General features: G+C 67.4%; 53 protein-coding genes and 1 pseudogene (1 of these 54 running past the window's edge). 19 read left to right on the top strand and 35 right to left on the bottom strand.

What is annotated here, in order from left to right:
* Positions 1-54 precede the first annotated feature (54 nt).
* From OM960_RS14140 to OM960_RS14105, 8 genes are all read left to right on the top strand, one after another.
* The gene (locus OM960_RS14140) at positions 55-720 is read left to right on the top strand and encodes a YiaD family glycine zipper/OmpA-like lipoprotein (RefSeq protein WP_263337503.1); all 666 of its coding nucleotides are present in this window, start codon (positions 55-57) and stop codon (positions 718-720) included.
* 218 nt (positions 721-938) lie between these two features.
* Positions 939-1,856 carry a manganese-dependent inorganic pyrophosphatase gene (locus OM960_RS14135; RefSeq protein ID WP_411709807.1) on the top strand — a complete coding sequence of 306 codons (918 nt, stop codon included), beginning with the start codon at positions 939-941 and terminating at the stop codon, positions 1,854-1,856.
* A gap of 92 nt (positions 1,857-1,948) precedes the next feature.
* A complete protein-coding gene (locus tag OM960_RS14130; RefSeq protein WP_264772403.1) occupies positions 1,949-2,830 on the top strand; it encodes a TIGR01459 family HAD-type hydrolase in 882 nt (293 codons plus the stop codon).
* Between the two features lie 129 nt (positions 2,831-2,959).
* Positions 2,960-3,403 carry a MaoC family dehydratase gene (locus OM960_RS14125; protein WP_263337717.1) on the top strand — a complete coding sequence of 148 codons (444 nt, stop codon included), beginning with the start codon at positions 2,960-2,962 and terminating at the stop codon, positions 3,401-3,403.
* Between the two features lie 31 nt (positions 3,404-3,434).
* Positions 3,435-4,361, top strand: coding sequence for a bifunctional riboflavin kinase/FAD synthetase (locus OM960_RS14120; RefSeq protein WP_264772402.1), 927 nt, complete (start codon positions 3,435-3,437; stop codon positions 4,359-4,361).
* Between the two features lie 63 nt (positions 4,362-4,424).
* Positions 4,425-5,009 carry a GNAT family N-acetyltransferase gene (locus OM960_RS14115; RefSeq protein ID WP_264772401.1) on the top strand — a complete coding sequence of 195 codons (585 nt, stop codon included), beginning with the start codon at positions 4,425-4,427 and terminating at the stop codon, positions 5,007-5,009.
* A 41-nt stretch (positions 5,010-5,050) separates the two neighbouring features.
* Positions 5,051-5,515, top strand: coding sequence for a YcgN family cysteine cluster protein (locus tag OM960_RS14110; protein WP_264772400.1), 465 nt, complete (start codon positions 5,051-5,053; stop codon positions 5,513-5,515).
* Positions 5,515-6,573 (top strand): threonine aldolase family protein, encoded by a 1,059-nt coding sequence (locus tag OM960_RS14105; protein WP_264772399.1) that lies wholly within the window; start codon positions 5,515-5,517, stop codon positions 6,571-6,573. Before OM960_RS14110 ends, OM960_RS14105 begins: the two co-directional genes overlap by 1 nt.
* Here the strand turns inward: OM960_RS14105 and OM960_RS14100 are convergent.
* Positions 6,554-7,354 carry an alpha/beta fold hydrolase gene (locus OM960_RS14100; protein WP_263337517.1) on the bottom strand — a complete coding sequence of 267 codons (801 nt, stop codon included), beginning with the start codon at positions 7,352-7,354 and terminating at the stop codon, positions 6,554-6,556. The two genes, OM960_RS14105 and OM960_RS14100, sit on opposite strands and share 20 nt — an antisense overlap.
* Positions 7,354-7,965, bottom strand: a complete 612-nt coding sequence (locus tag OM960_RS14095) for a 2-hydroxychromene-2-carboxylate isomerase (protein ID WP_263337520.1) — start codon at positions 7,963-7,965, stop codon at positions 7,354-7,356. Before OM960_RS14095 ends, OM960_RS14100 begins: the two co-directional genes overlap by 1 nt.
* 109 nt (positions 7,966-8,074) lie before the next feature.
* On the opposite strand from OM960_RS14095, the gene OM960_RS14090 reads away from it, so the two are divergent.
* Positions 8,075-9,094: a ribose-phosphate pyrophosphokinase gene (locus OM960_RS14090; RefSeq protein ID WP_290428665.1), complete on the top strand. Its 1,020-nt coding sequence runs from the start codon at positions 8,075-8,077 to the stop codon at positions 9,092-9,094.
* Positions 9,095-9,137: 43 nt separating this feature from the next.
* Here the strand turns inward: OM960_RS14090 and OM960_RS14085 are convergent, their stop codons facing one another.
* The 7 genes from OM960_RS14085 to OM960_RS14055 form a co-directional block, all read right to left on the bottom strand.
* Positions 9,138-9,488 carry an H-type lectin domain-containing protein gene (locus OM960_RS14085; RefSeq protein ID WP_263337526.1) on the bottom strand — a complete coding sequence of 117 codons (351 nt, stop codon included), beginning with the start codon at positions 9,486-9,488 and terminating at the stop codon, positions 9,138-9,140.
* Between the two features lie 178 nt (positions 9,489-9,666).
* Entirely contained in the window at positions 9,667-10,065 is a 399-nt protein-coding gene (locus OM960_RS14080; protein WP_263337527.1) for a F0F1 ATP synthase subunit epsilon, read from the bottom strand.
* Positions 10,066-10,074: 9 nt separating this feature from the next.
* On the bottom strand, positions 10,075-11,517 hold the full coding sequence (gene atpD, locus OM960_RS14075; protein WP_263337530.1) for a F0F1 ATP synthase subunit beta: 1,443 nt from the start codon (positions 11,515-11,517) through the stop codon (positions 10,075-10,077).
* Between the two features lie 18 nt (positions 11,518-11,535).
* A complete protein-coding gene (locus OM960_RS14070) occupies positions 11,536-12,411 on the bottom strand; it encodes a F0F1 ATP synthase subunit gamma (protein WP_263337533.1) in 876 nt (291 codons plus the stop codon).
* 20 nt (positions 12,412-12,431) lie between these two features.
* A complete protein-coding gene (atpA, locus tag OM960_RS14065; protein WP_263337536.1) occupies positions 12,432-13,970 on the bottom strand; it encodes a F0F1 ATP synthase subunit alpha in 1,539 nt (512 codons plus the stop codon).
* Complete coding sequence (locus OM960_RS14060) at positions 13,970-14,530, bottom strand: F0F1 ATP synthase subunit delta (RefSeq protein WP_263337538.1); 561 nt, start codon at positions 14,528-14,530, stop codon at positions 13,970-13,972. The genes atpA and OM960_RS14060 overlap by 1 nt, the downstream gene beginning before the upstream one ends.
* 286 nt (positions 14,531-14,816) lie before the next feature.
* Entirely contained in the window at positions 14,817-15,563 is a 747-nt protein-coding gene (locus OM960_RS14055; RefSeq protein ID WP_263337720.1) for a class I SAM-dependent methyltransferase, read from the bottom strand.
* 62 nt (positions 15,564-15,625) lie between these two features.
* On the opposite strand from OM960_RS14055, the gene gloB reads away from it, so the two are divergent.
* The gene (gene gloB / locus OM960_RS14050) at positions 15,626-16,393 is read left to right on the top strand and encodes a hydroxyacylglutathione hydrolase (RefSeq protein WP_264772398.1); all 768 of its coding nucleotides are present in this window, start codon (positions 15,626-15,628) and stop codon (positions 16,391-16,393) included.
* A 204-nt stretch (positions 16,394-16,597) separates the two neighbouring features.
* Positions 16,598-18,919: an ATP-dependent Clp protease ATP-binding subunit ClpA gene (gene clpA / locus OM960_RS14045; protein ID WP_264772397.1), complete on the top strand. Its 2,322-nt coding sequence runs from the start codon at positions 16,598-16,600 to the stop codon at positions 18,917-18,919.
* Positions 18,920-19,101: 182 nt separating this feature from the next.
* On the opposite strand, the gene OM960_RS14040 is transcribed toward clpA, so the two are convergent.
* From OM960_RS14040 to OM960_RS14025, 4 genes are read right to left on the bottom strand one after another with little or no spacing between them, the layout of a single operon-like run.
* On the bottom strand, positions 19,102-20,091 hold the full coding sequence (locus OM960_RS14040; protein ID WP_264772396.1) for an MBL fold metallo-hydrolase: 990 nt from the start codon (positions 20,089-20,091) through the stop codon (positions 19,102-19,104).
* Positions 20,092-20,126: 35 nt separating this feature from the next.
* Complete coding sequence (locus OM960_RS14035) at positions 20,127-21,794, bottom strand: peptidoglycan -binding protein (RefSeq protein ID WP_264772395.1); 1,668 nt, start codon at positions 21,792-21,794, stop codon at positions 20,127-20,129.
* A gap of 3 nt (positions 21,795-21,797) precedes the next feature.
* Entirely contained in the window at positions 21,798-22,994 is a 1,197-nt protein-coding gene (locus OM960_RS14030) for a biopolymer transporter ExbB (protein ID WP_263337552.1), read from the bottom strand.
* 57 nt (positions 22,995-23,051) lie between these two features.
* On the bottom strand, positions 23,052-23,606 hold the full coding sequence (locus OM960_RS14025) for a gamma-glutamylcyclotransferase (RefSeq protein WP_263337553.1): 555 nt from the start codon (positions 23,604-23,606) through the stop codon (positions 23,052-23,054).
* 69 nt (positions 23,607-23,675) lie between these two features.
* On the opposite strand from OM960_RS14025, the gene OM960_RS14020 reads away from it, so the two are divergent.
* Positions 23,676-24,659 carry a DUF2125 domain-containing protein gene (locus OM960_RS14020; RefSeq protein ID WP_263337555.1) on the top strand — a complete coding sequence of 328 codons (984 nt, stop codon included), beginning with the start codon at positions 23,676-23,678 and terminating at the stop codon, positions 24,657-24,659.
* A gap of 1 nt (position 24,660) precedes the next feature.
* Here OM960_RS14020 and OM960_RS14015 read toward each other — a convergent pair whose 3' ends face one another.
* The 6 genes from OM960_RS14015 to OM960_RS13990 all read right to left on the bottom strand — a co-directional run bounded on the left by OM960_RS14015 (position 24,661) and on the right by OM960_RS13990 (position 30,762).
* Complete coding sequence (locus tag OM960_RS14015) at positions 24,661-25,458, bottom strand: extensin-like domain-containing protein (RefSeq protein ID WP_263337557.1); 798 nt, start codon at positions 25,456-25,458, stop codon at positions 24,661-24,663.
* On the bottom strand, positions 25,455-26,378 hold the full coding sequence (locus tag OM960_RS14010) for a prephenate/arogenate dehydrogenase family protein (protein WP_264772394.1): 924 nt from the start codon (positions 26,376-26,378) through the stop codon (positions 25,455-25,457). Before OM960_RS14010 ends, OM960_RS14015 begins: the two co-directional genes overlap by 4 nt.
* Positions 26,375-27,460: a histidinol-phosphate transaminase gene (hisC, locus tag OM960_RS14005; RefSeq protein ID WP_263337562.1), complete on the bottom strand. Its 1,086-nt coding sequence runs from the start codon at positions 27,458-27,460 to the stop codon at positions 26,375-26,377. The genes OM960_RS14010 and hisC overlap by 4 nt, the downstream gene beginning before the upstream one ends.
* 87 nt (positions 27,461-27,547) lie before the next feature.
* Entirely contained in the window at positions 27,548-28,705 is a 1,158-nt protein-coding gene (locus OM960_RS14000) for a ZIP family metal transporter (protein WP_263337563.1), read from the bottom strand.
* Position 28,706: 1 nt separating this feature from the next.
* Entirely contained in the window at positions 28,707-29,744 is a 1,038-nt protein-coding gene (locus OM960_RS13995) for a multicopper oxidase domain-containing protein (protein ID WP_263337566.1), read from the bottom strand.
* Positions 29,745-29,856: 112 nt separating this feature from the next.
* On the bottom strand, positions 29,857-30,762 hold the full coding sequence (locus OM960_RS13990; protein WP_264772393.1) for a LysR family transcriptional regulator: 906 nt from the start codon (positions 30,760-30,762) through the stop codon (positions 29,857-29,859).
* Between the two features lie 89 nt (positions 30,763-30,851).
* On the opposite strand from OM960_RS13990, the gene OM960_RS13985 reads away from it, so the two are divergent.
* Positions 30,852-31,145, top strand: coding sequence for a DUF1330 domain-containing protein (locus OM960_RS13985; protein ID WP_264772392.1), 294 nt, complete (start codon positions 30,852-30,854; stop codon positions 31,143-31,145).
* Between the two features lie 157 nt (positions 31,146-31,302).
* Here OM960_RS13985 and OM960_RS13980 read toward each other — a convergent pair whose 3' ends face one another.
* The 4 genes from OM960_RS13980 to OM960_RS13965 all read right to left on the bottom strand — a co-directional run bounded on the left by OM960_RS13980 (position 31,303) and on the right by OM960_RS13965 (position 35,278).
* Entirely contained in the window at positions 31,303-32,706 is a 1,404-nt protein-coding gene (locus tag OM960_RS13980; protein WP_264772391.1) for an amidohydrolase, read from the bottom strand.
* A 227-nt stretch (positions 32,707-32,933) separates the two neighbouring features.
* Positions 32,934-33,554 carry a 30S ribosomal protein S4 gene (rpsD, locus tag OM960_RS13975; protein WP_263337575.1) on the bottom strand — a complete coding sequence of 207 codons (621 nt, stop codon included), beginning with the start codon at positions 33,552-33,554 and terminating at the stop codon, positions 32,934-32,936.
* A gap of 186 nt (positions 33,555-33,740) precedes the next feature.
* Positions 33,741-34,625 carry a cation diffusion facilitator family transporter gene (locus OM960_RS13970; protein WP_264772390.1) on the bottom strand — a complete coding sequence of 295 codons (885 nt, stop codon included), beginning with the start codon at positions 34,623-34,625 and terminating at the stop codon, positions 33,741-33,743.
* A 125-nt stretch (positions 34,626-34,750) separates the two neighbouring features.
* Entirely contained in the window at positions 34,751-35,278 is a 528-nt protein-coding gene (locus tag OM960_RS13965) for an SH3 domain-containing protein (protein ID WP_264772389.1), read from the bottom strand.
* Positions 35,279-35,394: 116 nt separating this feature from the next.
* On the opposite strand from OM960_RS13965, the gene OM960_RS13960 reads away from it, so the two are divergent.
* On the top strand, positions 35,395-36,381 hold the full coding sequence (locus OM960_RS13960) for a 2-hydroxyacid dehydrogenase (protein WP_264772388.1): 987 nt from the start codon (positions 35,395-35,397) through the stop codon (positions 36,379-36,381).
* A 418-nt stretch (positions 36,382-36,799) separates the two neighbouring features.
* On the opposite strand, the gene OM960_RS13955 is transcribed toward OM960_RS13960, so the two are convergent.
* Positions 36,800-37,774, bottom strand: coding sequence for a quinone oxidoreductase family protein (locus tag OM960_RS13955; protein WP_263337585.1), 975 nt, complete (start codon positions 37,772-37,774; stop codon positions 36,800-36,802).
* 210 nt (positions 37,775-37,984) lie between these two features.
* Between OM960_RS13955 and OM960_RS13950 the strand changes: the two genes are divergently transcribed.
* Positions 37,985-40,483 (top strand): GcvT family protein, encoded by a 2,499-nt coding sequence (locus OM960_RS13950; protein ID WP_264772387.1) that lies wholly within the window; start codon positions 37,985-37,987, stop codon positions 40,481-40,483.
* A gap of 79 nt (positions 40,484-40,562) precedes the next feature.
* Here OM960_RS13950 and OM960_RS13945 read toward each other — a convergent pair whose 3' ends face one another.
* From OM960_RS13945 to coaBC, 7 genes are all read right to left on the bottom strand, one after another.
* On the bottom strand, positions 40,563-40,907 hold the full coding sequence (locus OM960_RS13945; protein WP_263337589.1) for a carboxymuconolactone decarboxylase family protein: 345 nt from the start codon (positions 40,905-40,907) through the stop codon (positions 40,563-40,565).
* A gap of 98 nt (positions 40,908-41,005) precedes the next feature.
* On the bottom strand, positions 41,006-41,779 hold the full coding sequence (locus OM960_RS13940) for a glycoside hydrolase family 25 protein (protein WP_263337591.1): 774 nt from the start codon (positions 41,777-41,779) through the stop codon (positions 41,006-41,008).
* Between the two features lie 43 nt (positions 41,780-41,822).
* On the bottom strand, positions 41,823-42,902 hold the full coding sequence (locus tag OM960_RS13935; protein ID WP_263337593.1) for an NAD(P)/FAD-dependent oxidoreductase: 1,080 nt from the start codon (positions 42,900-42,902) through the stop codon (positions 41,823-41,825).
* Between the two features lie 10 nt (positions 42,903-42,912).
* Complete coding sequence (locus tag OM960_RS13930) at positions 42,913-44,955, bottom strand: M3 family metallopeptidase (protein ID WP_264772386.1); 2,043 nt, start codon at positions 44,953-44,955, stop codon at positions 42,913-42,915.
* A gap of 131 nt (positions 44,956-45,086) precedes the next feature.
* A complete protein-coding gene (locus tag OM960_RS13925; RefSeq protein ID WP_264772385.1) occupies positions 45,087-46,112 on the bottom strand; it encodes a HesA/MoeB/ThiF family protein in 1,026 nt (341 codons plus the stop codon).
* Positions 46,109-46,576 (bottom strand): dUTP diphosphatase, encoded by a 468-nt coding sequence (gene dut / locus OM960_RS13920; RefSeq protein ID WP_264772384.1) that lies wholly within the window; start codon positions 46,574-46,576, stop codon positions 46,109-46,111. Before dut ends, OM960_RS13925 begins: the two co-directional genes overlap by 4 nt.
* Before the next feature lie 49 nt (positions 46,577-46,625).
* The gene (gene coaBC / locus OM960_RS13915; RefSeq protein WP_264772383.1) at positions 46,626-47,831 is read right to left on the bottom strand and encodes a bifunctional phosphopantothenoylcysteine decarboxylase/phosphopantothenate--cysteine ligase CoaBC; all 1,206 of its coding nucleotides are present in this window, start codon (positions 47,829-47,831) and stop codon (positions 46,626-46,628) included.
* Positions 47,832-47,986: 155 nt separating this feature from the next.
* Between coaBC and OM960_RS13910 the strand changes: the two genes are divergently transcribed.
* Together OM960_RS13910 and OM960_RS13905 are read left to right on the top strand one after the other, a co-directional pair.
* Positions 47,987-48,856: a glutathione S-transferase gene (locus OM960_RS13910; protein WP_264772382.1), complete on the top strand. Its 870-nt coding sequence runs from the start codon at positions 47,987-47,989 to the stop codon at positions 48,854-48,856.
* Between the two features lie 53 nt (positions 48,857-48,909).
* Positions 48,910-50,424 (top strand): YifB family Mg chelatase-like AAA ATPase, encoded by a 1,515-nt coding sequence (locus tag OM960_RS13905; RefSeq protein WP_264772381.1) that lies wholly within the window; start codon positions 48,910-48,912, stop codon positions 50,422-50,424.
* Here the strand turns inward: OM960_RS13905 and OM960_RS13900 are convergent.
* The 4 genes and pseudogenes from OM960_RS13900 to rsmI all read right to left on the bottom strand — a co-directional run bounded on the left by OM960_RS13900 (position 50,390) and on the right by rsmI (position 53,559).
* Positions 50,390-51,267, bottom strand: a pseudogene (locus OM960_RS13900) (alpha/beta hydrolase). The gene OM960_RS13905 and the pseudogene OM960_RS13900 overlap by 35 nt on opposite strands.
* A 62-nt stretch (positions 51,268-51,329) precedes the next feature.
* Positions 51,330-52,277 (bottom strand): glutathione synthase, encoded by a 948-nt coding sequence (gene gshB, locus OM960_RS13895; RefSeq protein WP_264772380.1) that lies wholly within the window; start codon positions 52,275-52,277, stop codon positions 51,330-51,332.
* 71 nt (positions 52,278-52,348) lie between these two features.
* Positions 52,349-52,702, bottom strand: coding sequence for a YraN family protein (locus OM960_RS13890; protein ID WP_264772425.1), 354 nt, complete (start codon positions 52,700-52,702; stop codon positions 52,349-52,351).
* The gene (rsmI, locus tag OM960_RS13885; RefSeq protein ID WP_264772379.1) at positions 52,699-53,559 is read right to left on the bottom strand and encodes a 16S rRNA (cytidine(1402)-2'-O)-methyltransferase; all 861 of its coding nucleotides are present in this window, start codon (positions 53,557-53,559) and stop codon (positions 52,699-52,701) included. The genes OM960_RS13890 and rsmI overlap by 4 nt, the downstream gene beginning before the upstream one ends.
* Positions 53,560-53,653: 94 nt before the next feature.
* Between rsmI and OM960_RS13880 the strand changes: the two genes are divergently transcribed.
* Together OM960_RS13880 and OM960_RS13875 are read left to right on the top strand one after the other, a co-directional pair.
* Positions 53,654-54,826, top strand: a complete 1,173-nt coding sequence (locus OM960_RS13880) for a penicillin-binding protein activator (protein ID WP_263337619.1) — start codon at positions 53,654-53,656, stop codon at positions 54,824-54,826.
* On the top strand, positions 54,786-56,601 hold the 5' portion of the coding sequence (locus tag OM960_RS13875; protein WP_290428663.1) for a [protein-PII] uridylyltransferase. It continues 998 nt past the right edge of the window; only the first 1,816 of its 2,814 coding nucleotides appear in the window; its start codon is at positions 54,786-54,788; the stop codon falls past the right edge of the window. Before OM960_RS13880 ends, OM960_RS13875 begins: the two co-directional genes overlap by 41 nt.

Below are 56,601 nucleotides of genomic sequence, written 5' to 3'. Positions count from 1 at the left end.
ACAGTCGCTAATCTCACACTTAACGCACAACGAACACCAAGCGGAGCAGCTTTCATGCGTTTCACCACCCTCCTGACCGGCGGCACCGCCGCGGCGATCCTGCTGGCGGCCTGCACGCCGGTCGACCAGTACAATCCGAACGACCCGAACCAGCGGACCCGCCAGGGTGCGCTCACCGGGGCGGGCGTCGGCGCGCTCGCCGGTGCGCTGACGGGGGAAGGCGGCATCGACAAACGCGACCGGGCGATCGTCGGCGCGGTGGCCGGCGGCCTGATCGGCGGCATGGTCGGCAGCAACCTCGACCAGCAGGCGGCCGAACTCGACCGCGCCATCGTCAACGACCGCGTGCGCGTCATCAACGAGGGCAACCAGCTCCGCGTCATCATGCCGGAAGGCATCCTCTTCGCCGTCGACAGCGCCTCGGTCAATCCCGGCATCATCGGCGACCTCTATGCGGTGGCCGACAACCTCAACCGCCATCCCGACAGCCGCGTCGAGGTCATCGGCCACACCGACAACACCGGCGCCGCGGCCTACAACTTCGACCTCTCGCAGCGCCGCGCCAGCGCGGTGGGCGCGATCATCCGCGACGGCGGCGTCGCCCCCGGCCGCATCGCCGCCTTCGGCCAGGGCGAGAACCAGCCCGTCGCCTCGAACCTGACGCCCGAGGGCCGCGCCCAGAACCGCCGGGTCGAGATCCTGATCATCCCGACCCGCTGACACAGCGCGGATCCGGGAACCCGACGCCGATGGCGGCGAAGCGCCCGGACGAAGAACTGGAACGGCCCTCGCCGCGCGCGCCGCGACGGGGGCCGTCCGCCTTGGGCTCCGGCACTTGCGCGGGGCACTCACCGAATGCCCCTCACCGATGGGTGACAAGCCCGATCGCAGCGCCTATAAGGCCGGCGATTTCCAATTCTCCCTGATGGATGACAGACATGATCAAGGTTTTCGGCCACAAGTCCCCCGACACCGACTCCACCGGCTCGCCCATCATCTGGGCCTGGTACCTCTCGGATGTGAAGGGCACCCCCGCGACGCCCGTCCTCCTTGGCGAGCCGAACACCGAAGCCGCCTTCGTCCTGAAGCGCTGGGACCTGCCGAAGCCCGAGATCATCGCCGACGTGGCGGCCGGCGAAACCTGCGTCGTCGTAGACACCAACAACCCGGCGGAGCTTCCCGCCTCGATCAACGAGGCGAACGTGGTCCAGATCATCGACCACCACCTCCTCGCCGGCGGGCTGAAGACCAAGGGGCCGATCGACATCACCATCCGCCCGCTCGCCTGCACCGCGACCATCATGCACGACCTGATGGGCGATGACGCGGCGAAGATGCCCGAGAGCATCAAATGCGCGATGCTCTCCTGCATCCTCTCCGATACGCTGGAGTTCCGCTCGCCGACCACGACCGCGCATGACCGCGCCGTGGCCGAGAAGCTGGCCACCGAGCTTGGCATCTCGATCCCCGACTACGCAGCCGAGCTCTTCGCCGCGAAATCCGACGTCTCGGCCTTCTCGGACGCGGAACTGCTGCGCATGGATTCCAAGGAATACAACGTCGCCGGCAAGGAGCTGCGCGTCTCGGTGCTGGAGACGACCGCGCCGAAGGTGGTGCTCGACCGCAAGGACAGCCTGATGGCCTCGATGATCGATGTCGCGAAAGAGGACGGCGCCGACCAGGTCCTGCTCTTCGTCGTCGACATCCTCAAGGAAGAGGCGACGCTTCTCGTGCCGAACGACCTCGTGAAGCAGTTCGCCGAGGCGAGCTTCGGCGCGAAGGTGACGGGCGACACCGTGGTCCTGCCCGGCATCATGAGCCGCAAGAAGCAGATCATCCCGGCGCTGAAACTCTGAGCCGCCGAAAACGTTGCATGAGGGCGCCTTCGGGCGCCCTTACCTTTTTCCGGCCCGGCCTGTAACAAGGGCCGCAACACGAGGAGGCGCCCATGACCCGGATCATTCAATCGCTGTCGGAGGTTGCGGCCGGCTACGACGCGCTCTTCTGCGATCTCTGGGGCTGCGTCCATGACGGGCTGCGCCCCTTCCCCGCCGCCGTGGCCGCCCTTCAGGCCTACCGGGCCAGTGGCGGCAAGGTCGTTCTCGTCACCAACTCGCCCCGCCCGCGCGCCGGCGTCGCAACGCAGCTCGACCAGATCGGCGTGCCGCGCGACGCCTGGGACACGATCGCGACCTCGGGCGACAGCGCGCGGGCGGCGATGTTTCAGGGCGCGGTCGGCCACAAGGTCCACTTCATCGGCAACCCGGAGACCGACATGGGTTTTTTCGAGCCGCTGAAGATCCTCGACAACCCCGCCAGGATCGAGATCGTGCCGCTCGCCGAGGCCGAGGGCGTCGTCTGCACCGGCCCCGCCGATCCCAAGGCCGATCCGGCGGTTAACCGGCCCGACTTCCTCCATGCCAAGGCGAAGGGGCTGAAACTCCTCTGCGCCAATCCCGACATCGTCGTTGACCGCGGCGAGACGCGGGAATGGTGCGCCGGCGCGCTTGCGCGCCTCTACACCGAAATGGGCGGCGAGAGCCTCTATTTCGGCAAGCCGCACCCGCCGATCTACGACCTCGCCCGGCGGCGGCTGACGGCGCTCAACGGCGCCGCCATCGGCGACGCCCGCATCCTCGCCGTGGGTGACGGGATCGGCACCGACATTCAGGGGGGCATGGGCGAGGGCATCGACACGCTCTTCATCACCGGCGGGCTCGAGGCGACCCGTTTCGGCGCGGATGTCGAGGCCCCCGAACCGGCCAAGCTGACCGCGTGGCTCGACGAGATGCAGATGGCGCCAACCTTCGCCATCGGGCGTCTGCGATAGATTATTGCCAGACGGCAACATTCTTTCGATCCAGACACCACTTCGGCAAAATAATTACTTACCCAGATTGCGCGGAGGCCCGCACTCATCTATGCTGCACTGCAACATGGATGTTTGGGATTCGTGATGATGCTCGACAATCAGCCGCGCGGGACGATCTGCATCGAGGACCTGGAGATCGGGATGACCCGGTATCTCCAGAAGGAGATCACGGACCGCGACATCGAGATGTTCGCCGAGGTCTCGACCGACCGCAACCCGGTCCATCTCGACGAGGATTACGCCCGCGAGACGATCTTCGAGGGGCGCATCGCCCACGGCATGCTGACCGCGGGCCTGATCTCGGCGGTGATCGGCGAGCAGCTGCCGGGCCACGGCACGGTCTATCTTGGCCAGACGCTGAAGTTCATGGCGCCGGTTCGCCCCGGTGACGTGGTCTATGCCGAGGTCAAGGTCACCGCGATCGACCACGCCAAGCGCCGCGTCACTCTTGAAACCCATTGCGCGGTGGGCGATACGGTCGTCCTGAAGGGCGAGGCGCTGGTTCTGGCGCCGAGCCGCAAGTTCGACTGATCCGGCGGGCGCTCCCGCCACACGGGGGCCGATGCGCACGCATTTCCATTGGACGGAACTGGCGGAGGCCGACCGGGACGCCTCGGTCGCGATGGGCAACTTCGACGGCGTCCATCTCGGCCACCAGGCGGTGATCGACCAGGCGCGCCGCGCCGATGCGCCGCTTGGCATCGTCACCTTCGAACCCCATCCCCGCCAGTTCTTCGCCCCCAAGGCCCCCGCCTTCCGCCTGATGAACGCCGAGGCGCGGACCCACCGGCTGGAAAAGCTCGGCGTCGAACAGCTTTACGAACTCCCCTTCAACGCGGATCTCGCCGGGATGGAGGCGGAAGACTTCGTGGCCGAGGTGCTGGTCCGGGGGCTCGGCGTCGCCCATGTCACGGTCGGCGCGGATTTCTGCTTCGGCAAGGGCCGCAAGGGCAATGTCGACACCTTGCGTGACTGCGCCCGCCGCCACGGCTTCGGCGTGACCATTGCCGAACTCGTCGAGATGGGCGGCGAGGAGATCTCCTCGACCGCGATCCGCACGGCGCTCGCCGAGGGGCGTCCGCGCGACGCCGCGCAGATGCTCGGCCACTGGCACCGGATCGAGGGCGAGGTTCTGCACGGCGACAAGCGCGGCCGCGATCTCGGCTTTCCGACCGCCAACATGGGCGTCGGCGGTCTGCACCTGCCGAAGCTTGGCGTCTATGCGGTGAAGATCGACGTCCTGACCGGGCCGCATCAGGGCAGCTACAACGGCGCCGCGAGCCTCGGCGTGCGGCCGATGTTCGGCGAGAACAAGCCCAACCTCGAAAGCTTCCTCTTCGACTTCAAGGGCAACCTTTACGGCGAGCATCTCTCGGTGGCACTCATCGACTATCTGCGCCCCGAGATGAAATTCGACGGCCTGCCCGCGCTCGTCGCGCAGATGGAGGCGGATTGCGTCCGTGCGCGGGACATCCTCGCTGACCTCTGAAGACCGGTTGACAGGTGGCGCGGCGGCCAGAACAATGCAGGAACATCTCCTGCGGAGACTGCCATGCCCTCCGATCCCGTCCGCTTCGCGCCGCTCACCCCCGACCGCCTCGACGATTTCGTCACGCTCTTCGGTCCGCAGGGCGCCTGTTATGGTTGCTGGTGCACCTATTTCCGGCTGAGTCCCAAGGACCGCGACGCCTTTGGCAAGGACGAGAAACGCGCCCATATGGAGGCGCGCATCCGGCGTGGCCCGCCGCCGGGCTTGCTGGCCTATCTGGATAACGAACCGGTTGGCTGGATGCAGATCGGTCCGCGCGCCGATGTGCCGGGATGGAACAACCCGCGCCGCGCGACCTCGCCCCTGCCCGATGCTCCGGCGGACGACCCGGCGGTCTGGGCAATCTCCTGCTTTTTCTTTGCGCGGGGCGTGCGCGGGCGCGGCCTGTCGCGCGACTTCGTCGCCGAGGGCATCCGCTACGCCCGCGACAGGGGCGCCCGGCTTCTGGAGGCGAGCCCCATCGACGAGGCCAAGCACTCGAAATCGGTCGGTCTCTTCGTCGGGTCCACTTCCACCTTCCGCCGGGCCGGCTTTCGCGAGGTCGCCCGCGCCAAGCCGGGCCGTCCCCTCATGCGACTGGTACTCTGACCTCTTTCCTTTTGCCCTCCCTTCAGCCAATGTCGCGCGCCATGAAAAGCTCGAACGCTCGTGTGGCCCTCCGGCCCGGATTCTGGAACCGCCCCCTCGACACGCTGACTGCGTCCGAATGGGAGGCGCTCTGCGACGGCTGCGGCAAGTGCTGCCTCAACAAGCTCGAGGATGTCGATACGGGCGAGATCTACTTCACCCGCATCTCCTGCCGCCTTCTCGACGACCACAGCTGCCGCTGCACGCAGTACGAGAACCGCAAGACCTTCGTCCCCGAATGCGTCGTCCTGACCCCGAAGACGATCGACAAGGTCGCCTACTGGCTGCCCTCGACCTGTGCCTACAAGCTCCTGCACGAGGGCAAGCCGCTCTTCGACTGGCATCCGCTGATCTCCGGCGACCCGGAAAGCGTACACCGCGCCGACGAGTCGGTGCGCGGCTGGACCCTGCCGGAATTCGAGGTCGCGGAAGAGGACTGGGAAGACCACATCATCGAGGACCTGTAATGGAATTCGCCTCCGACAACGCCTCCGGCGCCGCGCCGGAGATCCTCGCCGCCGTCACCGCGGTCAACGCGGGCGCGGCGCCCTCCTACGGCGCGGACGCGTCGATGGCGCGGGTGCGGGCGCTCATCCGCGAGACCTTCGAGGCGCCGGAGGCCGAGGTCTATCTCGTCGCCACCGGAACCGCGGCGAACTCCCTGGCGCTCGCCTGCCACTGCCCGCCCTGGGGTGCCATCTATGCCCATGCCTCGGCGCATGTCGACACCGACGAATGCGGCGCGCCGGAGTTCTACATCGGCGGCGGCAAGATCGTGCGCATCGCCGCGCCCGACGGAAAGCTGACGCCTGGCATACTGAAAGCCGCCATCGAGGCGACGCCGCAGGGCTTCGTCCATTCCCACCAGCGCGGCATGGTCACGATCACCAACACCACCGAGGCCGGCACCGTCTACAGCCCCGCCGAGGTCGCCGCCCTGACCGCCATCGCCCGCGACCATGCGCTGCCCGTCCACATGGACGGCGCGCGTTTTGCCAATGCCGTCGTCGCGGCGGATTGCAGCCCGGCAGAGATGACCTGGAAGGCCGGGATCGACGTCCTGTCCTTCGGCGGCACCAAGAACGGCTGCATGGGCGTCGAGGCGGTGGTGCTCTTCGATCCCGCGAAAGCCTGGGAGTTCGAGCTCCGCCGCAAGCGCGGCGGGCATCTTTTTTCCAAGCACCGGTTCCTCTCCGCCCAGATGGAGGCCTATCTGACGGGCGACCTTTGGCGCCGCCTCGCGGCCCGCGCCAATACGCTGGCGGAGCGCCTGGCCGCCGGAATCGCCGCGATACCCGAAGCCTCGCTCCTCCATCCCCGCGAGGCGAACATGGTCTTCGCCTACCTGCCGCGCCGCCTGCACCGCCGGCTCATGGAGCGCGGGGCGCACTACTACTTCTGGCCCGTCGACCCGCCGTCCGAGGGTCCGGACGACGAACCTCTCGCGGCGCGGTTCGTCTGCTCCTGGGCGACACAAGAGACGGAAATCGACGCCTTTCTCTCGGTCATCCGCGGTCGAGATTGACCCCGGTCAGCCCGGCGGTCTCGTCGGGATGGGTGATCGGCACCATGTGCCCCGCACCCGGCACGGTGGCGACGCCGACATCGGGCAGCCGCGCCGCGATGTTTTCCGCGATCCGCTCGATGACCGGCGGCGACTGCTCGCCCCGGATCAGCAAGACCGGCATATCGAGGCGCTCGAGCGCGTCTGGCTTCAGAAAACCGGCGCTGTCCGAGAGCGTCGCGGGATCGCCCGCGCAGATCAGGCGGATCCTCTCCACGATCCGCGCCCGGGCGCGGGGCTCCATCCGATCCCAGTCCTCGCCGGCGCCCCAGACCTGCATGAAGGCGCGTGCCGCCCCGGTGTCGTCGCCCGCCGCGAGAGCCGCGCGGAACGGCCCCTCGGCGGCGAGATGCTCCTCCCATTCGGGGGACCCCTTGGCGGCGGCGAAGAGAACCGGCTCGATCAGCGTCAGCGTACGGATCGCCTCCGGCGCCGCGCGCGCGAGCCGCATCGCGACCAGCGCACCGTAGGAATGGCCGATGAGGTCCACCGGCTCCTCGACGAAACTCGCGGCAATCCGCGTGGCCAGCGTCAGGAAATCGCCCTCGCCCGACCAGTCCGCCGATTTGCCGTGGCCGGGCAGGTCGAAGGCCGTGAGCGTGACCCGATCGGTAAGCCGCGACGCGACACCCGCCCAGGCCGAGGAGGCGGCGAGCGAGCAGTGGATCGCCAGCGCCGGCCGCGCACCCTTGCCGAAACTCTGCCAGAAGGTCGGATGGCCTGCCCGCTCGTCGAGCGGCATCAGAGCTTGCCGGACAGGTGCAGGTCGAGGTCGTCGAGCCGGTCCTGCCCCCAGAACCGCTGGCCGCTGTCGACGAGGTAGAAGGGCGAGCCGAACACGCCGCGGCTCACCGCCTCTTCGAGGTTGTTGGCATAGGTCTCGGCCCCGAGAAGCATTCCCTTGTCGGCGAGATCGGGCTCGAACCCGGCCATGGTCAGGAGATCGCGGATCACCTCGTCGGCGGAAATATCGCGCTCCTCGGCCCAGCAGGCGCGGAGGATGGATTGGACGAAGCCACCGAGATCGCCCTCGGCGCCTTTTGCCTTTGCCGCCTGCGCCGCGATGATCGCGTAGGACGAGGGCGCGGCATTCGCCGGCCAGAACATCGGCTGGAGGTTGATCTTCATCCCCGTCTTCGCCGCCTGCCGGGCGATCTCCTGCAGCCGGTATTCCTTGCGGCTGTCGTGCCGGTCCTTGAGTGCCGTCCCGCCGGTCCTCGCAAAGACCGCGCCGATGTCGACCGGCTTGTAGGTCACCGTCGCACCGTGCTTCGTCGCGATCGCCTCGAGCCGGGTGCCCGCCAGATAGGTGAAGGGCGAGATCGTGGACAGGAAGTAGTCGATCTGTGGCATATCCGGCACTCCTTCGGGTTTGCCGGGAAGCTAGCCCGGTGGTAAGCGGGGTGCAACGTCACGAATCCGTCATCCGGCCCGGTTTTGCGGCCAACGACAAGGACCCGCCATGCCCTCCATGACCGAACCGAAGCTGATCGCCGGCAATTCGAACCGCACGCTCTCCAACGCCATCGCCCGGCGGATGTCGATGCACCGGGGCATGAGCGTCGGGCTCGTCGATGCCCGGGTCGAGCGCTTCAACGACCAGGAAATCTTCGTCGAGGTCTTCGAGAACGTCCGCGGCGAGGACATGTACATCATCCAGTCGACGTCGAACCCGGCGAACGACAACCTGATGGAACTCCTGATCATGGCCGACGCGCTGCGCCGCTCCTCGGCCGACCGGATCACCGCCGTGATCCCCTATTTCGGCTATGCCCGCCAGGACCGCCGCGCCAAGGCGCGGACGCCGATTTCAGCGAAGCTCGTCGCCAACCTCCTGACCGAGGCCGGAGTCGACCGGGTGCTGACGATGGATCTCCATGCCGCACAGATCCAGGGCTTCTTCGACATTCCGGTGGACAACCTCTATGCCGCGCCGATCTTCGCGCTCGACATCGAGCATCACTTCAAGGGCAAGCTCGACCAGATCACCGTGGTCTCGCCGGACGTTGGCGGCGTGGCGCGCGCCCGCGAACTCGCCCAGCGGATCGGCTGCGGGCTGGCCATCGTCGACAAGCGGCGCGTGAAGGCGGGCGAAGTCGCCGAGATGACCGTGATCGGCGATGTCGCGGGCCAGACCTGCATCATCGTCGACGATATCTGCGACACCGCCGGCACGCTCTGCAAGGCCGCCGAAGTGCTCATCCAGGGCGGCGCGAGCGAGGTCCATTCCTACATCACCCATGGCGTGCTGTCCGGACCGGCGGTCGAGCGGGTTGCCAATTCCGTGATGAAGAGTCTTGTCATCACCGATTCCATCGAGCCGACCGAACCGGTCCGCAAGGCCAAGAACATCCGCATCGTTCCGACCGCGCCGCTCTTTGCTCAGGCGATCATGAACATCTGGTCGGGAACCTCGGTTTCCTCGCTCTTCGACGCGGAGACGCTGGGGCCGATCTACGAGGGCATGTATTCGCGCGGCTGACCGGAAGCCGCTCGAAGACCGCGCGAAGTCGCGCCTCAGCGCGTCAGGTCACGTCCCACGCGTCAGGATCGGGAAGCTCGCCGATCGCGAGCCAGTCGGCGCGAATCCGGGCGATCCGCGTGTCCCCCCAGGTGCGGAAAATGATCTCGAATCCATCGGGCTTTATCTGGCCCGTCGAAATATCTGCGCGTGGGTTCGTCATCTGGTCCATGTCCCACATGGACATCGAGATTTGAACGACCGGCATTGACTGGAATCGCTCGGAAAACCCGACCTGGCGGCGCGTCTCGCGCGCACCGTTTCCGGTCCACATCTGCCCGCCTTCTTCGAAATCCGAAAACAACAGAACGGAGCCGCGTTCGACCCCAATCAAATGACTCTTCAGTCGCAACATCTAAGTCCCCGATTTAGCACCACCGTAGCTAGTGGATGCTGGTAGACAATTGGTAAATTGGTTCTGACACGGACACATAGATCCGGTTGAGATTGTGTCTCGATAATTCATCGGCCGTCCACGAAAAGCAACGGGCGGCCCGAAGGCCGCCCGGATGATCGCGTCGCATATCTGAGGCTCAGAGCCCGAGCGCGGCCTTCAGGGCCTGAAGGTCCGCAACGAGCTTGTTCGCGGCGTCCTTGCCCTCGGCCGGGGCCTCGGCGACCTCGGCCGTCGCATCTGCAATGAGCGCGTCCATGTCGGACGCCTTCACCTCGGCTTTCGGCATCGCACGCTCGGCCAGAACCGAGGCGCCCGCTGCCGAAATCTCGGCGAAGCCGCCGATGACGGCATAGTCGTTCATGCCTTCGGCGGTGACGACAGTGAGAATGCCGGGACGCAGCGTCGTGATCAGCGGCGAATGGTCGGGCATTGCCGTCAGGTCGCCATCGGCGCCCGGAATGCGAACCTCGCGGGCCTGAACGGAGGCAAGCCGCCGTTCAGGGCTGACGAGGTCGAACTGCATCGTATCGGCCATCTCGCCCCCTTACGCCGCTTCCGCGGCCAGACGCTGCGCCTTGGCTTTCACTTCGTCGATGTCGCCGACCATGTAGAAGGCGGCTTCCGGCAGGTGGTCGTACTCGCCGGCAACGACGGCCTTGAACGAGGCGATCGTCTTGTCGAGCGGCACCTGGACGCCGTCCGAACCGGTGAAGACCTTCGCCACGTCGAAGGGCTGGCTGAGGAAACGCTGGATCTTCCGGGCGCGGGCCACGGTCAGCTTGTCCTCTTCCGACAGTTCGTCCATGCCGAGGATGGCGATGATGTCCTGCAGCGACTTGTAGCGCTGGAGGATACCCTGGACATCGCGGGCGACGTTGTAGTGCTCTTCGCCGACAACGGCCGGGTCAAGGATCCGGCTCGTGGAGTCGAGCGGGTCAACGGCCGGGTAGATGCCGAGTTCCGAGATGGCGCGCGACAGAACCGTGGTGGCGTCGAGGTGAGCGAACGAGGTCGCCGGCGCCGGGTCGGTAAGGTCGTCGGCCGGAACGTAGATGGCCTGCACCGAGGTGATCGAGCCCGCCTTGGTCGAGGTGATGCGTTCCTGCATCGCGCCCATGTCGGTGGCGAGCGTCGGCTGGTAGCCCACGGCCGAAGGAATACGGCCGAGAAGTGCGGACACTTCCGAACCCGCCTGGGTGAAGCGGAAGATGTTGTCGACGAAGAAGAGAACGTCCGTGCCCGACTGGTCGCGGAACTGCTCGGCCAGCGTCAGGCCCGAGAGGGCGACGCGCATGCGGGCTCCCGGCGGCTCGTTCATCTGACCGTAGACAAGGGCCACTTTGGATTTCTCCAGATCGTCCGGGACGATAACGCCCGACTCGATCATCTCGTGGTAGAGGTCGTTGCCCTCGCGGGTCCGCTCGCCGACACCGGCGAAGACCGAGAAGCCCGAGTGCACCTTGGCGATGTTGTTGATCAGTTCCATGATCAGAACCGTCTTGCCCACGCCGGCGCCGCCAAAGAGGCCGATCTTGCCGCCCTTCGAGTACGGGGCGAGAAGGTCGATGACCTTGATGCCGGTCACAAGGATTTCCGACGAGGTCGACTGTTCCGAGAAGGCCGGGGCCGGCTGGTGGATCGGACGGGTTTCCTTGGCCTTGACCGGGCCCTTTTCGTCGACCGGCTCACCGATGACGTTGAGGATGCGGCCGAGCGTCGGGTTGCCGACCGGAACCGAGATCGGCTCGCCGAGGTCGGTCACGGCAGCGCCGCGCACGAGGCCCTCGGTCGCGTCCATGGCGACGGTGCGGACCGTGTTCTCGCCGAGGTGCTGGGCAACCTCGAGAACCAGACGCTTGCCGTTGTTGTCGGTTTCGAGCGCGTTCAGAATCGCCGGGAGTTGATCGTCGAACTGTACGTCCACGACGGCGCCGATGACCTGCGTCACCCGGCCCGCTGCGGCAGCTGCTTTCGGTGCTTTTGCCATCTAGTTTCTCCGGTTTCGTCAGAGCGCCTCGGCGCCCGAAATGATTTCGATGAGTTCCTTGGTGATCGCGGCCTGACGCGAGCGGTTGTACTCGATGGTCAGCCGGTCGATCATGTCGCCGGCGTTGCGGGTGGCGTTGTCCATCGCGGTCATCCGCGCGCCCTGCTCCGAGGCCGCGTTCTCCAGAAGCGCGGTGAAGACCTGCGTGGCCACCCCGCGCGGCAGGAGGTCGGCGAGGATCTCCTCCTCCGAGGGCTCGTAGTCGTAGAGCGTCGAGGCGCCTTCCTCCGCGTCCGCGTCGAACTTCGCCGGGATCACCTGCTGTTCGGTCGGGACCTGAGAGATCACCGACTGGAAGCGGTTGAAGAAGATCGTCGCGACGTCGAACTCGCCGTGGTCGAAGCGGTGGATCAGGTCACGCGCAATGCCTTGCGCATTGTCGTAACCCATCTTCTTGACGTCGGAGAGATCGATATGCGCGACGAAATACTTCGCGAAATCGCGCTTCAGCTGCTCGCGGCCCTTCTTGCCGACGGTCAGGATCTTCACCGTCTTGCCCTGCTTCAGAAGGTCGTTCGCCTTCGTGCGGGCAAGCCGCACGATGGTCGAGTTGAAACCGCCGCAGAGGCCCCGCTCGGCCGTCATCACGACCAGAAGGTGGGTCTGATCGGCACCGGTCCCGGCCAGAAGCCGCGGCGCCGCATCGGACCCGCCGACCGACGCGGCGAGCGAAGACATGACCGCGTTCATCCGCTCGGCATAGGGCCGGGCGGCTTCGGCGGCCTCCTGGGCGCGGCGGAGCTTGGCCGCCGCGACCATCTGCATGGCCTTGGTGATCTTCCGCGTCGACTTGACGCTTCCGATCCGGTTCTTAAGGTCCTTAAGGCTGGGCATATCCCTGTCCCTCCCCTCGCTTAAGCGAAGGTCTTGGCGAACTCGGCGATCGCGGCCCGGATCTTGTCCTCGGCTTCACCCTTGATCTTCGGGTCTTCCTTGGTGATCCAGTCCAGAAGGTCCTTGCGATTGGTGCGCAGGTACTTGAGCAGGTCCGCCTCGAACCGACCGACGTCCTTGACGGGAAGCTTGTCGAGGAAGCCCTTGGTGCCGGCGAAGATGACGCAGACGATTTCCGCGTTGGTCAGCGGCGAGTACTGCGGCTGCTTCATCAGCTCGGTCAGGCGCGCGCCCCGGTTCAGGAGCTTCTGCGTCGCGGCGTCGAGGTCGGAGCCGAACTGCGCGAAGGCCGCCATTTCGCGGTACTGCGCCAGTTCCAGCTTCACCGGGCCGGCGACCGACTTCATCGCGTTGGTCTGGGCCGAGGAGCCCACACGCGACACCGACAGACCGGTGTTCACGGCCGGGCGGATGCCCTGGTAGAAGAGTTCCGTCTCGAGGAAGATCTGGCCGTCGGTGATCGAGATCACGTTGGTCGGAATGAAGGCCGACACGTCGCCACCCTGGGTTTCGATGACCGGCAGAGCCGTCAGCGAACCCGCGCCGAAATCTTCGTTCAGCTTCGCCGAACGCTCGAGGAGACGCGAGTGCAGGTAGAAGACGTCGCCCGGATAGGCTTCGCGCCCGGGCGGACGGCGAAGGAGCAGCGACATCTGGCGATAGGCCACGGCCTGCTTGGAGAGGTCATCGTAGATGATCAGCGCGTGGCGGCCGTTGTCGCGGAAGTATTCCGCGATGGCAGTCGCCGAGTAGGGCGCGAGGAACTGCATCGGCGCGGGGTCCGAGGCGGTCGCGGCCACGACGATCGAGTAGTTGATGGCGCCGGTCTCTTCCAGCTTCTTCACGAGCTGGGCGACGGTCGAGCGCTTCTGGCCGATCGCGACGTAGACGCAGTAGAGCTTCTTCGACTCGTCGTCGCCGGCGGCGTCGTTGTAGGTCTTCTGGTTCAGGATCGCGTCGAGCGCCACAGCGGTCTTGCCGGTCTGGCGGTCGCCGATGATCAGCTCGCGCTGGCCGCGGCCGATCGGGATCATCGCGTCGACCGACTTGAGGCCGGTCGCCATCGGCTCGTGCACCGATTTCCGCGGGATGATGCCGGGGGCCTTCACGTCGGCCACCGAGCGGGTCTTGGCGTTGATCGGGCCCTTGCCGTCGATCGGGTTACCGAGACCGTCGACAACGCGGCCGAGAAGCTCGTCACCGACCGGCACGTCCACGATGGACTTCGTGCGCTTGACGGTGTCGCCTTCCTTGATCGAGCGATCGTCGCCGAAGATGACGACGCCGACGTTGTCGACTTCGAGGTTCAGCGCCATGCCGCGGATGCCGCCCGGGAACTCGACCATCTCGCCCGCCTGGACGTTGTCGAGGCCGTGGACGCGCGCGATGCCGTCACCGACCGAAAGCACGCGACCGACTTCGGCCACCGCTGCTTCCTGACCGAAGTTCTTGATCTGCTCCTTAAGGATCGCAGAGATCTCGGCTGCCTGGATTCCCATTATCCGACCTCTTTCATAGCATTCTGCAGGGAAGCGAGCTTCGAGCGGATCGAGGTGTCGATCATCTTCGAGCCCACTTTGACGATAAGGCCGCCGATGAGGCTTTCATCGACGGTGGTGTCGAGCTTGACGGTCTTGCCGACTGTCTTCTTGAGCGACGCGGCGAGCTTCTCGGCCTGCGTCTTGGTCAACGCGGCGGCGGCGGTAACCTCGGCGGTCACTTCGCCCTTCTCCTCCGCGATCATGTCGCGCAGGGCCGTCAGGAGTTGCGGCAGCACGAAGAGCCGGCGGCTCGAAGCCATCAGGCCGAGCGTATTGGCGAGCGTCGCGGAGAGCCCCATCTTAGCAGCAAGCGCACCGACCGATTTGGCCTGCTCCTCGCGCGAATAAACCGGGGAGGCGATCAGCGTCCGCAGATCCGCGCTTTCCGCCAGCGCGGCGCCGAGCGCGTCCACATCCCCCTCGAGCGCCTTGAGGCCATTGGCCTCCTTGGCGAGTTCAAACACGGCCGTCGCATAGCGACCGGCGATCCCTGCGGAAATCGAAGCTGGTTCGGACACGTCCACCCTTCCGATTGTTCTGTCCCATCGCCTCTTTTTTATTGTCAGGTCAGAGGCCACCTATGGCGTGCGCGGACGCGCACGGCCGAAGTTCGGCGCGGGTGTAGCAGAGCCGTCCGGACCTAGCAACCGCCTTGACGAACTTATTGGGACGAGGGTTTTTCTGCCTTTTCAAAGAGTTCCCGAAGATTCCCCAAACACGGCGGGAAATGTTGCTTTTTCGCAGCGCGGGTTTGGGCGTTAACAGTACGGATACGAAACAGAATCCTGTTTCATTGGCCGCGAGTCACGCCGGCTCGGCCGTCGGCTTGGGGAGCGCCTCGAGCACTTTCAGCGGTCGCCGTACCGCGGTCGCGAGGCCCGGGCGCTGTGGCGCGTGGACCTGTTTCGAAACCTCGAGCATCAGCACGCCGCCCGCCAGAACCGACGACACGCGGTGTCCGAAGCGTTCCCACATCGGCGCGGTGCGCAGCCAGAAGCGGCGCGAGCTTGGTGGCGCGAAGAGCGCGGATTGCTGGCGTTCGGCCGCGAAGTTGTGGCGGCGGAGCTGGCCGTCGAGCTGGCTCATCGAATAGGGGCGACCATAACCGAACGGAGTCCGGTCCGAGCGCGACCAGAGGCCGGACCGGTTCGGAACGATGAAGAGCGCCCTGCCTCCCGGGCCGAGCACGCGCCAGCACTCGTCAAGCAGCGCCGTCGGATTTTCCGACGTCTCCAGGCCGTGCAGCACTACGAGCCGATCGACCATGCCCGTCTCGAGCGGCCATTGCGTCTCCTCGCAGAGGACCGAGACGTTCTCCATCCCGGCGGGCCAGGGCATCACGCCCTGCGGTCCGGGCATCAGACCGACCACGCGCCGCGCCTCGGCCAGATAGGGGCGCAGCAAGGGTGCGGCGAATCCGAATCCGGCCACCGTCTGACCCTTCGCAGGCGGCCAGAGATCGACGACCTGATCCCGAATGGCCTTCTGGGCGACGCGCCCGAGCTGGGTGCGGTAGTAGAAATTCCTCAGGTCGAGAACGTCGAGATGCATTGCGCCCGTCGCTTCCATCGGCAAAAGTCAGTGGAAGCATACGGAAACATACACGAAACGCCATGCCCCTGGAAATCGTCACCGTTCCCTGCCTGAGCGACAACTACGCTTACCTCGCCCATGATGTCGCGACCGGCGCGACCGCCGTCGTGGACGTCCCAGAAGCAGCGCCGATCCTCAACGCCCTGTCCGCCCGGGGCTGGCGGGCTAGCCACATCCTGATCACCCACCACCACGGCGACCACATCGACGGCGTCCCCTCCCTTGCCGCCGCGACCGGCGCCCGCGTCATCGGCGCCGCGGCCGACGCCCATAGGTTGCCACCGCTGGACGAGGCGGTCACCGCGGGCGACACCGTTCGGATCGGAATGTGCAGAGGCACTGTGATCGACGTTTCCGGCCATACCATCGGCCATATCGCCTACCATTTCGCAGACTCGGGAATTGTCTTTACCGGGGACAGCCTCATGGCACTCGGCTGTGGCCGGCTTTTCGAGGGCACCGCTCACCAGATGTGGGACAGTCTCTGCAAGCTGGCGGCCCTGCCTCCGGAAACACTGGTCTGTTCGGGCCATGAATACACCCAGTCGAATGCCCGCTTCGCCCTGACGATCGAGCCGGGGAACGCCGCGCTGGCGGCGCGTGCGAAATCGGTGGACGCCGCGCGTGCGAAAGGGCGTGCGACCGTTCCCTCGACCCTCGCCGAGGAGCTTGCGACGAACCCGTTCCTGCGCGCACGCCTTGCAGAGGTGAAGACCGCGCTCGGCATGCAGGGCGCGGGCGACGCCGAGGTCTTCGCCGAGATCCGCGCGCGCAAAGACCGGTTCTGACCTGTCACATTTCCGAACCGATTAGGCACGAATCGGTCACGAAAGGCCGAAAATCGTTCAAATTTTGCGTCACTGATCGAGCATTGGGCGAAATCGGCAAGAAAACACTTGAAGCCGCCCGAATTCCACCGAACTTTAATAGTATGAGGCGAAAGTAGGTACCGGCCCACGGGCCACCCTGCTGGATGGGAAAGGAGCACGAACGTGCCGTCATTTTCGAACACGCTCGAACAGGCAATCCACGCGGCGCTGGCCTTGGCCAATGCGCGGCGCCATGAACTTGCAACTCTCGAACATCTGCTCCTCGCCCTGATCGACGAGCCGGACGCCGCAAAAGTGATGCGCGCCTGCTCGGTCGACATCGAGGAACTGCGCAAGACGCTCGTAGAATTCATCGACGACGACCTTTCGACGCTCGTGACCGATGTGGACGGGTCGGAGGCCGTGCCAACGGCCGCGTTCCAGAGGGTCATTCAGCGGGCCGCGATCCATGTACAGTCCTCGGGCCGGACCGAGGTCACCGGTGCCAACGTTCTCGTCGCGATCTTCGCGGAACGGGAATCGAACGCCGCGTACTTCCTGCAGGAACAGGACATGACCCGCTACGACGCAGTGAATTTCATCGCTCATGGCGTGGCCAAGGATCCGTCCTTCGGGGAAACCCGGCCGGTCACCGGCGCACAGGAGCAGGAGGACCATCCGACCTCGCAGGCGGATGGAGAGGCCAAGGAATCGGCGCTCTCGAAGTTCTGCATCGACCTCAACGCAAAATCCAAGAAAGGCGATGTCGACCCGCTCATCGGCCGCGAGGCGGAGATCGAGCGCTGCATCCAGGTCCTGTGCCGCCGGCGGAAGAACAACCCCCTTCTGGTGGGCGAATCCGGTGTCGGCAAGACCGCCATCGCCGAGGGCCTCGCGCTGAAGATCACGCGCGGCGAGACACCCGAGGTGCTCGAACATGCCACGATCTTCTCGCTCGACATGGGCGCGCTCTTGGCCGGAACCCGTTATCGCGGAGATTTCGAGGAGCGGCTCAAGGCCGTCGTGAAGGAGCTCGAGGACCATCCCGACGCGATCCTCTTCATCGACGAGATCCATACCGTGATCGGCGCCGGGGCGACTTCGGGCGGGGCGATGGACGCGTCGAACCTGCTCAAGCCCGCGCTCCAGGGCGGACGGCTGCGCTGCATGGGCTCGACCACCTACAAGGAGTTCCGCCAGCATTTCGAGAAGGACCGCGCGCTTAGCCGCCGGTTCCAGAAGATCGACGTGAACGAACCGACGGTCGAGGATGCGGTCAAGATTCTGATGGGGCTGAAGCCCTATTTCGAGAAGCACCACGACCTGCGTTACACGCATGATGCGATCAAGGCCGCGGTCGAACTCTCGGCGCGCTACATCCACGACCGCAAGCTGCCGGACAAGGCGATCGACGTGATCGACGAGGCCGGCGCGGCGCAGCACCTGGTGGCGGAATCGAAGCGGCGCAAGACGATCGGCCCGAAGGAGATCGAGGCCGTCGTCGCCAAGATCGCGCGGATCCCGCCGAAGAACGTCTCGAAGGACGATGCCGAGATCCTCAAGGATCTCGAGAAGACCCTCAAGCGCGTCGTCTTCGGTCAGGACAAGGCGATCGAGGCGTTGTCCTCCGCGATCAAGCTGGCTCGTGCGGGCCTGCGCGAACCGGAAAAACCGATCGGCAACTACCTCTTCGCCGGTCCGACCGGCGTCGGCAAGACCGAGGTCGCCAAGCAGCTCGCCGATACGCTCGGCGTCGAGCTTCTGCGTTTCGACATGTCCGAGTACATGGAGAAGCACGCCGTCTCGCGGCTGATCGGCGCGCCGCCGGGCTATGTCGGCTTCGACCAGGGCGGGCTGCTGACCGACGGCGTCGACCAGCATCCGCATTGCGTGCTCTTGCTCGACGAGATCGAGAAGGCGCATCCGGACGTGTTCAACATCCTCCTGCAGGTGATGGACCACGGCAAGCTCACCGACCACAACGGCCGGCAGGTCGATTTCCGCAACGTCGTGCTGATCATGACCTCGAACGCAGGTGCGGCCGAGCTTGCCAAGTCCGCGATCGGCTTCGGCCGTGACCGGCGCGAGGGCGAAGACACCGCCGCGATCGAACGCACGTTCACGCCCGAGTTCCGCAACCGGCTCGATGCGGTCATCTCGTTCTCGGCGCTGCCGCGCGAAGTGATCCTGCAAGTCGTGGACAAGTTCGTCCTGCAGCTCGAGGCGCAGCTGATGGACCGCCACGTCCATATCGAGCTGAGCCCGGAAGCGGCCAACTGGATCGCCGAGAAGGGCTACGACGACCGGATGGGCGCCCGTCCGCTTGCTCGCGTGATCCAGGAACACATCAAGAAGCCGCTCGCCGAGGAGCTTCTGTTCGGCAAACTCACGAAGGGTGGCGTCGTTCATGTGAAGGTACGCGACGGCGCGATCGTGCTCGAGATCGAGGAGCCGCAGAAGGCGCGGATTGCCGGCTCGAAGCCACCGCTCCTGACCGCGGACTGAGCCTGGATTGACACGAACACACGCGGCCGACACCTTCCCGGTGCCGGCCGCGTTTCGTTTGGACCTTGTGGCGGAAAGTTTGTGCCGGTCCCGGCCGGAACAAGAAAACGGGCGCCCCCGTCGGCTACGACTGCGTTTTCCCGATCTTCCGCGCGGCAGACCGAGCAAAGGCTCCGGGCGGATTAGCCAGTCGCATAGGCCGCCAGCGCCTCGGCCGCGAGTGCCGCGGCGGCGTCGGCATAGCGCGCGGAGTGGTGAAACGGCGTGAGTCCGGCCACGCCCGCCGCCCGCGCGATCTCTCCGGCCGCCCGCGCCGTCAGGTGGCGCGACGTGGTCGCGAAGGAGCGGTCGGCCTCGGGAAAGACCGCTTCGATGAAGAGGTGATCCGCGCCCCGGGCAAGCTCGACGATGCGGGCGCGGTTGTCCGCGGTATCGGCGGCGTCGGTCACATAAGCGAAATGCTGCTCCTTCTCGCGCCGGAACACCCGCGCGCGCAGGAGGCCGAGCGGAACCTCCCCGGCCCCGGGCACCGCGATCCGGTGGCGGTCAGGCAATCCGTCGCGCAGCGCCCGCTTGGCGATGTCGATCCACGGACCGACCGGAAGCCCCAACTCATCGAGCGCGCTGCGCCAGACATTCACGCGAAGGCGCTGCCGGAATGCAATCCCCAGCGACGGGATGCCGTGGTCCAGTGCGACCGCGCGGATCTCGAATTCGCGTTCGCTCAACACAAGGCCGGTGCTCAGATCGGGCACTGCCACATCACATCTGCGAAAACGCCTGCGGGCACAGAACTCGGCGGCCCGGGTGATCCGCCCGCCTTCAAAATCATGCACGGTGACTCGGAAATCAACCGAGGTCTCGTCAAGCAGGTTCCAGGTATAGGAGCCGAACCGACTTTCCATCTGGCCGACGAACCCGGCCGGCCCAAGGAGATGGAGCGGCAGCGGCCTGTGCAGGCGCAGGCGCAAGAGCCGCTCGAGACCGGCAATGTGGTCCATGTGGGCGTGACTGACAAAGACATGCGACACCCGGAGGAGTTCTCGTGGCGACAGCGGCGCGGTGTCGCCGAGATCGAACAGCATCGCCCGGCGGCCGAAGCGGAAGTCGAGATAGAGACCGGGATCTCCGCATGGGTCGTTGATCAGCCGGGGTTGGACGAGTAGGCTCATCGGTCACGCTCTCCGGTCCGGCGCGTCCGGCCCGCTCACCGTTCGGTAAGCTTGAGTTCGATCCGCCGGTTCTGCGCCCGCGCCTCCGGCGTGTCGCCCTCGGCCACCGGATGGTACTCACCGAATCCCGCCGCGACGAGGCGCTCCGGCGGGAAGCCAAGCTGGCCCTGCAAGAAGCGCACCACCGAAAGCGCCCGCCCCTGGCTGAGCTCCCAGTTGTCGCGGAACCGGCCGAAGCCCGAGAGCGGCAGGTTGTCGGTGTGGCCGTCGACACGGATTACCCAATCGATTTCGGACGGGATCGCAACCGCAAGCTCCTGAAGCGTGGTCGCCACATTGGCGATCTGACTGCGCCCCTCGGCGGCGAGATCCGCCGAGCCGGGTTCGAACAGGACTTCGGCGGAAAAGACGAACCGGTCCCCGACGACGCGCACGCCCTCGCGTCCGGCGAGCACCTGCGAAAGCCGCGCGAAGAACTCCGAGCGGTAGCGGGCAAGCTCCTTCGTTTCCTCCTTCAGCGCCGCGGCCTCGGCCTCCAAGCGCTTGCGCTCGGCCTCCTCCAGCTCTGCGCGGCGGCGCTGCTCGCTCGCCACCTGCGCGAGTGCGGAGTTCAGCCGGGTCCCGAGCGCCTCGATCTGTACCTTCGCGTCGGCATCGCGGGCCGCGGAAGCGTCGAGAAGGTTCTGCAGCCCGCCCAACTGGCTGCGCAGCGCGAGGATCTGCTGGTTCAGCAGCGCGACCTTGCGCGCGGCTTCGGCCGATGCCGCACGCTCCTCGGCCAGGGCCGCATTCGCGGTCGCGAGCAGCGCCTTCTGGCGGTCCGCCTCGCTCAGCGTCTCCTCCGCCTGCCCGGCCGCCGCTTCCCGTTCGGCGCGGGCAGCGGCCAGAAGCGTCAGCGTCTCCTCGGCGCGGCGGCGCTGTTCCTCGAGCGCCAGCGTCATCGCGGTCAGTTCGTCCTCAGCCCCCTTCAGCTTCTCGCGCAGAGCGGCGGCGGCGGCGGCCTCCGTGAGGCGCGTGGCCTCCGCCTCGCTCAGCTGCTCGGCGGCTGCCTCCTGCTTCGCCCGCAGATCGTTTACAAGCGCCTCCAGCGCATAGCGCCGGGCCGCCGCAAGGCGCGCGGCCTCCGCCTTTTCGTCAACTTCGGCCCGCGCCGCCGCAACCGCGAGGTTCAGCGCCTCCTGCGCCGATTTCAGTTCGTCACGCTCGGCGATCAAGGCTTCGGCCGCGCCGCGGGCCGTGTCGCGCTCCGCGGTCATGGCTTCGGCCTTGGTGCGGGCCGCGTTGCGCTCGGCAAGCAGGCTGGCGACCTGTGTCTCGAATGCCGTGACCTTCGCCTGCGCGGCGGTGAGTTCCGCCCCCTGCCCCTCGAGCTTGGCGGTGAGCGTGGAGAGCAGCGCCGTCTGGCGGTCGGCGGCAGCCTGGGCCGCCGCGATGTCGGCGCTCAGGCCGGACACCTCGCCCTCGAGTTCCACCGAACGGGCGCGTTCAAGACCCAACGCATCGGCAAGGCCGGCGACCTGCTCGTTGAGCGCGGCGAGTTCGTCGCCCTGGGTGTCGATCGTCTCGCGCAAGGTGAACTGGACGATCATGAAGATCGTCAGAACGAACATCAGCACCATCAGGAGCGCGGTCATGGCGTCGACGAAACCCGGCCAGATATTGGCCGAGAACCGCTGACCGTTGCGCCCCTTGGCGAGTGCCATCCGTTAGCCCTTCCGCACCGCGTCGGGCCGCGCCAGGGCGCGGACGGCGCGCGTGAGCTGCGCCAGATCGCCGCGCAGATCGGCCATGCTTTCCTGCCGCCCGGCCGCTACCTCCTCGAGCAGCCGCAGAAGCTGCACGTCGATGGACCGCAACCGCATCCGGCTTTCCGCGTCATCGCCACCCTCTTGCCCCGCAGCGACCGGACCGTTGCGCTCGATCAGGCTCGCGACGCGGTCCTGCCCGTCCGCGATACGCGCGAGCACCGCCGAAGTGCCGGACTCCGCCTCGAGCCTTTGGGTCAGATTGCCCACGGCCGCGATCAGGCTTTCGAGCCGCTCGTTCACCGCCGCGCGGCCGGCATCCGATTGCCGGAGGATCGTCTGCAGCGACTCCACTTGCCCCGCCATGTGATCGAGGACACCCGCCACCGCGTCAGCGTCGGGCGCGGCATCGCTGTCACCACCGGCGAAGGACAGGCGGGTGAAGGATGTCAGCCACTCCTCCAGCTCGCGGTAAAAGCGGTTCTGGCCGTGGCTGGCGAAGAGTTCGAGCAGCCCGACGACAAGCGACCCGGCAAGACCAAGGAGTGAGGAGGAGAAGGCGGTGCCCATGCCGCCGAGCTGTTTTTCGAGCCCGCCCATGAGCTTGTCGAAGACCTGCATCCCGGTCTCGCCTTCCTGCGGCGCCAGCGCGCGGATCGTGTCGACCACGGCGGGAACGGTGATGGCGAGGCCGTAGAACGTGCCGAGGAGGCCGAGGAAGATCAGAAGGCTCGTGAGGTAGCGGGTGATATCGCGCGCCTCGTCGATCCGGGTTGCCACGGATTCGAGGATGGAGCTCGCCGAGGTCGAGGAGATCTGGCCGCCGCGCCGGCCGCGGGACCGCAAGAGCGCGGCGAGCGGCGCCAGCATGCTGGGCGCGATCGTCATCTCGTGACCGGGTTGCTGCGCCGCGAAACCCTCGATCCAACTCACCGACCGCACGAGCTGGGCGACCTGCCAGAAGCAGGTCAGCACGCCGAAGACGAAGACCCCGAGGATCAGACCGTTCAGCCAGAGGTTGGCGCTGAAGATCGATATGATCGGGCCATAGGCGACGTAGGCGCCCGCGCCGACAAGGGCCGATACCAGAAGCATCATCGCAATCTGGCGCACCGGCTGGGAAAAAAGCGGCTCGGCCGAGCGCATGGATCTTGCCATCAGGATCGCGACCCCTGTCCTTTGACTTTCTTGGACAATAGGCGGGGCCGTCGCGGCTCACAAGCCGTTAGAGGAGGCGTCAGCCGTCAGCGCCCGCACCCGCTCCGAAAGCCAGTCGAGATCGGGGTCGGCGATGCCGAGCTCGTGCAGGTGTTCGGCGGTGTTCCAGAGGTATTCGGTGTTCGGCCCGCGCCCGCCCCGCGCCGTCGCGATGATGCCGGCCTGCTCCTCGAGCCCGAGGCCGCCACAGTACTGGACGTGGTCGGGGTCGATCACATAGGTCACCGCCTCCACGGCACGGCCGTCACGTAGCGCGATCGAGAGCGTCGTTTCGAGATAGGCCGAAGAGATCAGCTCGCGCTCGCGCAGGTAGCCGAGGGTTTCGGCGGCCCGCTCCGTCTCGACCGAATAGGCAACGCCATTGCAACAGGCCCCTTCGGCGGCGTCGAGCGCGAGGACGAGGCCGGGATGGTCCGAGGTGCCGCGATGATGGATCGAGCGCATGCAGAACGACCGGTGCCAGCCTTCGAGCCGGGCGAGGGTTCGGTCCTGATACGCGAAGCCCGGCTCCCACATGAGCGAGCCGTAGCCGAAGACCCACAAAGAATTCATGCCCACCTTCTGGTTCTTGCCCCCGCCCCCTTATAAACAGCATCCGGAACGATCAGGAAAGGCCCCCTCATGCGCGTGGTGCTCTGGCTGGTGGCGGCCTTCGCCGCTTTCTACGGCGGCTACTGGGTCGTCGGGTCGCGCGCGCTTCTCGACGGGACCGAGGCGGCCCTTGCCGAACTTCGCGCGGAGGGGCTCGCCGATTTCGGCGCGGTCGATCTCTCCGGTTTCCCGTCGCGTTTCGATCTCACCGTGAGCACCCCGCAGCTCACGAGCGCCGACGGGCGCCTGCACTGGTCGGCGCCCGAGATCAATCTCCACGCCCTGTCCTACAAGCCGCACCATATCGTCGCGCTCTTGCCGGCGACGCAGGACATCCGCATTGACCGCGAGGCATTGACGCTCACCTCCGACGACCTCAAGGCCAGCGCGATATTCGGGATCGCGACCGATCTGCCGCTCTTGCGCGCGCAGACGGTTGGCACCGGGATGTCCCTGACTTCCGATCACGGCTGGGGTGCTGGCGCGACCGAGGCGCGGCTCGCGGTGCGGCGCGGCGCGACAGAGACCGAGCAGGAACTCGGCATCGAGCTTTTCGGCCTGTCGCTTTCCGGTCTGCCGGTCCGCCTGATCGAAGCCACCGGGTCACTGCCGGCCAAGGGTGAGCATGCCCGGCTCGACGCGGTGCTCCGGCTCGACCGGCCGCTCGACCGCTTCGCACCGGCCGAAAGTATCGCTCTCATGGGTGCAGATATCCGGTCGGTCGAACTCGTCTGGGGACCGCTCCAGGTCACCGGACAGGGCGGGGTCGAACGTCGCGCCGACGGTACGCCCGATGGCCGCATCGACCTCGCGATCCGGAACTGGCGCGCGGCGCTGCCGCTTCTCACCAAGCTCGGCCTGATCCGGGAGGAGCTGGCGCCCACGGTGGAAAGCGCGTTCGAGCAACTGGCGCTCGCCGGTGGCGACGCCGAGACGCTGAACCTGCCGCTCACCTTCAGCAAGGGCCGGATGAGCCTCGGGCCGATCCCGCTCGGCGCCGCGCCGCGGTTCTAGCTCAACGGCAGTAAGGCCCGCGGCCGCGCGCGGTATCGAGATGCAGGTGATCGTGGTGGTGGCGGTCCGATCCCGGCCCGAGCACGGTATTGAACGGCCCGCAGGCGGAGCGGCGCATCGAGGCCAGCACCTTGCCGTAGCGTTTCGATCCCCAGCCGTTCTCGACCGTGATCGCGGTGCCGTCGGCCAGCAGGATCGCCGAGATGTCGACCGCCCGGCCGCGCCCGTGTTCGGAGACCCTCGCGCCCTTCTGGTTGTTGCGGCCCCGGCAGGTGTAGCTGCCCGCGACCTGCAGCGCCGCGACGCCGCCGCCGGTTCCCTCGAGCGCCGGCTTCACGCCCGTCTCGACCCAGGTTTTCAGCGCCGACGCGGTCGCGCAGTCGACCGAGGCCGGCTGGCTGAGCGCGACGCCCGCGACCGAAACCAGACTCACGCCCTCCTCCAGCCCGCAGCCCTTGACCTTCGAGAGGATCGGCGGGATCGTCTTGCCCTTGAGTGCGGGATCGCCACAAAGCGCGCCCTTGCGGCCGATCGTGGCCTCGGGCGCGGGCTGGCTGCGGAACACCACCTTCTCGACCTGCAGGTCGGTTGCGAGCCCGCGGGGACGTTTCTCAGGGCGCTCCGACGACACCGGCGCGAAGTCGCTGACCGAGACGACCATGACCGCTGGCCGCGCGGACGCCCCGGGCCGGGCCTCGGGGCGCGGCGATTGCGCAGGCGGATTGGCGAGCGCGGCAGAGGCGACAAGGCAGATCACGGCAGCAATCGCGCCGCGGCCGCGGAGTTCGGTGCGTGTCATTTCTCGTCCACCTTTGTCCGGCCGAAACCCGGGGCGGCGGTATCCTGGCCAGCCTCGATGATGCCGCGGCGGATCGCGCGGGTGCGGGTGAAATAGTCGAACAGTTCCTCTCCGTCGCCCATCCGGATCGCGCGCTGGAGCATGAACAGCTCCTCGGTGAAGCGGCCGAGAATGTCGAGCGTCGCTTCCTTGTTGGTGAGGAACACGTCGCGCCACATCGTCGGATCGGAGGCCGCGATGCGGGTGAAATCCCGGAAACCGGCGGCGGAATACTTAATGATCTCGCTTTCGGTGACGCGCCGCAGGTGGTCGGCCACGCCGACCATCGTGTAGGCGATGAGATGCGGCGTGTGGCTGGTCACGGCCAGAACGAGGTCGTGGTGGGCCGCATCCATCTCCTCGACATTCGAGCCCATCCCTTCCCAGAGCGCGCGCAGTCGCGCGACCGCCTCGGGCGAGGCCTCGCCGGGGATGATCAGGCACCAGCGGTTCTGGAACAGCGTCGCGAATCCCGACCGCGGGCCGGAATGCTCGGTCCCGGCGAGCGGGTGGCCGGGAATGAACTCGATGCCAGCCCGCAGGTGCGGCGCGACCGCCTCGATCACCGCCTGCTTCACCGAACCGACATCGGTGACCGTGGCGCCCAGCTTCAGATGCGGGCCGATCTCGGCCGCCACCGCGCCCATCGCGCCGACAGGCACCGCCAGGACCACGAGATCGGCACCGTCGGCCGCTTCGGCGGCGGTCGCGAAGACCTCGTCGCAAAAGCCAAGCTCCAGTGCGGCGGCGCGCGTCGCCTCGGTCTTGGCGTGGCCGGCGATGCTCCTCGCGAGGCCCCATTTCTTCATCGCGTGACCCATCGACGAGGCGATGAGGCCAAGCCCGATCAGGGCGACGCGGTCATAGATCGGGGCGCTCATTTCTGCCCCTTGAACTGGCCGATCGCATGAGCGACGCGGCGGCACGAGGCCTCGTCGCCGACGGTGATCCTGAGGCAATGCGGCAGGCCGTAACCGGCGACGCGGCGCACGATCAGGCCCTGCGTTTGCAGGAACTCGTCGCAGGCACTCGCCTCGGCCTCGCTGGCGAAGCGGGCGAGGACGAAGTTCGCGGTCGAGGTATCCGACGGAACTCCCCTCTCGGCCAGCGCCTCGGCAAGCCAGGCGCGGAGCCGGGTGTTCTCCTCGCGGCACCGCTCGACGTGGTCGCGGTCGCGCACGGCGGCCTCTGCGGCCTCGAGCTGCGCGGTCGAGAGGTTGAACGGGCCGCGGATCCGGTTCAGCACGTCGATGATCGCCTGCGGACCGTAGCCCCAGCCGATCCTGAGCCCGCCGAGCCCGTAGATCTTGGAGAAGGTGCGCGTCATGACGACGTTCGCGCGCTCCGTCGCCAGCGCCGCGCCGCCGTCGTAGCCCTCGACATATTCCGCATAGGCGCCGTCGAGAACGAGGATCGCCTGTTTCGGCAGGCCATTGGCGAGCCGCTCGATCTCGGGCAGGCCGATCATAGTGCCCGTCGGGTTGTTCGGGTTGGCGATGAAGACAAGCTTGGTGCGGCGGTTGCAGGCCGCGAGAATCGCGTCGACATCGGTCGTGCGATCCCGTTCCTTCACCGCAACCGGCGTCGCCCCGGCGGCCATCGCCGAGATCCGGTACATGAGGAAGCCGTGCTCGGTGAAGACAACCTCGTCCTTCGGCCCGGCATAGGCCTGGCAGAGGAAGTGGATGATCTCGTCCGAACCGACGCCGCAGATGATCCGCGCCGGGTCGAGGCCGTGGGTCTCGCCGATCGCGCGCCGCAGGCTCGCGTGGTCGGTGTTCGGGTAGCGGTGGAGCTTGTGGACAGCGCGCTGAAACGCCTCCCTGGCCTTGTCCGACGGACCGAAGGGGTTTTCGTTCGACGAAAGCTTTACCGCATCGGTGACCCCGGCCACATGCGCCGCACCGCCCTCGTAAAGGGCGATATCCATGATCCCCAGCTGCGGGCGGATGTGGTCGGTCATCTCGGGCCTCTGCGCAATGTCGGCGCTTTCTAGCGATCCGCCGGGCGCAAGGCCAGCGGGATATTGCCGCAACCCCGCGAGGTGGTGTCAGGCGGCAACGAGAATCGAGGTGAGATACATGACCGCAAGCCCCGCGCCGAAGCCGTAGAGCGCGGCCGGCGCGCGCCACCCCCGTTCGCCGGTGGCCGCCGCGGCTGGTTTCAGCATCAGGCGCGCGATCTCGAACATCACCTGCGCGATCGCCCCCGCGCCGACCGCGAGCGCGAGCGCGGCGCGGAACGGCGTAAAGGCGAAGACCCCGGCGAGCGTGCCGATCGCCGCCGGCCCGCCGGCAAGCAGCGCGAGACCGAGAAGCAGCGGCCAGCGCCAGGTCCGGCCGGCAACCGGCGCGGCGATGGCGATGCCTTCCGAGACATTGTGCACGAAGAAGCCGAGGACGAGGAAGGAGGCGAGCGCCACCTCGCCCACCGCAACAGAGGCGCCGATCGCGATTCCCTCGCCGAGATTGTGCACGCCGATACCGAGCGCGATGAAGAAAGCGAGTTCGATACCTTCGGGCGCGCGGCCCGACCGCCGGCCGAGCGCGAGCAGCCCAAGGCAGGTCAGAAGGGCCGCCGTCCAGATCGCCGGCACCGGGTTGAGCGCGGCGGGCGCTTCGGCGGCAAGCTCGGATGCTTCCGACCAGGTGTCGATCAGCAGGAAGGCGAGCAGCGCCAAGGTGAGCGCGAGCGCGAAATCCAGCCCGGCGCCCCCGAATGCGCGCAGGGCGGGTACGAAGCCGTAGCCCACGAGGACCGGCACAAACCCGACGAACAGCCCGACCCCGATCAGGCTCAACACCCCAGGCCCGGCCAGCGGGGCGGTGCTGACGGCTACCGCGATCTCGTGCTCGAACGCGGCGCCGGCCCGGGTCAGGAGCGTGACGAGATGGGCCTCGCCATCGACCCACGGATAGGGAATGTCGAGCGCCACCTGGCCAAGACGCGGAACCGGTCCTGCCGGGGTCTGGGTGAACCGCCAGAACGCGCCATCAACCTGGACTTGGGCGATCACGACGGGCTCCGACCCCGCCGCACGCACCAGCGCGTGAATCCCGGTCTCGTCGAGTCGAACGGATTCGAAGGTCAGATCCTCGATCGGCGGCACCCCGGCGGTGAGGTTCGAGAACGGCCGGAGCGTCAGAAAGCCCGCAACGAGCAGCGCGACGACGGTGAATGGCAGGATCAGGGTCCAGCGGCCTTGCATGTCAGGACACCTCCAGAAGCGACATCCAGCCGAGCTCGGCGAATTCCGACTGGTGGGCGTGGAACATGTAGAGGCCCGGCTCGTGCTCCGCGAAACTCATCTCGATGATGCCGCGCTGCGCCTGGCAGAGCATCACCGTATCGATGGTGCGCAGGGTGGGCGTCAGCGTCGTGCCATGGTCGTAATAATCGAAGAAGTTCGCATGCATGTGGAACGAGTTGATCGGATCGAACTCGGTCACGTTGACGAGGTAGATCCGGACCGGGCGGCTTCGCTCTACAGGGATCGGCCGGTCCTGATAGGCGAAGGCGATCGAGTTGGCGGCATAGACCTCGTTCTCGTCGTCGAAGTTCATGTCGAAGCCGTTCATCACGATCACCATCTCCTGCCATTCGGCATTGCGGGGATGGCCGAGCAGCCTGCCCTCCGCCACCGCGCGCGCCTCCGGATGCAGGTCGGGATCGGGATCGACGATGAACGCGCCGTAAAGCCCCTTGTGGATGTGGCGCTTCAGCGGCTGCGAATGGCAGTGATAGAGATGGCAGCCGTACGGTCGGGCGGTGAACTCGTAGGTGAAGCTTTCGCCGGGCGCGACCTCGCCCGCGCCGGGCACCCCGTCCATCCGCGCCGAATGGATTCCGTGGAAATGCATCGTATGGACATGCGAGCCGGAATTGATGAACTCGATCCTAATCAGCTCTCCCTCGGTCGCGCGCAGCGTCGGACCCGGCACGCGGCCGTTGTAGGTCCAGGCCGGGAAGATCAGACCCGGCGCGATCTCGATCTCGCGGTCGACGGCGGTGATCTCGAACCGGCGTAGGCGACGGCCGTCGGGCAGGGTTTCGACCGTGCCGGTCTCCCAGTCGGTGAGGATCTCGTGCGGATCGAATCCGTTCGCGGCATGATCGACGGCACCAACGGTGGCGTTGCCCCCGTGATCATGCGGGGTCGCCGCCGCCGCCACAGGCACCACGCCCGCGCCGCCGGTCATGAGCAGGCGGCCGAGAAATCCGCGCCGGTCGAGGGTGAAGCGCAACATCGGTCCCTCCGCCGTAGCCCTTCCTGTCTCGCAGTCTAGACTCATTGCAAATGCTTCTCAATAGCATATTCCCGTGAGACTCGGGAACCGCCAGCCGGAAGACAGTCCGGGCTCAGCCGGATTGCCTGGAATCGCGACCGCACTGCCCCTCGAACGCGGCGCGGTTGGCGAGCAGCACCTTCGTCATCATGTCGACGAAGGCGCGAACCCGCGCGGCGTGGCGCACCTCGGGATGCATCAGCACCCAGATCCCGATTCCGCGCGGCACGAAGGCGTCAGAAAGGCGAGCGAGACCGGGATCGCGATCCGCCCAGTAGCAGGGCAGCACCGAAATCCCCGCCCCCTCGCGCACCATCGCGCTCAGCGCCACGAGGCCATCGACCTCGTGCGCGATCCGCGCTGCCGGAAAGGCGTCGAGGATCACCCGCGCATTGACCGCGTCATCGGCCCAGCCGATCCAGTCGAGCCGGTCAGGTTGCGAAAGATCGGGCGCGCGCGTCCGCCACGTCGTCGCGCCGTAGACGGCGAGGGCGAAGTCACACAGCCGGCGCCCGACGAGGGGCGGTGGCGGGCTCTCGGACACCCGGATCGCCACGTCGGCTTCGCTGCGCATCAGGTCGAGCGGCCGCATCGACGTCTGCAGGGTGAGGGCAAGCCCTGGATGCTCGCGGCAGAAGCGGGCGAAATGCGGCGCGAGGAAGCGGTCGATCATCATCTCGACGCAGGTCACGCGCAGAACGCCGCCAAGCTGCGCGTCACGCCCTTCGACCTGGCGCAGGACGGCACCGATCTCCGCCGCGATCGGCTCCGCAGCCTGCGCGAGATCGCTGCCCTCCGGGGTCAGGAGATGCCCGGTTGCATGGCGTGTCACGAGGAGCGTGCCGAGCCGGCGCTCAAGAGCGGCCAGCCGCCGCGACACCGTCGACTGGTTCACCCCAAGCTCCTTCGCGGCGGCGGAGAACGAAGCCGCGCGCGCGACGGTCAGGAAGAAGCGTAGATCATCCCATTGCATTGCCATGCATTGTCGCATGTCCGCGATGCGAAATCACCCCGGCCGGCGGTGGCGAGGCCGGCCTATAGTGAAGCCGACGAAGAGGAGGATCGGCCATGAGCACCTACATGATCGCGCAGATCGACATCCGCGACCCTGCGGAATACCAGAAATACCTGGACGGGTTCCTGCCGGTCTTCGAACGGCACGGCGGCAGGCTCCTTGTGACGTCACGGGTCGAAACCGAGGTTCTCGAAGGGGCATGGGCGCATCCGCGCACCGTGGTGATGGCGTTCCCGGATACGGCGCGGGCGCGCGCATGGTACGCGGATCCGGACTACCGCCGCCTCAAGAAGCACCGACTGGCCTCGGCGGAGGCAAATCTCGTTCTCGTCGAAGGGATCGGCTGAGCATGGCGCAACAAGCCCTTGCGCCCGGCAGCGAGCGGCAGGAAACAAGCTGCCCCGACATAAGCTGGTCCGTCACACGGACCTGCCGGACATCTGCCGGGTGTCGATATTTTCTCGACCATGGGCGATCCCCCAAGGCCGGGATCACCACGACCTCCTATTCGGTTGGCTTTCCCAACACATCAAGCGCAATGACAGCGGCCAACCGTGTTCCCCACGGGATGGCGTCGAGATCGACGACGTAGTTCGGCTCGTGCACGAAGAACGGGAACTCCTTCCCTTCGGCGTGCGCCTTGGCGAAGACCTCGGGGGCGGCCGTGCCGACCCCGATATAGTCACCCTTCACATCCTCGAGCCCTTCGAAAAGAAGGAAGTCGTCGTCCGAGCCGGGGACCTGGAGATCGTCGATGGCAACGCCTTCAACCACCCGCCTCTCGTTTACAGTTTCGTCCACAGCCTTGGCCTCCGTCAGAACCTGCCGGATGTGGTCCATCCACTCCGCATCGTTGAAGATGACCGGTGCATATCCCTTCTCGAAGATGGTCGGCATCATGGCTTCGTCTTCGATGCCGTAGCTCAAGGCGATGTTGTTGCTGATCCGCTCGATGCCGGAAACCATGACCTCACGCAACTCGGGGGTCGTATAGTGCAACTTGAGCTTCAATTCGGCCTCTGTCGGGATGACGTTGTTGTCGACGCCCGCCTGCACGCTGCCGACCGTCAGAACGCTCGTCTCGGTCGGATCAGCCATGCGCGACACGATGGTCTGGTACTGGACGATCGCCATTCCGTCCATGATGACCGGATCGGTGGCATGATGCGGCGACGAGCCGTGGCCGCCTGACCCGTGGAAGGTGACGGCGATATGGTCCGTTCCCGTGTTCTTCCTGCCGCTTGTCAGGGCAACCATGCCAGTCGAAAACGGCGCTGTATGGAAGGTCAGGAAATAGTCGGGCTTGGGAACGGCATGGGTCTCATAGAGCCCGTCATCCCGCATGGCCTTGGCCCCTTTCACGGGCTCTTCCGCGGGCTGGGCTATCAGAACCAGCGTTCCGGACCACCGGCCCCTCAACTCCGGCATCGTCTTGGCAAGGCCGATCAACCAGGTCGTGTGAGGATCGTGGCCGCACATGTGCGCGACATAGGTCTCGACGCCCGACAGGTTGGTGACTCTCTGGGTGCTGGCATACGGCAGTCCCGTTGCCTCCTGAACCGCATTCGCATCCATGTCGGTCCGGAACGCGAAGGTGGGCCCTTCTCCATTCGCCATGACCCCGACAACGCCGGTGATGCCGATACCGGTCTTGACCTCGAAACCAAGAGCCTCCAGTTCCGCTGCCACGATACCCGCGGTCCGGGTCTCCCTGAAGCCAAGCTCGGCGTGCTGATGGATGTCCTTGAAGATGTCCTGCAGCCGGGCCGCGTCCGCTTCAACGATCTGATTGATTTCAGGAACCAGCGCAGCACCCGCACTCGACGATTGAGCGGAAGTTACGGTCGATGTGGACGCCACACAGAACGCCGCCAGTGCTGCCAGCCGCCGGGCCTCTGAAGGTCTCATGAAACTACTCCCCCTTGTTTCAAGAGATGGGGGCCAAGATGAGATCTATGGCAAACGGGCCTGCCCCGATTGCCCCTTCAAAAATGTACTTACCGCCAAGATGCGGCCTTCCGATCCCCGGGATCCGCAGAGCCGCTTCGAAGTCGAAGCCGGCAAGCACGGTCATAGGCCTGGAAAAGGAAAAGGGCCACCCGGAGGCGGCCCTTTCCGAACTCTCCCGCGAAGGATCAGTTCTTCGCGTAGTATTCGACGACGAGGTGCGGTTCCATCTGCACGGCGTAGGGCACGTCGCCCAGCGCCGGGGTGCGCACGAAGGTCGCGGTCATCTTGGAATGGTCGGCCTCGATGTAGTCCGGCACGTCCCGCTCGGCGAGGCCGACGGCCTCGAGCACGATGGCGAGCTGGCGCGACTTGTCACGGACGGCGACGACATCGCCTTCCTTGACGCGGTAGGACGCGATGTTGACGCGCTTGCCGTTCACGGTGACGTGGCCGTGGTTCACGAACTGACGCGCCGCGAAGATCGTCGGAACGAACTTGGCGCGGTAGACGATGGCGTCGAGACGGCGCTCGAGGAGGCCGATCAGGTTCTCACCGGTGTCGCCCTTGACGCGCTCGGCTTCGCCGTAGATGCGGCGGAACTGCTTCTCTGTCAGGTCGCCGTAGTAGCCCTTGAGCTTCTGCTTCGCGCGCAGCTGCGTGCCGAAGTCGGAAAGCTTGGTCTTGCGGCGCTGGCCGTGCTGGCCGGGGCCGTATTCGCGGCGGTTCACCGGGGACTTCGGACGGCCCCAGATGTTCTCGCCCATGCGGCGGTCGATCTTGTACTTGGCAGAGGTGCGTTTGGTCACCGCTGATCTCCTTCTTTGTGGCGCCGCCCGGAGGCGGCATGAAGGGCGTTGTCCTTTCCCTTTCGGGCGACAGGCTTCCCCTTGCGGGGTCCACCAACACCAAATGAAAGCCCCGGGCGCGATGTCCCGGGACGGGCGGCTTATAACGCCCCGATCCGCAGAGTCAACGCCCGGCGGTCACGTTTCTCAGGTCTCCCGCGCCACGTCCTTGTGCACGATCACGTCGCATTGCGGATAGGTCTCGAGGATCCGGCGCCTCAGCCCGGCACCGATGGCATGGGCCTCGCGCAGGGACTGGTCGCCGTCGAGCTCGATATGGATGTTGACGAAGACCCGGCTGCCCGCGGTCCGTGTCTTGAGGTCGTGGAAGCCGTGCACGCCCGGCCAGTCGCGGGCGATCGCGGCGATTGCGGTGATGAGCGCGGGATCGGCGCTGCGGTCCATCAGCGCGTCCCAGGCGCCCTTGCCGATCCGGAACGCCCCGAAGACCAGCATCACCGCCGCGGCGAGCGCGACGACGCTGTCGACCTCGACGACGCCGAAGCGGCGCGAGATCCAGAGCGCCGCGATGGCGCCGAGCGCGGGCAGGAGATCGGACATGTAGTGCAGGCTGTCGGCGGCGACGACCCGGCTGCCGGTCCGGCGCGCGACCCGGCGCTGCCAGAGCACGAGCGCCACAGTGAGCACGATCGACACCACCATGACCGCCATGCCGCGTCCCTCGTCCGCGAGCGCGCGCGGGCTGTCGGACAGGAGCCGGTTGACCGCCGACCAGCCGATCACCGCGCCCGAGATCAGGATGAAGACCGATTGCGCCAGCGCCGCGAGGTCCTCGGCCGAAGTATGGCCGAAGGCATGATCCTCGTCGGCGGGGCGCGCTGCGTAGAGGATCGCGGTCAGCCCGCCGAGCGACATCATCAGGTCGAGCGCGCTGTCCGCGAGCGAAGCCGCGACCGAGAGCGCGGACGTCGCGCCGAGCGCCCAGAGCTTCAGCGCGACGAGAATCAAGGCCACCGCCACCGAGGCGATGCCGGCCGAAGCGTTGAGCCTTGTCTCGTTGCGTCCCATCATCCGCTCCCGTCCCTGCGCCGCTCATAGCAGCGGTGGCAGGGGCGGAAAAGGCGGCAAGCTGACCTAGAGGGGCGGGAAGCCGCTTCCTGGCCACGCCGCGCGACAGCCGGGCGCCGCGGTTGAGCTCACTCGCGAATCTCGTCCGGCGCGACGCCCCAGAGCGCTTCCTTGGCGACCCAGCCCTTCTCGCCGCCGGCGCTGATCCGGCACCAGCCGGGATTGCATTCGCCAAGCCAGCCGATCACCCCGGCCTCGGCCTCGGCCACGACCCGCGCGGCGGGGTCGGGCTGGACCCGCATCGCGGTCCTGTCGACCTCGAACATCACGGTGCGGGCGCCCGACAGGAGGGTGTAGTAGATCCAGCCGCCCTGCCCCTCGCTGTCCTCGACCCGGCGCCAGTGCTCGAATTCGGCCGTGACCCGGAGCGGCATGTCGCGGTGGCGGAACACCCAGTCGATCCGGTGCTCAAGGCTCGGCCCGCGGCGCACGTTGCCCTCCGCCGCCTTGAGCGAGACGAAGCGCGGCAGCGGCAGGTTCGTCACCGGCCCGCGCAAGGTCTCCGCCGCAGCCGCAGCGGTCACCGCGCCGCCACAACAGATGATCGACGCGATCAGCGCCCGCAGCGCGCGCATTGTGTACACTCGTCCGCTCATGTCCTGCCCGATATTCGCCCGCCGTGGCGAGCGCCGTCTTTCGGGGCTTGTGACTTGCCCCGTTGCGCTGCACTTTGCCAGTAGCAACGCGCCGTTGGAAGAGAGGAGACAAGTCCATGGGATCGCAGCGCCTGACTGTTGTCGTCACGCGACGCTTGCCCGAGGTCGTCGAGACGCGGATGAAGGAACTCTTCGATGTCGAGTTGCGCGACCCCGACACCCGGATGACCCGCGAGGAACTGGCGGCCGCGATGCGGCGGGCGGACGTTCTGGTGCCCTGCGTCACCGACCATATCGACAGCAACCTTCTCGCCCAGGCCGGTGAAAGGCTGAAGCTGATCGCCAACTACGGCGCGGGCGTCGACCATATCGACGTCCATTCGGCGCGCCAGCGCGGGGTGCTCATCTCCAACACGCCCGGCGTCGTGACCGAGGACACCGCCGACATGACGATGGCGCTGATCCTCGCCGTCACCCGGCGGATCCCCGAAGGGCTTGCGGTGATGCAGTCCGGCCAGTGGGAGGGCTGGGCGCCCACCGCCTTCATGGGCGGCCGGGTCGGCGGGCGCAGGCTCGGCATCCTTGGCATGGGCCGGATCGGCACCGCCGTGGCCCGCCGTGCCGCCGCCTTCGGCATGCAGATCCATTACCACAACCGCAAGCGCCTTCGCCCAGAGCAGGAGGCGGAGGTCGAGGCCACCTATTGGGAGAGCCTCGACCAGATGGTGAGCCGGATGGACGTGATCTCGGTCAACTGTCCGCACACGCCGGCGACCTTCCACCTGATGAACGCGCGCCGGTTGCGGCTGATGAAGCCAACCGGCGTCATCGTGAACACCTCGCGCGGCGAGGTGATCGACGAGAACGCGCTGACACGGATGCTGCGCGCGGGCGAGATCGCCGGCGCCGGTCTCGACGTCTACGAGCACGGCAAGGACATCAACCCGCGCTTGCGCGAACTCAGCAACGTCGTGCTGCTGCCGCATATGGGCTCGGCGACCGTCGAAGGGCGGACCGAGATGGGCGAGAAGGTGATCATCAACATCAAGACCTTCGCCGACGGCCACCGCCCGCCCGACCTCGTGGTGCCGGGAATGCTCTGAAGCCTTGATTTTTTCGCCCCGCTGCCACGATTAGGCGCCGCACGGCGGATATCATCCGCAGGTGTTAAGTGCGAGGTGTTGTGGTGGATCGATTTCCGGTTCTTGTGTTTTGTGCGATTCTGGTTCTCACGACGACTGGTCTCGACTACTTTTTGGCGCGCAGGGCACACCCTGACGAGCCCTACGGGTTTAGGACTCATCTGTCGCTGCGTTTCAACGGCCTTATCGGCGCCTCTGGATCGGATAGCGAGCGGGCTGAAGCAGACATAAGGGAAGCTCCCTCCTCCAAGCCGCGCGCGACGGACGCCCCGCTGGACGCTTCGGAATGCACGCGGAAGTCCGGCTCCAAGTTCTGCGAAACGTCCGAGAACTGACCTCCGCGATATGTGAGGTACGACGACTCCGCGCCGCGGGGCGGTCAGAGGGTCAGGACAGTCGAGCCCGTGGTCCGCCGCGCCTCCAGCGCGCGGTGGGCTTCGGCGACGTCCGCAAGCGCGAATCTCTGGCCGATCTCGATCCTTACGGCGCGCGAGGTGATCTTGCCAAAGAGCCGCGCCGCCATCTCTTGGCAGGTCGCGTGATCGGCGATATGGGTGAAGATCGTCGGGCGGGTGATCTTCAGCGATCCCTTGGCGGCGAGCGTCATGATGTTCAGCGGCGGCACCGGCCCCGAGGCGGCGCCGAACGAGATCATCATGCCGAGCGGACGGAGCGAATCGAGCGACCCCTCGAACGTGTCCTTTCCGACCGAATCCATTACCACATGAACCCCGCGCCCCTCCGTGATCTCGCGCACACGCGGAGCGAAGTCGCCCTCGCGGTAGTTGATCGCATGGGCGGCGCCGTGTTCGAGCGCCATCTGGCATTTCTCGTCCGAGCCCGCCGTGGCGATCAGGTTGATGCCCTCGGACCGCGCCCACTGGCAGGCGATGAGGCCGACACCACCGGCCGCGGCGTGGAAGAGCACCCAGTCGCCCTTCGCGATCGGCGTGGTGCGGTTAAAGAGGTAGTCGACCGTCAGACCCTTCAACATCGCCGCCGCGCCCTCCTCGAAGGAGATCCCGTCCGGCAGCCTGCAGACCTGCGCGGCGGGCATCACGCGGGCCTCGGCATAGGCGCCCGGCGGCTGACAGGCATAGGCGGCGCGGTCGCCCGGCTTCAGATGGGTGACACCCTCGCCGACCGCCTCGACGATGCCGGCCGCCTCCATCCCGAGCGCCGCCGGCAGCGGCAGCTTGTAGAGCCCATCGCGCTGGTAGACGTCGATGAAATTGAGCCCGCAGGCCCGGTGGGCGATGCGGATCTCGCCCGGCCCCGGCGCGCCGACCTCGCGGTCCACGAGCCTCAGCACCTCCGGTCCGCCGTGGGTATCGATGATCACCGTGCGCGCCATGTGCTATACTCCCGTCGTGGTTCCCGTTTGCCGAAGTTGTAGGCGCCCGCGCAGCCGCGGTCGAGTGCCGAGGCCGGCGCGAGAAGGGTCTAGCGCGTCCCCGACCTGCGCACATGTCGTTTTTCCTCCGGTTTAGGTCGGGCTGACATTTCCGCTATTCTGCGGCTCTGGCAGATAGGGGCCAGAAAATTGACCCGAGGAGTCGGCCCGATGAAAACCCATGTCAAAGCCCTTGTCGTCGGCGGCGGTGCCGTCGGTACCGGGATTGCCTATCACCTGGCCAAAGCCGGCTGGGACACGATGCTCCTGGAGCGCGACGAGCTGACCTCGGGCTCGACCTGGCACGCCGCCGGTCTGCTGCCGCTCTTCAACATGAGCTACGCGACGACCCACATCCACAAGTACTCGGTCGACTTCTACAAGACGCTCGAGGCCGAAACCGGGCTGAACGCGGGTTTCTACGTCGTCGGCAACCTGCGCATGGCGCAGACGCAGGAGCGCATGGACGAATACATGCTCTACTCCTCGGTCGCCGAGACCTGCGACGTCTACCATGAATTCATGACCCCGAAAGAGATCAAGGAGCGCTGGCCGCTGGTCCGCACCGAGGATCTGAAGGGCGCGATCTTCCATCCGCAGGACGGCTATATCAACCCCGCCGACGTGACCCAGGCGATGGCCAAGGGCGCGCGCCAGCTGGGTGTCACGATCGAGCGCAAGTGGCAGGTCGATGGCTACAAGTGGACCGGCTCCGAGTGGCAGGTCACCTGCACGAAGATGGTCGAGAAGGGCGGCAACCTCGTCCCCTCCGAAGAACAGACCGTTATCACCGCCGAGCATGTCGTCACCGCGACCGGCAACCACGCCCAGCGCACCGCGCGGCTTCTGGGTATCAAGATCCCGGCGATCCCGGTCGAGCACCAGTATATCGTGACCGAGCCGGACCCGATGCTGCAGGAATACCGCAAGAACAACCCCGAGCACCCGGTGCTGCGCGACGCGGACGCCAAGTGGTATGTCCGCGAGGAGCGCGGTGGCTGGATCCTTGGCCCCTATGAGCGCAATGCGCCGGCCCGCTTCCTCTACGACGTGCCGGAATCGTTCCGCGCTGACCTCTTCCCGCTCGACCTGGAGCGGATCGAGGCCGAATACATGTCGATGATCCACCGGATTCCGTCCTCGGAGACCGTCGGTCTCAAGGACGACTTCAACGGCCCGATCTGCTACACGCCGGACGGCAACCCGCTGGTCGGTCCCGCCCCGGGCCTGCGCAACATGTGGCTCGCCGAGGGCTTCTCGTTCGGCATCACGGCCGCGGGCGGCACCGGCTACTACCTCGCGCAGATGATGGTCAACGGCGAAGCCGAGATCGACATGGCCTCGCTCGATCCGAAGCGTTACGGCTCGTGGATGACGACCGAATACGCGGCGCGCAAGAACGAGGAATGCTATGAGCACGTCTTCATCCTGCACCACCCGGACGAAGAGCGCGAAGCCTGCCGCCCGCTGCGCACGGCCCCGGTCTATGACCGCCAGAAGGCGCTTGGCGCGCAGTTCGGTCAGGTCAACGGCTGGGAACGCCCGAACTATTACGGCCCGAAGGATGCGCCCGAGTCGTTCGACCATGACTCGCGTTCCTTCCGCCGTGGCGGCTGGTGGCAATATGCCGTGGACGAAGCCAAGGCGATCCGCGAGACCGCTGGCCTGATCGACGCGACCGCCTTTACCAAGCACATCGTGCGTGGGCCCGGTGCGACGGCGTTCCTCGACTGGTTCACCTGCAACGCGCTGCCGAAGGTCGGCCGCATCAACCTGACCTATGCGCTGACGCCCACGGGGACGACGCGGACGGAATACACGATCGTGCGCAACGGCGAGAACGACTACTACCTCGTCTCCGCCGGTGCCTGGACCACCTATGACGCCGACTACCTGAAGAAGTCGATCGAGGACTTCATCGCGAACGGCGGCGCGCATGTGGACATGCATGACGTCACCACCCAGTGGGGCGTCTTCGCCATTGCCGGTCCGAAGTCGCGCGACATCCTGAAGGAGATCATCAAGGATGCCGAGCCGGAGACGGCGCTGTCGAACAAGCGTTTCCCCTGGCTCTCGGCCCGCAAGATCGAGCTCGGCATGTGCCCGGTCAACGCGATCCGCGTGGCCTATACCGGGGAGCTTGGCTGGGAGCTTCACCACCCGATCGAGATGCAGCGCTACCTCTGGGATCTGCTGCTCAAGGCGGGCGAGAAGCACGGCATGAAGCTCGTCGGCGCCCGCGCCCAGAACTGGCTCCGCCAGGAGAAGTCCTACCGCGCCTTCGGCACCGAGCTCGGCCGCGACGCGACGCCCGCCGAGGCCGGTCTCGACCGCTTCATCGATCTCTCGAAGGACTTCCAGGGCAAGCAGGCGATGATCGACACCGGTGTGCGCTTCAAATGCGTCACCCTGCTGATCGACGGGCCGTCGGACACCGATCCCTGGGGCAAGGAAGCGCTCCTCGTCGACGGCAAGAAGGTCGGCCGCCTGACCTCGGGCGGCTACTCGGTGGCGTTCAACAAGCAGATCGGCATGGGCTATGTCAGCCCGGACCTGGCGGAAGTCGGCACCAAGCTGAAGGTGCGGATGCTGCGCCAGGAATGGGATGCCGTGGTCGTCGAGGACAGCCCGTTCGACCCGTCGAACGAGCGCATCCGCGTCAACGGCTGATCCTGCGGTCAAGGCCGGGGGCGCTGCCCCCGGACCCCCGGGATATTTCGGAAAAGAAGAAGGGGCCGGGAGACCGGCCCTATTCCTTTGCCGCCGCCAGTTCGTCCCAGCAGGCGAGGGCTGCTGCGGAGTACATCAGCGTCGGCCCGCCCCCCATCTGGATCGCCATCGCGAGCACGTCGCCCAGCTCCGCGCGGGTGGCGCCGGCCTTCATCAGCGCCTCGACGTGGAAGTTGATGCAGGGCTCGCAACGCAGCGCGACCGCCATGCCGAGCGCGACATATTCCTTTTCCTTGACGCTCAGGGGACCGTTGTCCTTCACCGCGGCCGAGAGCTGCGAAAAGCCCTCGGTCGCGGCGGGAATGGTCCTGTAGAGCGTACGCAGCTCGGCGCGTGTCGCTTTGATCTCGTCGATGTAGCTCATCTCGGCCTCCGGTAACCTGTCAGCGTCCAGTCGCACGGGCGTGAGAGACCGGCCTTGACCTGCGTCAAGTTATTCCAGAAATGGAATATGACGTGACGTCAGAGACTGCGCCGCGCGAGCCAGGCGGACCAGGCAGCCTCGGAGCCCGCGAAGGCGTTGAGATCGGCCTCGCCGGAAATACCCGGAACCACGCCGGTGCCGGTATATTGCCAGAAGCTCCAGTCCTGGCCGGGATACTTGATGCTCGGGTGGCCGGCCACCGAGCGCAGCCAGAACTCCTCGCCGCGGAGCTTCCAGAGCTCGTTGTCGCGCCAGAAGTCGACCGCGGTGTAGATCACCGGGCGCTGGCCAAAGCGGGCGCCGACGATGCGCTGGAAGGTCTCGATCTCGGAGCGGATCACCTCCGGATCCGGACGCGAGCGGCAGGTCCGCGAAGTGTTGTTCCACTCGACGTCGAGGACCGGCGGCAGCGTGCCGCGTTCGGCCGGGACGTTGGCGATGAACCACTGCGCCTGTTCGACCGCCGAACGGCAGAGGTAGTAGAAGTGATAGGCGCCGCGCGGGATGCCGGCCTGGGCGGCGCCCGCCCAGTGCTGGAAGAACAGCGGATCGGCGTAGTCGCCGCCCTCGGTCGCCTTGATGAAGGCGAAGGAGACGCCGGAGCCCCTGACCCGGTGCCAGTCGACCGCGCCCTGGTATCGCGAGACGTCGACGCCGTGTACCGGGTGGTGCGCGGGCGTGATGCCGCGCCAGTCATAGGGGTCGATGTCGCTGAACCGCTGCGGGATACCGGCGACGCGGCCATTGCCGCCGCCGCATCCGGCCATAGCGAGAAGGGTGAGTACTGCCAGAAACCGCCCGATCGGCCGCATTGTTCTGTCCCTTTTTATTTTCTTGCCTGTTCGAAACAGGATGTCACGAAAACCGCTTCGGCGAAAGGGCGCTCACGGTGGCGGCGTCGATTTCCGGGGCGCGCCCGGCGATCAGATCGCCGGCAAGACGGCTCGCGGCCGGCGCGGTCTGGAAGCCGTAGCCGCCCTGCCCGGCGAGCCAGAAGAAGGAAGGTTCGGCAGGGTCAGGGCCGATAACCAGCACCCGGTCGGGCGCGAAGGTCCTGAGGCCCGCCCAGGAAGCGAGAAGCCGGGTCACGGGTTCGCTGACCATCGCCTCGTAGCGCGCGAGGCCCTCGGCCAGCACCATGTCGTCGGCCCAGGCGTCGTGCGGATGGGTCGGATCCTCCTCGGCCGGCGAGACGATGAGCGCGCCGGCATCGGGCTTGGCATACCAGGTCTCACCCGCGCCCATGACAAGCGGCCAGCGCGAGACATCATGCCCGCCGGGCGCGGGGATCCGCGCCATCGAGCGGCGGTGCGGCGTGAGGCCGATCGGTCGCAGCCCGGCCAGGCCGGCGATGGTATCGGCCCAGGCGCCGGCGGCATTGACGAGAATGCGTCCCGCGAAAGCGCCCTCTGCCGTCTCGGCGCGCCAGATGCCGCCCTCGCGGTCAAGCCCGGTGACGCGGGCGCCGGTGACGATCCGCCCGCCTGCCGCCCTCGCCTCACGCGCGAAGTCCTGGATCAGCCGGTCGGTGTCGATGTCCCAGGCGTGGTCGGCGAAGGCGGCGCGGGAAAGCGCTTCGGCCCTGAGCACCGGCAGTCTGGCCAGCGCGTCGGCAACCGCGATCTCGTCGAGGCCGAGCGCGGCGCGGTCGGTCTCGAAGGCAGCGTCCTCCCCTGCCCCCGCGACCAGCATCATGCCGCGCGGGCTGAGCACGCCGCCATTGGCGTGGCGCAGATGCGCCTCGCTCGCGAGCGACAGAGCAACGACCGGCGCGCGGCCGTAATAGGGCTCGAAGAGCGCGGCGGAGCGGCCGGACGTGTGGTAGGCGAGGTGATACTCGGCCTCGAGCAGCGTCACCGTGCCCAGCGACGCAAGTCGCGCGACGGCGGAGATGCCGGCGATCCCGCCGCCGACGATGAGAAAGTCGCTCTCCACCCCGCCCCCTTCAGGCCCGCTCGGGCACGGTTTCCGCAAGCAGGCCGCGGCCTTTCAGGAGCGGCTCCACCCCCGGCATCCGGCCGCGGAATGCCGCGTAGAGATCCTCGGCCTCCCGCGAGCCGCCGGCCGAGAGGATGTTCGCCTCCAGCCGTTGCGCGGTGGCGGGGTCGAAGGCGTCGCCCGCCTCCCGGAACGCCTCGAATGCATCGGCATCCATCACCTCGGACCACATGTAGCTGTAATAGCCCGAGGAATAGCCGTCCCCGGCGAAGACATGGGCGAAATGCGGCGTCGCGTGGCGCATGCGGATCGCGTGCGGCATGCCGATCCCGGCCAGCACCTCGGCCTGCAGCGCCATCGGATCGGCCGGCGCCGCGCCCTCGTGGAACGAGAGATCGACGAGCGCCGAGGCGACGTATTCTACCGTGGCAAAGCCCTGATCATAGGTCGAGGCTGCGAGCAGACGGTCACGCAGCGCCGCCGGGATCGGCACCCCGGTCCGGGCATGGCGGGCGAAGCGGTCGAGCACCTCGGGCACTTCGAGCCAGTGCTCGAAAAGCTGGCTCGGCAGTTCCACGAAATCGCGCGCGACCGAGGTGCCGGAGATGAAGCCGTAAGTCACGTCCGACAGCATCGCGTGGAGCGCATGGCCGAACTCGTGAAAGAGCGTGCGTGCATCGTCCCAAGACAGAAGCGCGGGCTCCCCCCTGGCCGGCTTGGCGAAGTTGCAGACATTGACGACGACGGGCCGCTGCGCCACCCCGAGCTTGCGCTGGCTGCGGAAGGAAGAACACCAGGCGCCGGACCGTTTCGAGGCCCGCGCGAAATAGTCGCCGATGAACACCGCGAGATGGTTTCCGTCGCGGGTAACTTCCCAGGCCCGGGCATCGGGGTGATAGAGCGCCACGTCGAGCGGCCGGAACGCCAGCCCGAAGAGCCGCGCGGCACAGTCGAAGGCGGCCTCGATCATGGTCTCGAGCCCGAAATAGGGCTTCAGTTCGCCCTCATCGAGCTCATGCTCGGAAAGCCGGCGCTTCTCGGCGTAATAGCGCCAGTCCCAGGCTTCGAGATCGCCGTTGATCCCGTCCGCGTGCATCATGGCGGTGAGGACAGCAGCATCGGCCTCTGCCTTCCCCTTCGCGGGCTCCCAGACCCGCATCAGGAGATCGCGCACCGCCTCCGGGGTCTTGGCCATCTCGGGTTCGAGCTTGTAGGCGGCGAAGCTTTCGTAGCCGAGGAGCTTCGCCCGCTCCTCGCGGAGCGCAAGGATCTCGGTGGCGATCGCCCGATTATCGGTCGCGCCGCCACTCTCGCCGCGCGCGACCCAGGCCGCATAGGCCGTCTCCCGCAGGTCGCGGCGCGACGAGAACTGCAGGAACGGCACGACGAGCGAGCGGTTGAGCGTGAGCATGTGCCCCCCGGCCCCACGCTCCTCCGCCGCGGCCTTCGCGGCGGCGACGACGAAATCCGGCAGCCCCGCGAGATCGGCCTCCGCGAGCGGCATCGCCCAGTCGCGCTCATCGGCAAGTAGGTTCTGGGTGAAGGCGGTCGAGAGCACCGCAAGACGCTCCTTCACCGCGGCCATCCGCGCCCGCCCCGCCTCGTCCAGCGCCGCACCCGCGCGGACGAACATGCGCCGGTAAAGCTCCAGCACCCGTGCCTGCTCCGCATTCAGGCCAAGCGTGTCCCGCGCGGCCCAGAGCGCCTCGATCCGGGCGAAGAGCGCGGCATTCATCGTCACTTCGGAGGCGAAAGCCGCGAGCTTCGGCGCCAGGTCGCGCTGCAACGCCTCGCGTTCGGGCGTCGATTCGGCGCCTGCGAGGTTGAAGAACACCGCCGAAACCCGGTCGAGCGCCTCTTCCGCCAGTTCCAGCGCCTCGACTGTATTCGCGAAATTGGCCGGTTGCGATGAACCGGCGATCGCCGCGACATTGGCACGGGCCTCGGCCAACGCGGCCTCGAAGGCGGGGGCGAAATCGGCGTCGTGGATCTCGGCGAAGGGCGGCAGCGCGAAGGCGCCGGTCCAGGGCTGAAGCAGCGGATTGGTCATGGGGCGGTCTCCTTTGCCGGGTGAAGCTAGGCACAGGCACCGGCAAAGGCCAGAACCCTTTCCCACTTTCTGTCCCGAAATACTCCCGCCGGAGGCCGGGCCGAGGGGGCTCGACGCCCCCGAGGACCGTCCTACCCGCCGCAGACCGCGCAGCCCGGACTGCGCTTCAGCATGATCTGGCGGCTCTCGCCGTAAAGCGCGTCGTAGATCAGCATCCGGCCCCGCAGCCCCTCGCCCGCACCGGTGATCTCCTTGATCGCCTCGACCGCCATCATCGAGCCGACCACGCCCGGCAGCGCCCCCATCACCCCCGCCACGGCGCAGGCGGGCGCCAGCCCGTCGGCGGGCCGCTCTGGGAAGATGCAGGCATAGCAGGGCGCCCCCTTCGCGGGATCGTAAAGGCTGATCTGCCCCTCCCACTGGGTGATCGCCGCCGAGAGGAGCGGGCGCTTCGCCGCCACCGCCGCCGCGTTCACCATGTAGCGCGTGTCGAAATTGTCGGACCCGTCGAGGATGAGATCGTATTCCGCGAAAAGCGCCTCCGCCTCGGCCGCGCCGAGCCGCCGGTTGTAGGGCTTGACGGTGATGAAGGGATTGAGCGCCGTCATCGCTCCTTCAGCGGAAAAGACCTTGGGCTGGCCGATCCGGGCGTCAGTATGGATCACCTGCCGCTGCAGGTTGGAATTCGACACCTCGTCATCGTCGATCACCCCGATCGTGCCGACCCCGGCCGCCGCCAGGTAAAGCAGCGCGGGCGAGCCGAGCCCGCCGGCGCCGATCACCAGCACCTTCGCCTCCTTCAGCCGGCGCTGGCCCATGCCGCCGACCTCCCGCAGCACGATGTGGCGGGCATAGCGGTCAAGCTCCACGGTCGAGAACGTGCCGCCCTCGGTCCCCCCGACGGGCCGCGCCCCGTTCCGAAGCTGCACGAGCCCGGCGCGGTAGAGAAGCACCAGCGCCACCCCGAGACCGAGAGCCGCCCAGGACCGCCAGTCGCCGCCGAGCGCCGCGGCCAGCGGATGACCGGACGGCAAGGCGAGATGCGCGACCAGAACGCCAAGCCAAAGCATCCCGAGCATCCCCAGCACGACCCGGCCCGGCAACCGCAGCACAAACCCGAGCGCGACCAGCGCGGCGGCGATCAGCGCGACGGTCATCGCGCCCCCGTCGAGCCGAAACCGCCCCCGCCGCGCGCGGTGTCCCCAAGCTCCGCCGCCTCGGCAAAACCCGCCTGCACCACCGGCGCGACGACGAGCTGCGCGATCCGGTCGCCGTGACCGACCACGAATGGCTCGGCCCCGAGATTGATCAGGATCACCCCGAGCGGCCCGCGATAGTCGCTGTCGATCGTGCCCGGCGTGTTCGGGAGCGAGATCCCGTGCTTCAGCGCGAGGCCCGAGCGCGGCCGGACCTGCACCTCGAAGCCCTCCGGGATCTCGAGCCGCAGCCCGGTCGGCACCAGCCGCCGCGCCATAGGGGCAAGCACGAGCCCCCCCGCCCGCTCCGCCTCGGGCAGGTTCGCGCGGACATCGGCCCCCGCCGCCCCCGCCGTCACATAGGACGGCAGCGGCACTGCCGGATCGGCCCATTCCTCGCGCAGAACCCGGATCGTGGGTCGCATCGCTTGCCCCTTCATCTTGCCGAAAATATCCCCGCCGGAGGCATCCGCCCTATCCGCCCGCGCCAAGCGCCCCGGCGATCCGCGTCGCGAGCCGTCGCGCCACCTCGTCCTTCGGCAGCCGCGGCCATTCCTCGGCGCCACTTTCCGTGATCAACGTCACCGCGTTCTCGGTGCCGCCCATGATCCCGGTCGCGGGCCGCACGTCATTGGCGACGATCCAGTCGCATTTCTTGCGCGCCCGCTTCGCCGTCGCATGGGCGACCACGTCGTCCGTCTCGGCCGCAAAACCCACGACCAGCCCCGGTCGCCCCTTGTTCCGCTGCGCCACCGTCGCGAGGATGTCCGGGTTCTCGGCAAAATCCAGCGCCGGCGCCTTGCCGGAGCCGTCCTTCTTCATCTTCGATCCCGCCGCGTTGGCCACCCGCCAGTCGGCCACCGCCGCCGCACAGATGACGGCATTGGCGGGCAGGGCCGCCTCGACCGCCGCCAGCATCTCCACCGCGGTCTCGACCCGAACCACCTCGACCCCGCCCGGTGCCGGCACCGCCGCCGGGCCGGTCACGAAGGTCACCCGCGCCCCGAGGTCGCGCAAAGCCCGCGCCAGCGCCGTGCCCTGTGCGCCCGAGGAGCGGTTGGCGATGTAGCGTACCGGGTCGATCGGCTCGTGCGTCGGCCCCGAGGTCACGATCACATGCCGCCCGGCGAGCGGCCCGCCGCCCAGCACCGCCTCGACCGCCGCGACGATCTCCAGCGGTTCCGCCATCCGCCCCGGCCCGTATTCGCCGCAGGCCATGTCGCCCTCGCTCGGTCCGACGAGGCGGATGTCGTCGGCCCTGAGCGTGGCGATGTTGCGCTGCGTCGCCCGATGCAGCCACATCCGCACGTTCATCGCCGGCGCGATTAGCACCTTCTTGTCGGTCGCCATCAGCAGCGTCGAGGCGAGATCGTCGGCATGCCCCCCGGCCATCTTCGCCATCAGGTCCGCCGTCGCGGGGGCGACGACCACCAGGTCCGCCGCTCGACTAAGCTCGATATGCCCCATCTCGGCCTCGTCGGTCAGGTCGAAGAGATGCCGGTAGCATTTCTCGCCCGCCAGAGCCGCCACCGACAGCGGCGTCACGAATTCCTCGCCCGCCCGCGTCAGCACCGACGTCACCGAGGCGCCCCGCTCCCGGAGCCGCCGGATCAGGTCGAGCGCCTTGTAGGCCGCGATGCCGCCGCCGATGATCAGAAGGATGCGCTTGCCCGAAAGCATGAAGGCCTCACTCGCTGGGGTTCCCAAGGATTAGGTCGCGCCCGGGCGGAAGACAAGCCGCGCGGACCATCACGGCCCGTGATGGCGACGTCCACAAAGAAGAACGTGACGCCGGATCGCCCCTCGGGCTAGCAAACGGGAAACGGAGGCGCGACATGACATATCACCTCGCCATCGGCGACCGCTCCCATTCGAGTTGGTCGCTGCGCGGCTGGCTTCTCTTCGAGAAATTCGGCCTGACCGTCGAGTGCCATTCCGGCGTACTCTACACCGGCGACTTCGACCGCCTGCTCGCCGACTTCGCCCCCGCCCGGCTGGTGCCCGCGCTGCGCCTGCCCGACGGCGAGGTGATCGGCGAAAGCCTCGCCATCGCCGAGACGCTTGCCGAACGCCACCCCGAAGCGCGGCTCTGGCCGGAGGACCCCGCCGCCCGCGCGATGGCGCGCTACATGGCGGCCGAGATGTGCGCGGGCTTCACCGCGCTCAGGGGTGACTGCCCGATGAACCTCCTGAAAAGCTACGCCGACAGCGCGCCGCGCGCCGAGGTTCTGGCCGACCTCGCCCGGATCGAGCGCATCTGGGCCCGCGCCCGCGAGAGGTTCGGCGAAGACAGCCCCTGGCTCTTCGGCCGCTACACCGCGGCCGATGCCTTCTTCGCCCCAGTGGCGACCCGGATCGCCACCTACAACCTGCCGGTATCGGCGGCGGCGATGGACTATGTAAACGCGCATCTCGCCGACCCCGCCTTCCGCCGCTGGCGGGCGATGGGCAAGGCCGAGAACCGCGTTCAGCCGAGCTATGCCAAGCCCTATCCCGAACGCCCCTGGCCCGGCCCCGCGCCGCTTCCCGCAACGATCGCCGACGGCCCATCGGAAAACGCGGCCTGCCCCTATTCCGGCAAGCCGGTGACCGACTTCCTCCGCCTCGACGGCCGCGTCTGGGGCTTCTGCAACCCGTTCTGCCGCGACAAGACGCTCCACGACCCCGAAGCCTGGCCGGCCTTCATGGCGATGATCGCGCGTTAACCATTCCTAAACCACGCCCGAGTAGCCGTTAACCAGTTGGAAGGGGACGGCGGATGGTGGCGCGCACCTACACGGTCGCATTCGAGGGCGTGGAGGCGCGCATCGTCGAGGTGCAATGCTCGGTCGCGACCGGCATGCCGGCCTTTGCGGTCGTCGGCCTGCCCGACAAGGCGGTGAGCGAGGCGCGCGACCGGGTCCGCGCGGCGCTGACCTCGCTTTCGATCGCGCTGCCGTCGAAGCGGATCACGATCAACCTCTCGCCCGCCGACCTGCCGAAGGAGGGCTCGCATTTCGACCTGCCGATCGCGCTGGCGCTCCTGGCCGCGATCGACATCCTGCCGCGCGAGGAGGTCGAGACGACCGTGGCTCTGGGCGAGCTGTCGCTCGATGGCCGGCTGGTCCCGGTGATCGGCGCGCTGCCCGCGGCGATGGCGGCGGCCGAGGAGGAACGGACGCTCCTCTGCCCCAAGGCCTGCGGGCCGGAAGCCGCCTGGGTCGGGGCGACGACGGTGATCGCGGCGTCCTCGCTCGCCGATGTGCTGCGGCACTATACCGGCCAGGCACCGATCGCGCCCGCGACGCCCGGCGAGGTCCGGCGCGACCCCGCGCACCGCGACCTGCGCGACGTCAAGGGCCAGGAACGCGCCAAGCGCGCGCTGGAGATCGCGGCGGCGGGGCGGCACCATCTGCTGATGGTCGGCACACCCGGCTCCGGCAAGTCGATGCTGGCCGCGCGGATTCCGGGCATCCTGCCGCCGCTGACCGCCGTCGAAGCGCTCGAGACCTCGATGATCCACTCGCTTTCGGGGCTCATCGACGAGGGCGGGATCAGCCGCACCCGCCCCTTCCGCGAGCCGCACCACACCGCCTCGATGGCCGCCATCGTCGGCGGCGGGCGTGGTGCCAAGCCGGGCGAGATCAGCCTCGCCCATAACGGCGTGCTGTTTCTCGACGAGTTCCCGGAATTCCCGCGCGCCGTGCTCGAAACGCTGCGCCAGCCGATCGAGACCGGCGAGGTCGTCGTGGCCCGCGCCAACGCCCATATCCGCTATCCCTGCCGCTTCCTCCTGGTCGCCGCCGCCAATCCCTGCAAATGCGGCTACCTGACCGATCCGTCGCGCGCCTGCGCCCGCGTCCCGCAATGCGGCGAGGACTATCTCGGCCGCATCTCGGGACCGCTGATGGACCGGATCGACCTTCGGGTCGAGGTGCCGCCGGTTGCCTATACCGATCTCGACCTGCCCGAGACCGGGGACGCCTCTGCCACGGTCGCCGAACGCGTCGCCGCCGCGCGGGCGGCGCAGACGGCGCGCTTCGCGGGCCATCCCGAGGTCCGGGTCAATGCCGATGTCGAGGGGCGGCTTCTGGAAGAAGTGGCGTGCCCCGATCCCGAAGGGAGGGACCTGCTCGCCCGCGTCGCGGACCGCTTCGGGCTCTCGGCCCGCGGCTACCACCGGATCCTGCGGGTCGCCCGCACCATCGCCGATCTGGCCGGGTCCGAGGCGGTCCGAAAGCCCCATGTGGCCGAGGCCGTCAGCTACCGGCTGAGCGTTCAGGAGAAGCGGTGAGCCTGCCCCCAGCGAGGCCGAGATGGCGGGCGAGGAAGGTCGCGGCCTGCGCGACGGTTGCATCCGCCTCGGGAATGCGGCCGACGAAGATCGGCCAGGCATGCGGGCTATCGGGGCTGACCTGAAGCTCCGTCTCCACCCCCTCCGCCTCGAGCCTCCGGGCAAGTCGCATCGTGTCATCGAGCAGCACTTCGGTTTCGGAGACCGCGAAGAAGACCGGCGGAGAGGCCGGAAACCCGGCAAAGAGCGGCGAGACGAGCGGGTCGCGCGGATCGTGCCCGGCCAGCGCATGGCCCGCAAGCTCGGCGAGCCGCTCAACCGGCAGAAACGGATCCCGCCCGGCGTTGGTTCGGCAGGAGGCGCCCGATCCCGTCAGGTCCGTCCGGGGCGAAAGACCGCCACGGCGGCGGGCGGCGTGTGCTCGGCGCAGAGCCGCGCGACCAGCGACAGCGCAAGCCCCCCACCCGCGCTGTCGCCGGCAAGCGCAATGTCGCGGGGTGCGAAACCCGTCTGGCGCAGGTGCCGCCAGGCCGCGTAGGCGTCATCCTGCGCGGCCGGGAAAGGGTGCTCCGGGGCGAGCCGATAGCGCGGCGTGCAGACGGCGATGCCGGCGACCTTCGCGAGCGAGGCCAGCAGGCCGTGATGGGTCCGCGGAGAGCCGGCGATGTAACCGCCGCCGTGAAAGTAGATCAGAACTTTGGGCCGCCCCGCGGCGGGGCGATGCCAGAAAAGCTCTGGAGCCTCTTCAGGATGCTCCCGCTCGACGATGACACCGCTCGGCCGGGCCAGGAACGCCCGCGCGAACCGCTCGAAGCCGCGCCGGGCCGCGAGGGGGTTGGACATGTGGCGAAGCTGCGGCTTGACGACAGCCACCAGGGCAGCGTTCAACAGACGCAGCCGCAGGTTCACCGCGCAGCCAGCTTCGCCTCGATCGCCTCCCAGATCTTTGCCGCGGCATTGGTCCCGTCGAAGCGTTCGAGCTCCTGAATCCCCGTGGGCGAGGTCACGTTGATCTCGGTCAGCCAGTCACCGATCACATCGATCCCGACGAAGACCTGACCCTTCTCGCGCAGCGTCGGCCCGATAGCGGCGCAAATCTCGCGATCGCGCTCGGTCAGCCCGACCGGCTCCGGCCGGCCACCAACATGCATGTTCGACCGGGTCTCGCCCTCGGCCGGGATCCGGTTGATAGCGCCGACGGGCTCGCCATCGACGAGGATGATGCGCTTGTCGCCCTTGACCACGGCGGGCACATATTTCTGGGCGATGAGCGGCTCGCGGCTGATGCCGATGAAGAGCTCGTGCAGCGACGCGAGATTGCGGTCATTCGGGTCGAGCCGGAACACACCCGCACCGCCATTGCCGTAGAGCGGCTTGAGGATGATGTCGCCGTGACGCGCCTTGAATGCGCGGATTGCATCGAGGTCACGGGCGATCAGCGTCGGCGGCGTGAGCTCCGGGAAGTTGAGGACGAGCAGCTTCTCGGGGTAGTTCCGCACCCAGAACGGATCGTTCACCACGAGCGTCTTCGGGTGGATCATGTCGAGAATGTGGGTCGTTGTGATGTAGCCCATGTCGAAGGGCGGATCCTGGCGCAGCCAGACCACGTCGTAATCGGCCAGATCGACCTCGGTCTCGGTTCCGAGCGTGAAGTGGTTCCCTTTTTCGCGCCGCACCTCGAGCGACCAGCCATAAGCGGTCACCCGGCCCTCGCGATAGCACAGCCGGCCCGGCGTGTAGTAGAACAGCTCATGCCCGCGCGCCTGCGCCTCGAGCGCGATGCGGAAGGTCGAATCCGCATCGATGTTGATGCGCTCGATGGGATCCATCTGGACCGCGACCTTGAGTGCCATGCGCGCCCGCCTTTCTCTGCTACGACCGGTCCCGATTGATGACCGAGCCGGCGGCGGGATGCAATCCGCGATCAGACTCCGATCGCGTTTCGAACAAGCTCGATCCTGCCCTGGCCATCAACCAAAGCGACATCGAACCGGACCTCGCTGTCCTGCCCCGCCGGCTCGCCCTCGAGGAACTCCGACGCCGTCCGGTAGATGCGCTCCGCCTGCCGCGCGGACAGCCGCTCGGCCGCGCAGGCGTGGGTTGCCGCGCGCTTGACCTCGATGAAGACCACGACGTTCCCGTCCCGCGCGATCAGGTCGATCTCGCCGCCCCGGCCGCGCCAGCGCCGCGCCGCGATTTGATACCCTGCGCCAGTGTAGAGCGCCTCGACCTGGTCCTCGGCCGCCCGGCCGCCGTGATGGGCGACCGCGCCCGTCAGTCGTCGTCGCCGAGTTTCAGCGCGATCTGGTAGACCTGCCGACGCGGCAAACCGAGCGCTTCCGCGACCACCGCCGCCGCATCCTTCGTCGAATGGCATTCCAGCGCCTCCCTCAGTGCCCGCTCGATCTCCGCCGGATCGGCCGCCCTGGCCCGCGCCCGGTCGATCACGACGGCAATCTCGCCCTTCACGCTCCGATCCGCGAAGGCCGCCGCGAGCTCGGCCAGAGACCCTCGGGTGACTTCCTCGAATCGCTTCGTCAATTCGCGGCAGACCGCAGCTTGCCGTTCCGCTCCGAAGCTTACCGCCAGATCCGCTAACAATTCCCGAATCCGCTTGGGCGATTCGTAGAGGATCAGCGTCGCCGGAACCGCGGCCAGTTCCGCCAGCCACTGCCGCCTCTGGCCCGCACCCGACGGCGGGAAACCGGCGAACATGAACCTGTCCGATGGCAGGCCCGAAACGGTGAGCGCCGCCAGCGCCGCCGACGGCCCCGGCGCGGCGATGACGAGGTGCCCTGCCGCGATCGCGGCGCGCCCGAGCTGATAGCCGGGATCGGCCACGAGCGGCGTGCCGGCCTCGGAGGCATAGGCGACCGACTTGCCCTCGGCCAAGGCCGCGAGGATCCGCGGCCGGACCCTTTCGCCGTTGTGATCATGATAGGATAAGAGCGGGCGATCGCCGAGTGCGATGCCGTGGATATCCATCAGGTGCCGCAGGGTCCGCGTGTCTTCCGCCGCGATCACGTCGGCGCTCGCGAGGATGTCGAGTGCCCGGAGCGTGACGTCGCGCGCGGCGCCGATCGGCGTCGCCAGAAAGTAGAGGCCCGGGGCCAGTGTCTGTGCTTGGCCGGTCATCGCCGTTCTTGATGCTCCTGCGTTTACTTCGTCCGGCGGAACGCATAGTCTCGCCGACACCCTGCGCCCTATGACCGGACCCGAGGACAGACCCATGTTCGCCGTTTTGAGCACCCGCCGCAAGGCATTGACCCGCGCCGCTTTTCTTGCCGCCGCCCTGATGCTCGGCGCCTGCGAACCCGTGCCATCCGGCCGTGGCCCGACCATCGACACGAGCGCGCCGGTTCCGGTCGCGCTGATCCTGCCCGGCGGGTCGGGAAACTCGGGCGACGAGGTGCTTGCGCGCAACCTCAAGCAGGCCGCTGACCTCGCGATCGCCGACCTCAACGGCGTGCAGATCGACCTGCGCGTCTACAACGCGGGTTCCAGCCCGGCGGTCGCCGCGAGCACGGCGCGGCGCGCGGTCGACGAGGGCGCGAAGATCATCCTCGGCCCGGTCTTCGCGGAAGCGGCCAATGCCGCCGGGGTCGCGGTCGCGGGCAGCGGCGTGAACGTCCTGTCCTTCTCCAACAACACCGACATCGCCGGCGGCAACGTCTTCGTGCTCGGCCCGACGTTCCAGAACACCGCCACCCGGCTCATGCGCTTCGCGGCGCGCCAGGGCCGCAACCGGATCATGGTCGTGCATGACCGGACCCCCGGCGGCGACCTCGGCCGGCGCGCGATCGAGAGCGCGGCGGCTGGGTCCGGCGCCTCCATCGCCGGAACCGCGACCTACGAGTTCTCGCAGCAGGGCGTGATCAATGCCGCCCCGGCGATCGCCTCGACGGTCAACTCCTCGGGCGCCAACGCGATCTTCTTCACCGCCGACACGGCGGGCGCGCTGCCGCTTCTTGCCCAGCTCCTGCCCGAGGCGGGGGTCAGCAACCAGACGACGCAGTTCATCGGCCTCACACGCTGGGACATCCCGCCGCAAACGCTCTCGATGCCGGGCGTCCAGGGCGGCTGGTTCGCGATGCCTGATCCGGGCCTCACGCAGCAGTTCCAGTCCCGCTTCACGGCGGCCTATGGCGAACCGCCGCACCCGATCGCCGGCCTTGCCTATGACGGAATCGCCGCGATCGGCGCGCTCGTGAAACGCGGCAACGCGAATGCCCTGTCGGCCGCGGCGCTGACGCAGGGTTCGGGCTTCGCCGGCGTGAACGGCGTGTTCCGGCTTCGCGCCGACGGCACCAATGAACGCGGCCTTGCCGTGGCCCAGATCCAGAACGCACAGGTGGTCGTGATTGATCCTGCCCCGAGAAGCTTCGGTGGCGCGGGATTCTGATCCGGCGGCGATAGAGCCGCAGGTCGGACTTCCCGCCGCCATCGGCGACCACCCGATCTTCGACACGGCCAGCTTCGCCGGCCGCCTCGCCGCCGCGGCCACGGCGGCCGGCGACAGCCGCGCCCAGCGCGCCGCCATCGTCCACGAACTCGCCGAGGCCCGCCGCTCCGTGCTCGACGCGGTCGCGGCCGACTTCTCCACCCATCCCCGCGCCGCCTCGATCTCGGTGCGAGCCTATGCCGCGCTCACCGACGCAATCGTCCGTGCGGTCTACTCGGTCGTCACCGATGTCCTGCATCCCCGCGCCAATCCGACCGAGGCCGAGCATATCGCGGTCATGGCCGTCGGCGGCTACGGCCGTGCCGAGATGGCGCCGCAATCCGATGTCGATCTGCTCTTCCTGACGCCGTGGAAGGTCACCGCCTGGGCCGAGAGCGTGATCGAATCCATGCTATATATACTGTGGGACCTGCGGCTGAAGGTCGGCCATTCGAGCCGCACCGTGAAGGACTGCCTGCGGCTCGGGCGCGAGGATTACACGATCCGCACCGCGCTGCTCGAGCGCCGCTTCATCGCAGGTCACCAGCCGCTCGCGGCCGAACTTCGGCTCAAGCTCCGCAACGAGCTCTTCAAGAGCACGGGCGCCGAGTTCATCGAGGCCAAGCTCACCGAACGGGCCGAGCGCCACAAGCGGCAGGGCGGTCAGCGCTACGTGCTCGAACCAAACGTCAAGGAGGGCAAGGGCGGGCTTCGCGACCTGCAGACGCTCTACTGGATCGGCAAGTACATCCACGGCGTCCGGCAGTCGGCCGAACTGGTCGACCAGGGGCTCCTGCGGCGCGAGGAATACGACAACTTCGCCGCCGCCGAGGATTTCCTCTGGGCGGTGCGCTGCCACCTGCACCTGATCACGAACCGCGCCCAGGACCAGCTGACCTTCGACCTCCAGGTCGAGGTCGCACGTCGCATGGGCTATTCCGACGCCGGCGGCCGTCGCGCGGTCGAGCATTTCATGCAGGATTATTTCCGCCACGCCACCCATGTGGGCGAGCTGACGCGGGTCTTCCTGACCGCGCTCGAGGCGCGCCACGTCAAGCGCGAGGCGATGCTGGCGGGCTTCTTGCGCCGGCGGCGCAAGACCCGCGAGGGGTTCCGGATCGAGCGCGGACGTATCACGATCGTCGACGAGAAGGCATTCCTGAAAGACAAGCTGAACCTGCTCCGCTTGTTCGAGGAAGGCCTCAGGACCGGCTACCTGATCCATCCCGACGCGATGCGCATCGTCACTGCGCATCTCGACACGATCGACGACGAGATGCGCGAGGACCGCGAGGCGACGCGGATCTTCCTCGACCTCCTCCTGAAACACGGCAATCCCGAGCGCGCGCTCCGACGCATGAACGAGCTTGGCGTCCTCTCGGCCTTCATCCCGGAGTTCGAGCCGATCGTCGCGATGATGCAGTTCAATGTCTACCACCACTACACGGTAGACGAGCACACGATTCAGACGATCTCCACCCTCGCGCAGATCGAGAGGAAGGAGTTGATCGAGGAACTTCCGCTGTCCTCCTCGATCCTCGATGCCGGCGTGAACCGGCGGGTGCTCTACGTCGCGCTTCTCCTGCACGACATCGGCAAGGGCCGGCCGGAGGATCATTCGATCCTCGGCGCCCAGATCGCGCGCAAGGTGGCGCCGCGGCTGGGGCTCAATGCAGAGGAATGCGAGACGGTCGAATGGCTCGTCCGCTATCACCTCTTCATGTCCGACATGGCCC

Origin of the sequence: Defluviimonas salinarum (assembly GCF_026013545.1) — a bacterium.
Classification (GTDB): domain Bacteria; phylum Pseudomonadota; class Alphaproteobacteria; order Rhodobacterales; family Rhodobacteraceae; genus Albidovulum; species Albidovulum salinarum.
The sequence above is the reverse complement of the archived record's forward strand: the minus strand, read 5'-3'. Positions and strand labels throughout refer to the sequence as shown.

Coding starts and splice junctions, on each gene's coding strand:
- OM960_RS14140 (WP_263337503.1), top strand. CDS start 55: ATGCGTTTCACCACCCTCCTGACCGGCGGCACCGCCGCGGCGATCCTG.
- OM960_RS14105 (WP_264772399.1), top strand. CDS start 5,515: ATGGAATTCGCCTCCGACAACGCCTCCGGCGCCGCGCCGGAGATCCTC.
- OM960_RS14035 (WP_264772395.1), bottom strand. CDS start 21,794: ATGGCACTCGCCAAGGGGCGCAACGGTCAGCGGTTCTCGGCCAATATC.
- OM960_RS13940 (WP_263337591.1), bottom strand. CDS start 41,779: ATGCGGCCGATCGGGCGGTTTCTGGCAGTACTCACCCTTCTCGCTATG.
- OM960_RS14100 (WP_263337517.1), bottom strand. CDS start 7,354: ATGCCGCTCGACGAGCGGGCAGGCCATCCGACCTTCTGGCAGAGTTTC.
- OM960_RS13945 (WP_263337589.1), bottom strand. CDS start 40,907: ATGAGCTACATCGACGAGATCAAAGCGACACGCGCCGAGCTGCGTACG.
- OM960_RS13960 (WP_264772388.1), top strand. CDS start 35,395: ATGGGATCGCAGCGCCTGACTGTTGTCGTCACGCGACGCTTGCCCGAG.
- OM960_RS13985 (WP_264772392.1), top strand. CDS start 30,852: ATGAGCACCTACATGATCGCGCAGATCGACATCCGCGACCCTGCGGAA.
- OM960_RS13950 (WP_264772387.1), top strand. CDS start 37,985: ATGAAAACCCATGTCAAAGCCCTTGTCGTCGGCGGCGGTGCCGTCGGT.
- OM960_RS14095 (WP_263337520.1), bottom strand. CDS start 7,965: ATGCCACAGATCGACTACTTCCTGTCCACGATCTCGCCCTTCACCTAT.
- OM960_RS14090 (WP_290428665.1), top strand. CDS start 8,075: ATGCCCTCCATGACCGAACCGAAGCTGATCGCCGGCAATTCGAACCGC.
- OM960_RS13965 (WP_264772389.1), bottom strand. CDS start 35,278: ATGAGCGGACGAGTGTACACAATGCGCGCGCTGCGGGCGCTGATCGCG.
- OM960_RS13910 (WP_264772382.1), top strand. CDS start 47,987: ATGACATATCACCTCGCCATCGGCGACCGCTCCCATTCGAGTTGGTCG.
- OM960_RS14130 (WP_264772403.1), top strand. CDS start 1,949: ATGACCCGGATCATTCAATCGCTGTCGGAGGTTGCGGCCGGCTACGAC.
- coaBC (WP_264772383.1), bottom strand. CDS start 47,831: ATGCTTTCGGGCAAGCGCATCCTTCTGATCATCGGCGGCGGCATCGCG.
- OM960_RS13955 (WP_263337585.1), bottom strand. CDS start 37,774: ATGGCGCGCACGGTGATCATCGATACCCACGGCGGACCGGAGGTGCTG.
- atpA (WP_263337536.1), bottom strand. CDS start 13,970: ATGGGAATCCAGGCAGCCGAGATCTCTGCGATCCTTAAGGAGCAGATC.
- OM960_RS13930 (WP_264772386.1), bottom strand. CDS start 44,955: ATGACCAATCCGCTGCTTCAGCCCTGGACCGGCGCCTTCGCGCTGCCG.
- OM960_RS14070 (WP_263337533.1), bottom strand. CDS start 12,411: ATGCCCAGCCTTAAGGACCTTAAGAACCGGATCGGAAGCGTCAAGTCG.
- OM960_RS13990 (WP_264772393.1), bottom strand. CDS start 30,762: ATGGCAATGCAATGGGATGATCTACGCTTCTTCCTGACCGTCGCGCGC.
- OM960_RS13995 (WP_263337566.1), bottom strand. CDS start 29,744: ATGTTGCGCTTCACCCTCGACCGGCGCGGATTTCTCGGCCGCCTGCTC.
- OM960_RS13980 (WP_264772391.1), bottom strand. CDS start 32,706: ATGAGACCTTCAGAGGCCCGGCGGCTGGCAGCACTGGCGGCGTTCTGT.
- OM960_RS14040 (WP_264772396.1), bottom strand. CDS start 20,091: ATGAGCCTACTCGTCCAACCCCGGCTGATCAACGACCCATGCGGAGAT.
- OM960_RS13970 (WP_264772390.1), bottom strand. CDS start 34,625: ATGATGGGACGCAACGAGACAAGGCTCAACGCTTCGGCCGGCATCGCC.
- OM960_RS14030 (WP_263337552.1), bottom strand. CDS start 22,994: ATGGCAAGATCCATGCGCTCGGCCGAGCCGCTTTTTTCCCAGCCGGTG.
- gloB (WP_264772398.1), top strand. CDS start 15,626: ATGCCCCTGGAAATCGTCACCGTTCCCTGCCTGAGCGACAACTACGCT.
- OM960_RS14125 (WP_263337717.1), top strand. CDS start 2,960: ATGCTCGACAATCAGCCGCGCGGGACGATCTGCATCGAGGACCTGGAG.
- OM960_RS14000 (WP_263337563.1), bottom strand. CDS start 28,705: ATGCAAGGCCGCTGGACCCTGATCCTGCCATTCACCGTCGTCGCGCTG.
- OM960_RS14010 (WP_264772394.1), bottom strand. CDS start 26,378: ATGAGCGCCCCGATCTATGACCGCGTCGCCCTGATCGGGCTTGGCCTC.
- OM960_RS14120 (WP_264772402.1), top strand. CDS start 3,435: ATGCGCACGCATTTCCATTGGACGGAACTGGCGGAGGCCGACCGGGAC.
- OM960_RS14080 (WP_263337527.1), bottom strand. CDS start 10,065: ATGGCCGATACGATGCAGTTCGACCTCGTCAGCCCTGAACGGCGGCTT.
- OM960_RS14015 (WP_263337557.1), bottom strand. CDS start 25,458: ATGACACGCACCGAACTCCGCGGCCGCGGCGCGATTGCTGCCGTGATC.
- OM960_RS14135 (WP_411709807.1), top strand. CDS start 939: ATGATCAAGGTTTTCGGCCACAAGTCCCCCGACACCGACTCCACCGGC.
- OM960_RS14110 (WP_264772400.1), top strand. CDS start 5,051: ATGAAAAGCTCGAACGCTCGTGTGGCCCTCCGGCCCGGATTCTGGAAC.
- OM960_RS13880 (WP_263337619.1), top strand. CDS start 53,654: ATGTTCGCCGTTTTGAGCACCCGCCGCAAGGCATTGACCCGCGCCGCT.
- OM960_RS14055 (WP_263337720.1), bottom strand. CDS start 15,563: ATGCATCTCGACGTTCTCGACCTGAGGAATTTCTACTACCGCACCCAG.
- atpD (WP_263337530.1), bottom strand. CDS start 11,517: ATGGCAAAAGCACCGAAAGCAGCTGCCGCAGCGGGCCGGGTGACGCAG.
- rsmI (WP_264772379.1), bottom strand. CDS start 53,559: ATGACCGGCCAAGCACAGACACTGGCCCCGGGCCTCTACTTTCTGGCG.
- OM960_RS13925 (WP_264772385.1), bottom strand. CDS start 46,112: ATGACCGTCGCGCTGATCGCCGCCGCGCTGGTCGCGCTCGGGTTTGTG.
- OM960_RS14085 (WP_263337526.1), bottom strand. CDS start 9,488: ATGTTGCGACTGAAGAGTCATTTGATTGGGGTCGAACGCGGCTCCGTT.
- hisC (WP_263337562.1), bottom strand. CDS start 27,460: ATGACCGACCACATCCGCCCGCAGCTGGGGATCATGGATATCGCCCTT.
- gshB (WP_264772380.1), bottom strand. CDS start 52,277: ATGGCACTCAAGGTCGCGGTCCAGATGGATCCCATCGAGCGCATCAAC.
- OM960_RS14025 (WP_263337553.1), bottom strand. CDS start 23,606: ATGAATTCTTTGTGGGTCTTCGGCTACGGCTCGCTCATGTGGGAGCCG.
- OM960_RS14115 (WP_264772401.1), top strand. CDS start 4,425: ATGCCCTCCGATCCCGTCCGCTTCGCGCCGCTCACCCCCGACCGCCTC.
- dut (WP_264772384.1), bottom strand. CDS start 46,576: ATGCGACCCACGATCCGGGTTCTGCGCGAGGAATGGGCCGATCCGGCA.
- OM960_RS14020 (WP_263337555.1), top strand. CDS start 23,676: ATGCGCGTGGTGCTCTGGCTGGTGGCGGCCTTCGCCGCTTTCTACGGC.
- OM960_RS13905 (WP_264772381.1), top strand. CDS start 48,910: ATGGTGGCGCGCACCTACACGGTCGCATTCGAGGGCGTGGAGGCGCGC.